Below are 57,671 nucleotides of genomic sequence, written 5' to 3' on the forward strand. Positions count from 1 at the left end.
CAGTTATAAAAGGTGGCTTTGCTAATCTCAAGCTCCCGGCAGATATCATCCGTCTTTCTACCTTCTTCTCCCTCTTTGAGAGCTCTTACAATCTGTGTTTCTGTAAAACGTGTCTTTTTCATCTTATTACTTAAATCTAAACATTTATGTCCAGTTTTAAGCTGTTTGATTTTTTGGGACACTTACAAATGCATTCTTTAATTTTATATTGCTTGATTATAAAATAGAACTTTTCCATTTATAAAAGTTCATCATTTATTATTTTTTTAATATATGCTTTCACCAAGTATATTCTTCTGTATATGGCATGTTTTTAAGATTTTCAAAATCGCTTATTTTATAGTGTATCTTATTTTTTAGGTTTAATTGCCAGACTGATGCCTGGTTTGACCAAGGGTCAATTAAAAATTCGATCATATCATCATTCATAATGCGCATTTGGACTATATGACCTACCATGTCCAATTTAGTTATTTGATGATTATCCCAAATTAAAAGATGTTCACCTCCGATTATACATACTTTGTTTACGATCAATCCACAATCAGGGTTTCCATACATCTCTCCAATGCATATAGCTATCTTTTCTCCTTTATTGACTAAAATTATTTCCTCATCTCTACAGCCTAGCGTATATTCTGGAGATTCATCTAATATTTTGAGATCATTTATCATATTGCTTTAGGTCTTTCAACTTTAATGACTAGCCTTTAACATGTTCTAACTTTAAACGAATTTACTAATTACAATTTGAATTCCATTTCTCAATATGACTGAATGTTTTAAAAGATAATTTGGTTTCGATTAATTTCATTACTTACTAAAAGTAAAAAAAGGTTCAACCACTTCACCTAGCCATTTCCACCATTCACCGAGTTTTTAGTTGGTTTAATCTAATTGCCATAGGGTAGGAACGATTTACACCCTACTTTTGAATCAACAATTAAGAACAATAAACTAACAATATAACATAAAGATATTATGAAAACTTTAGCAAAAACATTAGCAGCAGCCTTGATCGCAGTATCTACATTCACTATGGCAGCAGCTAAACCAACAGGAGACAACTCCAAAAAAGCAGTGGTCAATCTATCTACAGCAGACTTAGCAATTGATCATTACGTTGCGGTTATGACCGAGGGACAGTCGGCAGGAGTAGAGCAATTGTTTACATCAGATTTTAATCAAAAAGTTCAGGCATCAGAAGCTAAGATCAATAGCCGTTCAGAAGTAATTTCATTCTTGAAAAAGCAAAAAGGAGAGCAGTTGAACTGTAAAACCAGTACTACCATTGTTGAGCAATCAGGCGACTATATGGTAGCAAAAGTAACACAACAATTTGAAGGATTTACCAAGACCGATTTAATCACCTTGGTCAATGACGGAGGCAACTGGAAAGTATCGCAATCCATCAACACGTATAAGTAAGTTAAGTTAAATTCATATGTTTAGTCAGAGCCACGTCGTGAGATGTGGCTTTTCTTTTTCTGTTGTATCTCTAAAGATTAATCGGGGTTGTGCTAGCCGACAACAAACGGTTACAAACGACTACAAATGGTTAATAACTGGCTAGTATTTTTAGTTTTTATCATATTTGATTTATGTAATTGATTATTTAAGTAAACCCTAAAATTATGTTAGCACATGCAGAACCCGTATTTATTGATCCGACCACCGATGAGGGCTTTAAACGGTTATTCGGAGACAAAGTCAACCTGATCAACTTTCTTAACATCATCTTTCGTGGTCGAAAGACAATCGTTGATCTGACGTATCGAGATACCGAGCGTATCGGTGCAACCGAAGAGATCGGTAAAGTTATCTTTGATCTTGTAGTTCAGATTAGTACAGGAGAAGAGATCATCATCGAGATGCAGACAAGTACACAGACCAACCTGAAGCAACGTATGCTGTATTATGCAAGTAAGGTTATTTCAGACACAGCACCCAAAGGAAACCGCAAAGCCTGGGGGTATGCCATACCCGAGGTTTATACCATTGTCCTGATGGACGGTTTTCATATGCCGGGAGGTGATCATAAAACCTATTTTCACGATACCTGCCTGTGTAATAGAGATTCAGGGAAAATTTTCTACGAGGGTTTGGGGTTTATCTATTTAGAAATTATTAACTTTGTTAAAAGCGAAGCTGAGGTTGAAGACGAACTGGATAAAGTATTTTTTATGCTTAAGAATATGTCTACGTTAAAGACCTTGCCAAGGATTATGAAATCGGCAGTATTTCAGCGCTTCTTTCAGTTGGCCAGCTACGCAAAATTGACAAAGGAGGAACGGACTATGTATGATATTAGTTTAAAACGTAAGTGGGATGCTGAAGCAGTGCGGATGTACCAAGATGGACTAGAAAAGCAATTGAAAGAAGCTAAAAGAGAAGCTAAGAAAGCATCAATTACAGCTAAAGCAGAGGGACTTGCTGAAGGAAAAGCTGAAGGCGAGCACAATAAAGCCATTGAGACAGCTTTGAAGCTTACAAAGATGGGTTTATTAGTAGAACAAATTGCTGAGGCTACCGGACTTTCCATCGAAGAGATCGAAAAACTGAAGTAGAACAGTGTTCTAAAATATACAAAACCGTTTGGTCATCCCAAACGGTTTTTTTTATGCCTTTGATATTTACAAGTAGAGATCAGCAGAATAACCCCATTCCAGGTTCAGCCACTTCACCTAGCCATTTCCACCATTCACCGAGTTTTTAGTTGGTTTAGTCTAATTGCCATAGGGTAGGAAAGATTTACACCCTACTTTTGAATCAACAATTAAGAACAATAAACTAACAATATAACATAAAGATATTATGAAAACTTTAGCAAAAACATTCGCAGCAGCAGCCTTGATCGCAGTATCAACATTTACAATGGCAGCAGGCAAACCAGTAGGAGACAACTCTAAGAAAGCAGTGGTTAATCTATCCACAGCAGATCTAGCCATTGATCATTACGTTGCGGTTATGACAGAAGGACAGTCGGCAGGAGTAGAGCAGTTGTTTACATCAGATTTTAATCAAAAAGTACAGGCGGCAGAAGCTAAGATCAATAGCCGTTCAGAAGTAATTTCCTTCTTGAAAAAGCAAAAAGGCGAGCAGTTGAACTGTAAAACAAGCACTACAATTGTTGAGCAATCCAGTGACTATATGGTAGCAAAAGTGACCCAACAATTTGAAAATTTTACGAAGACCGACTTAATCACCTTGGTCAATGACGGTGGCAACTGGAAAGTATCCCAATCCATCAACACGTATAAGTAAGTTAAGTTTGAATGTATATGTTTAGTTAGAGCCACATCGTGAGATGCGGCTTTTCTTTTTTCTACTGTATCTCGGAATATTGATCCAATTTGTGCTAGCCGACAACAAACGGTTACAAACGACTACAAACGGTTAATAACCGGCTAATATTTTTAGTTTTTATCATATTTGATTTATGTAATTAATTATTTAAATAAATCCTAAAATTATGGTAGCACATGCAGAACCCGTATTTATTGATCCGACCACCGATGAAGGATTCAAGCGGTTATTCGGAGACAAAGTCAACCTGATCAACTTTCTCAACATCATCTTTCGTGGTCGAAAGACCATCACAGATCTTACTTATCGGGATACCGAGCGTATCGGAGCAACCGAAGAGATCGGTAAAGTTATCTTTGATCTTGTAGTCCAGATTAGTACAGGAGAAGAGATCATCATCGAGATGCAGACGAGTACACAGACCAACCTGAAACAACGTATGCTGTACTATACCAGTAAGGTCATTTCAGACACAGCACCCAAAGGAAACCGCAAAGCCTGGGGTTATGCCATTCCGGAGGTTTACACCATTGTCCTGATGGACGGTTTTCATATGCCGGGAGGTGATCATAAAACCTATTTTCACGATACCTGCCTGTGTAATAGAGATTCAGGAAAAATTTTCTATGAAGGATTTGGGTTTATATACTTGGAATTAATTAACTTTGTTAAAAGCGAAGCTGAGGTTGGAGACGAACTGGACAAAGTATTCTTTATGCTCAAGAATATGTCTACGTTAAAGACCTTGCCAAGGATTATGAAATCGGCAGTATTTCAACGCTTCTTTCAGTTGGCCAGCTACGCAAAATTGACAAAGGAGGAACGGACTATGTATGATATTAGTTTAAAACGTAAGTGGGATGCTGAAGCAGTGCGGATGTATCAAGAAGGACTAGAAAAGCAATTGAAGGAAGCTATAAGAGAAGCTAAGAAAGCAGAAAAAGAAGCTAAAAGAGTTTCAATAACAGCTAAAGCTGAAGGTGTTGCTGAAGGCGAGTATAAAAAAGCTATGGAGACAGCTTTGAAACTTACAAAGATAGGTTTATCAGTAAAACAAATTGCTGAGGCGACAGGTCTTACTAACAACGAGATCGAAAAACTGAAATAGAACAGTGTTCTAAAATATATAGAACCGTTTGGGATCACCAAGCGGTTTTTTTTGGCATATTCACTCCATATCCGTTCTTTGTTCGCTAAGGCTTCGTGAAATGTCTACTCTGCGCCTAAGTAGGACCATTCCGAATAAGGGGTGAAGCAAACCCCGAATAAAGGATTAATAATACCTAGAGTCTGGGTTTTTGAATACTAAAAAATCAGTTAAAATAACTAAGTATCAGATAAACACAATTTTCACTAAATATTCTAGTGGTTCTTTAAATAAAGATTAAAAGTTATGGGAAATATTTTTGAGAAAAAAACTTTCAATTGGATTGTTATCGTATTTTGTGTCCAATTTTTTTGTTTAAATATTCTTCTGGGAGATTTTAGCGGTATAAACGATGGTATTACGAGAATTGGTTTTCCTTTTGTTTTTTTTCAGGATACAGGAGGGAAATGTGAAAACTGTGAAAATCTAAAATGGTTTAACATAATTTATCTTCTTATTGATGTTATCCTTTGTTTAATATTAGCAATTTTTATGGTTATGGGAGTGAAACGAATTACTAAAAAATAAATAAGAGTGTTAAGAAGTAAAAAACTTTACAATGCTCCTTAAATTGCGAGGATGTTGTCTCAGTAAGTCGATAACTATTTTAATAAAGGTAGACGGGGTAAATCAAATTGGGTTATAAGAAATAATACAATTTATTACAAAGCTTAAAATTAATTGATCATGGAGTTTTTAAATTCGGACTCACATTTATCGCTACTATATCATAAAGCCAAAGAAAGCTTCGAAAAGTGTATTCGAAATGATGAAAATCAATTTTTGAAAGATGAATTAGGTATGCCTATTGATTATATTGTGTTAATTGAGAAAGATATAAAAATTGTATTTTCGAAAAGAGTTTTCGAGGAGTATAATATTGAGGTCTGTTTACTGTTGTATGCAGGTAATAATGAAGTTGGCAGATACCTATATATTGAAAATAATAACAATGAAGCTATTGATGATAGTTTAGTTTTATATTAGATTACAATTAAGAGTAGAAATCCAAAGCGTGAAGGTTTCAGAAGGAGTTAATCAACATGAACAGTTTGAAAGTAATCGAAGAAACAGAAAACTACATTTATTTTTTACAAGTTTGAAGTAGATACCTTGGCTATAGATAAAATTACTGGAAAAATTCTTGTGGAAGAATATGATACTGATCATATTTTTTATGAGTGTGCTCAAAATGACGCTCTATTTTTAAAAGCTCGGGAAAGCTACTTCGTTTTGCCGGGTAAGAAAATTTCCTGTCCAAATAATTTTAACACAGTCGTACCTGTTAAATCGCTTATAAAATTTTAGTACATATGAAGATTGGTAGAACATTATTTTGGTTTAAAGATGGAGATGAACAATTAATCAATCTTACAAATGATTTTTTTGGTTTAAGTTTTTTATTAAACAGACTTCTAAATGAAAAGTATGACGGAAAAAAAATTAAATTTATTAATATTGATTTTTTGACAGAAAATACTTTTAAACTTTATCCAATTCTTCCGAGAGAGACTTCCTATTATTATAATGGACATTTAAGATACTACGGGGTATTTGATTTGCATTTATTTGAAAGTTTTAGTTATGAGGAACAGTATAATTTTGTGTGGGAAAAAGCGCATAAATATTTGATTGAAGCGGCTAAGAGTAATAAAAACCCAAAACTATTAGAATCTGCCAATTATGCTTACAAAAAAGGATTAGAAATAGAATTGAATCCTGATTTTAGAGTGATTGATGTATTCATCCCAATAGATGGAAAAGAAGTGAGAGCTTCTATTTGGATTTTATTTCAAAAGGATGGAATGGTTGCAAAATTCACGTTACAAAGTTCTGAAAACTTAATTTTTGAAGAGGTGTTAGATAAAACGGAAAAAGGAGTGGAAATCTTCCTTGAGATGTATAAATCCATTGCGATCGAGAACGATAATATCGTAATTAAAGTGCGTAAAGATATCGCATCTTTACCAGTAAAGATACCATTATCAAAAATAATTATTTAACAACAGGAAAGTGATCAAATATTAATTTCAGATTAACTGTGAAGGGTTTTTCTTGGCGGTATTTATGTTGCTTTCTCTTCCAATACTTGAAGTAGTATTATTGTTTCTTCCTGTAAGATTGTCTTTTCGACAAAGTAAGTGGACTAGACTACTAATCTTATTTTGTGTTTTTAGCTTAGAGTTTGCTTTAGGATGGTATGCAACCAACCAAGACCTGGAAACTTGGATGCTCGTTAAAATAAGCTTGAGTATATTGTTATTTCTACTATTTTACCGGAAGCAATTCATCATCTAAGAAAGTTGGAAATCTCAAATTATGCAGTTTCGGTGCATTTTCCTAGCCCACGTTCCTTTTAAGGATACTTAATTTATTCTCTAGAATCTAATAAATATATTTAAATTTCAAGTTTATTAATAGATTTAATAGAAAGCCTAATTTGTAATCAATGAACAAAATTAATAGTGCACAAAAGATATTCGAAAAATTCTCTGATGATTTTTATCAAACAATGAATGATTTTAATTTGAAACATATTAACGCATCAGGAACACAAATAATCCTGTAACATTTTATTTAAATCCACAAACCGGATTGAATGTTATGGCATCTCCATCAGGGCTTTAAAATTAGTGGAATGACCTACATGAAGCTAGCTGGAGCATATCAGCAAGGGCAATTGTCGATGAAAAACATTGGTTTGATAATGATGTTCGGGAAATCCTTTGGTCCAGCCCCATACTATGGTGAAGAATCTTATGCTGGTCGTCGAATCTTACACGGTATTAATTATGGAACAAAGAAATAATAAACCATTGTTTAGCTTGATTATTATATTGATGCTATTGTGCGGTAGTTGTGATAGCGTTGGTGATACTCTTAATACTAAAGAACTTGTGTCAAGTACTGGTGAAAAAGTTTATATCAATACACTTAATTGGGGTGTTACGGATGACAACCAATATACAGTCATCACAAAGGATATAAATAGACTTAAAACAAGATCCGATACGTTGAACACGATGAAGGGACTATCCCCATTTGTATATCGATTTCATGGAGATACACTGTCTATTTTTTACCTAAAATGGAAGAAAGTTAAAGTTTCGGAAAGTTTACAATCTATAGAATTAGTTTACTATCCGTTAGAAAATAAGGAATATATTCGTTTACTTCATAAGGCTGGTAAAAAAGAAGACGGTTATAGTCTTATTCCTTAATTGGCTTGTTTGCATTACTTGGGTATCGCCTGCATCTTACTCTTTGCGAGGAATGCATCAAGCAGAGAGAAATCCGTGATTCTATTCACTTTCACTGAGCTTTTCAATATCCTGAAACCTGAGGCATTTGAAAGTATAGCAGAAACAGGAATAAAAGAATTGAATGTATAGCACAATCAGTATTAATAAAACAACGTTTATAATAATATCAGTAATAATTTATAAATCTGTATAGCTATAATAGGACGATACATTTCTAGAATGTTGATGAATATTATAGACGTCAGCTTCGGGACTTATTCGCACGCTGTTCGGTAAGGCTTCGGGAAACGTCTATTGTGCCTCTACTGTTTGTATACTGTTTGTCTACCTCGCCTCTACAAAAACAGTATAGGCAGGGTAGGGAAACAGTAGAGGCGTTCCGAAAAAGGGGCGAAGCAGTCTCGAAGCGCAGTCAAACAAAACTCGCAGCTCTTTAATTTCATCATTGACCTCTGATTTTATTTCATGCTTTGACATAACAACGGATTTATAATCTGTAAGTTTTTCATTTTTAGCGAATTTAGTAGTCCAGCCACGAATTGTGACCGGATGTATACCAAAAACTACTTTAGCCTCCTCAATACTCATACCCGAATCAATGGCCGGTAAAACTGTGCGTTTATCCGAGTCACTGGTAAATCGAGGCTTTTTAGCAGTCAAATAAGTATCTGAACCATATTTAAGCATCCACTGACGGAGCGTTGATGAACTCATACCATAAATTGCTAATGCTTCGGAAATGGGGCAGATCCTCCTCAACCTCTTTTACGATTTTTTTAATTAGGCGCTTGTCATAAAAATGCTTTGTAACAACTGCTCCACAAGCAGGCTGTTTATTCTTGGAGTCTAATGCCATATACACTCGTTTTGTGTATATCTATCTTAGGAACGATACAGTTTGCGACTTAAACAGTTATAAAGTTGTTTTCGATCCCATCTTCATATTTACAATAGCTATTTGATAGTTTACAGCTTCTTTATGTTAATATAGCATCTATATTCAGCAATATTGAGTTATAATATCATGCAGATTTGCAATATTATTGTATCTGTTTAGGGCTTAAATACGAGCAAAATACCAATTGAATATTCATCTGTGTAGCCTATGGATTTAGAATCTGATTTATAAACCTTTATCCTTTATAAAAAAGAATGCATCACTGTGTTAACTGGTTTTATTTGTCGATGTGGAATCTGAAATTATGTTTGAGAAAAAAGTTTACGAAGACCATGAATTAATTTCATTATTGAAGTCTGGTGAGGAGTCAGCTATCACTCTAATTTATGAAAAGTTCTGGAAACGGCTTTTTCTTTCAGCTTATTCTATTTTAAAAGAGAAAGATCAGGCTCAAGATATTGTTCAGGAAGTACTTTTGCAGTTATGGATCAGAAGGGACAAAGTGGAAATAGAGAAATTAGGAGCCTACCTTCAAACCGCTACGCGATATAAGGTGTTAACTTATATACGATCGGCCGATTCCCGGAAAGTTTTTATTGATGATCAGGATCTGGAGTTATTGGCTGGGGTTGAACAGCTTAACGACAAACTTCATGTCAACGATATAAATATATTATTGGAAAAAGAAGTTTTATCGCTACCCGAACGTTGTCGCCAGGTTTTCATTTTGAGCCGTCATGAGTTTCTTACAAACAAAGAGATTGCAGAACGGCTCGGTATCACGGTCAAAGCAGTAGAATCTCAAATCACTATTGCATTAAGAAGAATCAGAGGTACATTGAGTGATTTCTTCCTGTTGATCATTATCTTATCAGCTCTCCTTTATTAAATAAAAAAATATTTTTAAACCTTACTGGGGTCACTGGCACTTATACTAGACTATTAAGTATAAGAGCATTATATGACTAACGAAAAATTTAAGAAACTGGCCCAAAAATATCAAGAGGGGACAGCTACAGATATCGAAAAAAAAGAGTTTGAGCGTGTTTATAATATTTTAAGTCATAAGTATAAAGTTTGGGTTCCTGAGCTTATGAATAAGGAAGACGACGTAAAAACCGAAATTTTCAATGCATTAAGCGATCAAATAGAACAACACAATAAACGTAGAAAACTTCATAAGCTATACCGATATGTCAGTGCTGCCGCTGTTATACTTATAACAGCTGTTTGTTTCATTATTTATAACAATTCATATCTCCAAGATCTATCCACTACACCAAAGAATTCAGTTGCTGAAATTTCGGAGGAAGGTGTTACCTTAACTTTGGGAAATGGAGATCATATTGTCCTATCTACCTTGGCTATAGGACAAAGAGTAACTCTGGGAGGTGCAGAAGCAATTAAAACAGCTGATGATAAATTGGTTTATCAATCCGGCAGTAATTCATCATTAGAAGGCAACCACAGCTTAACCGTACCTAAAGGATTACAATATCAGGTAACATTACCAGATGGAACATCCGTCTGGTTAAATTCCGCATCAACATTAAAATATTTAGCCAATTTTAAGGAAGGACGTGAACGAAAAGTGCTGTTGGATGGGGAGGCTTATTTTGAAGTTGCTAAAGACAAAAACCGACCGTTTATCGTGACAACCAATACGCAGAAGGTAACCGTCTTAGGGACCCATTTTAACATTAATGCTTACAGTGATGAACCTGTTGTGAAAACTACCCTTTTAGAAGGTCGTGTTGAGGTCAAAGGCATGAATAGCAGTAAGATTCTATCACCACATGACCAGTCAACACTATATACAAGTGGGAAAATGGAGGTCTCAACTGTTGATACAGAATTGGCTGTGGCATGGAAAAACAAAGAATTTATATTCGAAAGTGAAAAATTGGAGACCATCATGCGCATGATCGAACGTCGTTATAATGTTGAGGTAATCTATAGAGGCGAAAAAACTGAAGAAACTTTTGGAGGAGGTTTTTCCAAGTTTGATCAGGTCTCCAAAGTGTTAAAATCATTAGAAAGCACCCGTAAAGTCCATTTTGAAATTGAAGGTCAAAAAATATACGTTTCTAAACCCAAGTAATAATAACCATTAAAATAAAACCTAAAAAAATTACTTAAAACCTATTATGATAAGAGAATGAAAGAAGAAAAGAAGACTGGTGCTATAGAAGTAAAAGTCTTTATCCATACAAAAGTCAGAAACGCATTGCGTTCCTGACCTCAAGTTTGGCCTGTAAAATTATTGAATAATCATTATGAAGAAGCCCGAGATTCGAAGCAAGAGGTATTCTTCATACAAAACCAAATTAAACCAAATGTATAAAAAAAATACTATTAAATATAGTACAGATAGACCCTATGCTATTAAACTATTCCCAATTATGAAATGGACAACAGCAGCGCTGATGGCTACTTTTGTACATGCGAGTGCCTCAGGATTTGCACAGAAAATTAGTATAACAAAGTCAAATGCACCATTAAAAAGCGTCTTGAAAGAAATACGCCAGCAGAGTGGTTTCTATTTTCTTTACACAGACAATATTTTGAAAAATGCAAAGCCAGTTAATATTAAAGTCAAAAATGCCGAAGTTCGAGATGTGCTGGCATACATATTTGAAGACCAGCAGTTATCCTATAGCATTAATGAAAAAACCATTACTGTCATCGAACGTCCAAAGACCATAACTTATAGTAAAAGCGTGGTTAATAAGCAATCCATTTCGGGTACTGTGGTTGATGAAAAAGGACTACCGCTTGCTAATGTGACCATACTTGTTAAAAACACTGGACGAGGTACCACGACGGATAAGGATGGAAATTTTTCAATATCCTTAGATGATACAGATCAGCAGTTAACCATTTCAGCGGTAGGCTATATCAGTCAGACGGTAACCGTGGACAGCCAGTCACCATTGCGCATCGAACTCAAAACCGGTATATCTGCTATAGATGAAGTCGTTGTTGTGGGTTACGGCACACAGAAAAAAAGAGATCTTACCACTGCGGTATCCGTTGTCAAGAGCAAAGATGTTTTAGAAAGTAAATCTTTTTCTGTTTCAAATTCACTTGCAGGTAAAGTACCCGGATTGATTGTCAATCAAAGGAATTCAAGACCCGGAAGTGATGAAGCCAGTATATTGATCAGAGGTGCCAGTACCGTGGGCAACACATCTGCTTTAATCGTCGTGGATGGAGTTGCTAATCGTGATGGTATTTCCCGCATTGATCCCAATGATATTGAATCCATCACCGTATTAAAAGATGCATCGGCCGCTATTTATGGAGCACAGTCCGCAAATGGGGTGGTTTTGGTAACGACCAAGCGTGGTAAATTAGGTAAACCCACAGTCAATTACTCCTATAATAATGGTTTTGTGAGTCCCACACGTTATTTAAAAATGAGTGAAGCAGGAAATTTTGTAAAAGGTATAAACGATCTTGATCGTCAGGAGAAAAGAACACCTACCTACACGGAAAAACAAGTGACCGATTATATCAACGGGACATTACCCAGTACGGATTGGCTCAGGGAAACACAAAAAAGTAGTTTTAATCAAGATCGCCATAACTTAAGTTTGTCCGGTGGGGGTGAAAGTGTCAAATATTTCCTTTCGCTCGGTTTAGGAAATCAAGGAAATATCAATATCAACGACGATAAATCTAAATATACACAGTATAATTTTCGATCAAATATCGATGCGCAGGTGAATAAAAACTTTAGCGTAGGACTGGATGTTGCAGGGAGACGTGAAAATAAAAACTATTTAGGTGTTAGTGATGGCGAGCTGTTCAGTTGGAGTGTATTAGGAAGTCCTGTCTTGCCGGCAACCATTCTTGGCAGTTACCCCGCGGCTGGAAGAGGAAATAATAATCCATTAGCCGTGGTCACCAGCGATTCATATAATAGAAATGAAAACAATATTTTCAATGGAACGTTGAAAGCCACGTATAAAATACCAGGTTTACCTGAATTGTCAGTAGATGGATTTTATGCGCTGGATCAATACCAATATTTCAGCAAAGTATGGCAACAGCCTTGGACTTATTATACTGATGTCGATGGGGTTGCAGTACCAGGTATTCGTCCCAACGGACCCTCTTTATCGCATAGGGTAGATAAGAATCAATCTATTACCAAAAATATTAAGCTAAATTATGCTAAGACATTTGATAAGCATGATATTTCAGCATTCGTTTCCTTCGAGCAAAATCAGACCAAAAATGAAAATGTTCAAGCAGCACGCGAAGGCTTTGTTTCCCCATTGATCGATCAGCTTTTTGCAGGAAGTCCCATAAAGGACAATCAGTCCAATAACGGAAGTGCCAGCGACGGAGCAAGACAAAATTATTTGGGTCGTATATCTTATGCTTATAATCAGAAATATCTGGCTCAGTTTTACATCGGAGTAAATGGTTCACAGATCTTTCCTAAAGGACAGCGGTTCGGTAATTTCCCTGGTGGTTCATTAGGCTGGGTATTGTCTGAAGAAGCATTTATGAAAAAAATATCTTTTGTCAATATCCTAAAACTGCGGGCATCCTATGGTTTGCTTGGCAATGACCGTGTAGGTCAATATCAGTACCTCAATGTGTTCAATTTTGGTGGCGGTTATGTATTTGGGGACAAAGATGTCTCTTCTCTAAATCCATCAGTAGCCGCTAATCCAAATATCACCTGGGAAAAGAAAAAAAGTTTAGATATTGGTTTAGATGCGACTATTCTGAACCGGTCTTTATCCTTTACTATTGATTATTTCAAGAGCAGAACTTCCGATATTCTTACCCGAAGAAATGCAACAGTCCCCAACTACACAGGACTGTCATTACCCAACGAGAATATAGGTATCGTTGACAATAATGGTTTTGACGGCGAGGTCAATTACACTAAAACTGTAGGTAAAGTACATTTCAATATCGGGGCAAACTTCACCTACGCAAAAAATAAAGTTGTTTTCGTTGATGAGGTTGAACCTGCCGAAGAATATCAGAGTCGTACAGGCAGGCCGATCGGTACACAGTTTCTTTACAAAGTAGTCGGCATCTATAAGAATCAGGCTGATCTAGATCAGTTTCCAGGACTTGACGGAAAAAGAATCGGCGATCTTATCTATGCCGATGTCAATGGCGACGGAAAGATCAACAGTGATGATATGGCTCCGATAGAAAGAAATGCTACACCACAGATTCAGTATGGATTTAACCTTGGTGCACAGTACGGTCAATTTGACTTGAGTGCCCAGTTCCAGGGACAAGCCAGAGCATCCCAATACTTCAGCTATTTATTTGATGCAGCTAATAATTCCCCCGAATATTTTCTGAAAAATGCCTGGAGTCCAGAGCATGAGAGTGGCACACTTCCTCGAATAGGACGTAGTAAAGACAATAATGATTTATTTCTAAGAGACGTTTCATTTCTCCGGCTTAAAAATATAGAATTTGGTTACACTTTACCTGGCGGTCTATTGTCTAAAATTGGATTTCAATCTGCCAGAGCATTTGTCAACGGATACAACCTGCTTACATTCGATAAGTTGAAAAAAGACGGACTTGGCGATCCTGAGCAGGTAGATCCAAAAGGGTTTGTTTTTCCACAGACCAAAATCCTGACTTTAGGAATCAATGTAACCTTTTAATCCAGTTTAAAAAATTGTAACATGAAATTATTAGATATATTTCCAGTTGTACCTGGGATAAAAAATACGATTACCTTTCTATCCTTATTTTCCATTCTTTTCACAGGCTGTCAGAAAGCACTGGATTTAACACCATTGGATTCTTTTAGCGACGATAAAGTTTTTGCAGACAAAGAGACTCTGGGACTTTTTGTCAATGGTACCTACATCTATCTGCGACACCCGTTTAATGATCAGGGTGGTCTTACCGAAGGAATGACGGACAACGCCTATGCACGTTTTGTTACAGGACAACGAGCCTACACTGCAGGAGAACTGATCCGAGACAACGGAGAGCAGATGACACGTGGATTATGGGCCGATGCTTATACCGCTATACGCCGGACAAATCTATTTATGGAGCAGGCAACAAAAAGTACTGTCGATCCCAAAGCGCTGTCCGAATTTGGAGCAGAAATGCGCTTTATCCGAGCTTTCAAATACTTTGAGCTGGTTAAATTTTATGGTGGCGTTCCGCTCATCACAACCACATTTCAGCTTGATGCTAAGACATTTGATGTATCGCGAAATACAATTGATGAAGTCATGGCTTTTATAACCAAGGAGTGTGATGAAATCATACCGGCACTACCAAAATTTGCTACAGCCGATAAAGGGCGTGCAACTATGGAAGCTACAATGGCTTTAAAAGCGAGAGCGTTGCTGTATGCTGCCAGTCCACTGTTCAATCCTTCAAATGATCAGGCCAAATGGATCGCTGCCCGAGAGGCCAATAAAGCCGTTATGGAGCTGAGCGGTTTTAATCTGATCAGTAACGGAACCACTTTAGATTATTATAACACCTTTAACGGTAAAAATCAATCCGAAATTATTTTTGCACGTTATTTTACAGCTGCTAATTCGCAGTCTGGAGATGAAGGCGCAAATTTCTGGCTTTTCCCCAATGCATTTAACGCCTGGTCGGCGATGGTACCGACGCAGGATATCATCGACAGCTATGAAATGAGCAATGGAAAATTGCCTTCCGAAGCGGGATCAGGATATAATGCACAAGATCCATATGTCAATAGAGATCCTAGATTCTACGCCAATTTTATGTTCAACGGTGCGGTTTACTACGACCCATATACCACCAAAAGTACCCGAGCGCTTCAATACTACAGAGATAAAAATAATCCATCTAATTCCAATTTAAACGGACACGAATCAAGAGGCGCATTATTTTACCCCGATGGCGCATCTTTATCGGGTTATAACTTTAAAAAGTATACAGTGGAAGGACTTGGATCCCGAAATTTTGGAGCCAATAGACAGGCAAATCCTTGGATTTACTTCCGTAAATCAGAGTTTTATCTCAACTATGCAGAGTGCGAAATAGCGTTGGGAAATGAACCTGCCGCAAGAACAGCCATCAATACCATACGTCAAAAAATTACAGGTATCCCACCCGTGACTGAATCTGGCGCAGCTTTAACAGCGCGTTACAGGAGAGAGCGTAGAGTAGAACTGATGCTTGAAGATCACCGTCTGCATGATATCCGCCGATGGAAAATAGGTCCGTTAGCTTTAGGCAAACCAGCAATGGGCGTAGACGTATATAAAAACGGTTCAACAATCGAATATCAGTATGACTACGTCGTTGACGATAACCGCAGGTGGGTAGATAAAATGTACTGGGCACCGATTCCTTATAGTGAGATCCAGCGAAGCAATGGCAAGTTAACGCAAAACCCCAATTATTAGATTCTTTAAAGTTAAACCAAAATTTAGCAGCTAAAATAAAAATTTGGAGGCATATGGACAAAGATTCATATGCCTCAGTTAAAAAGAACAATAACACAATCGTACATATGACCAACACAACCATTAAGACCGTAGCCCTGCTTTTTAGCAGCACATTTTTATACGGCTGTTTACATGCACAAAATTATACATTAACCTCACCTCAATCGGTTTTAGATGAAAAAACAATTCCTGCAGGAACAATCAAGCTAAATGTTGATCTTTTAAAAGATGATATTCGATACGCAGTTGAATACAAAGGTCAGCCCGTTATTATGGCTTCACCATTAGGTATGGTGGTCGATAACCAGAATGTAGCAAGCGGTGTTACCGTATTAAATGTTAAAGATATGCAGTATGATGAGACCTATAAGAATCGTGGAAATCACGTTTTCAATCGCGATCATTACGAAGGTAAGACCTTCGAACTGAAGCATAATGCTACCGGTCAGATTTTCTATTTAGAAACGCGAGTCTATCCAAACGGAATAGCCATCAGATACCGTCTTGAGGCAAAAGGGCCCCGAGCTATCTATGATGACAAAACAACCTTCCAATTTCCACAGGGTACCAAAGTCTGGTATTCTAGCGGACCCTTTCAGTATGACTGGTTACAGGCGTATCAGCACCGTGATCTGGCAAATATCGAAGGCGAGTTGCTAGCACCGCCCCCTACTTTCTTATTGGCCAATGGCGTTTATGCTTCCATCACAGAGAGCAATCTGTTCAATTATCATGGAGCTGTTCTGTTCGGAACAAAAGCCAATCAGGTCAAGTTCGGTTTCGTGGAAAACAAAGGGCATACGGTTACAGGAGCTAAGATCGGACTACCGTCCAGTCAATACTGGCATGAGAAAGTGACCGGACTTCCCTGGATCGCAAAACCAAACACAGATTCGAATGAAATTGTTTCCCCATGGCGTGTGCTGACCATCAGTTCCGATCTGAATGGCCTTGTCAATAATGATATGGTGAGCAATGTTGCCGATAAGCCAGATCCTAAACTTTTTCCTAAAGGAATGGAGACCGAATGGATCCGTCCAAGCCGTTCCATCTTCACCTGGTTAAGAGAAGGGGGAGAAGAGCGTTTAAGTGTCGAGACACATAAAAAATATATTGACGATTCTCCTGCTTTGAATATCAGATCGCTTGTTATAGACGATGGATGGGAGAAATGGGGATCAGAGAAAGGAAGCACTAAAAACAAATGGCAGCTGCTGCAGGAAGTCACGGATTATGCCAAAGAAAAAGGAGTGGATATCTGGGTGTGGAGACCCGTGGCTCCCCGTTATGGCAACAGCAGTGATATCGGTTTAAATTTACCCTCAGAACGTCGTGCATTTATGAGAAAATGTGCAGAAATAGGGGTCAAAGGATTGAAAATCGATTTTTTCCATACAGAAAATGAATATACTGTTAACCTAATGGAAGATATCTTGAAAGATGCAGCAAAAGAAAAATTGATGGTCATCTTTCACGGCGTGAATAAACCTACAGGAGATTCGAGAACCTATCCCAATCTGCTAGCAAAAGAAGCAGTAAGAGGTTTAGAGACAGTTGGCGGAGAAAATTCATGGGCTCCAGGACCACCGTGGCCATATCACAATACCGTTATTCCTTTTACACGCTGGTTAGCAGGGCCTGCAGATTATACCCTGCTCAATTTTAGAGCCTTTTGGCCAGGAGGAACGAGCTATGCGCATCAGCTGGCTTCCATGTATATCATGACTTCACCATTTTTGATGTTTGCAGCAGATATTGAAGATCTGCAATCTTCCCAGGCGCGGAGTTTTATTGAAAGCGTTCCAGTGGAGTGGGACAAAACAATTGTTTTGCCGCAGAGTATTATTGGAGAATTAGCGGCATTTGCAAAAAGGAAAGATAATCTCTGGTACCTCAGCGTGCTTAATGGCGAGGGAGTACGATCAGGAATTTTTTCACTTGACTTTTTACCCAAAGGCAAATACAAAATGGAACTCATTCAGGATAATCCAGATGATGCGAAGAAAATCATAATCAAAACGTCAACAGTAACAGCTAAAAGTGTTATTAAGCAAGATTTTATATCGGGAGGCGGTTTAGTCGCCCGTTTTATCCGTCAATAAAACTATGATAAGCGACCGTTATCTAAACGGTCGCTCATTTTGCATAAAAAGAATCGACTTACCCTTCTAAATAATTTTCATAAGAAAGAAAATATTGCAATTACGAATAATAATAGAAAAAATCCAATTTGTTGCTTTTAACCTGTTGGAATATAGCTTATTGCATAACTGCAAAGATTCACCTAGCCATTTCCACCATTCACCGAGTTTTTAGTTGGTTTAGTCTAATTGCTATAGGGTAGGAACGATTTACACCCTACTTTTGAATCAACAAACAAATAGAACTGCAAAGCAGGCATCAGGGTTTGAGTTGGTGGATGTGGGGCTGATGCAACTTAATAACAATATAACATAAAGACATTATGAACACTTTAGCAAAAACATTCGCAGCAGTAGCCTTGATTGCCGTATCAACATTCACTATGGCAGCAGGCAAACCATTAGGAGACAACTCTAAAAAAGCAGTGGTCAATCTATCCACAGCAAATCTAGCCATTGATCATTATGTAGCGGTTATGACGGAAGGACAATCGGCAGGAGTAGAGCACTTGTTTACATCAGATTTTAAACAGAAAGTACATGCATCAGAAAATAAAACGAACAGTCGTTCAGATGTTATTTCATTCTTGAAAAAGCAAAAAGGCGAGCAGTTGGACTGTAAAACAAGCACCACTATCTGTAAGCAGTCCAATGACTATATGATCGCAAAAGTGACCCAACAATTTGAAGGATTTACCAAGACCGATTTAGTTACCTTGATCAATGATGGTGGCAACTGGAAAGTATCCCAATCTATCAACTCGTATAAGTAATTTATTGTTTGATCATATGTTTAGTAAAGGCCACGTCGTGAGATGTGGCTTTACTTTTTTCATGAAATTCAATATATTCCTGTATAGTTCTTTCTGTTTGAATCATATCTAAAATTAATAGCTTAAAGGTCTGTTTTGTGTTTTTCTCTGTTTGATTATTATTTGAATCAAGAAAATTCATCAAAAACTCTCTTTTACTATCCAATAGATCTTTAAGTTCTGCTACATTTGACAATATCATTATTTTCTTATAATCAATTAAGTCAATTTTAGTATTAGATACAGTTTTCCAAGCATTGATTTTAATTTGTGGAATGCGAATTCCATTACATTTCATTACAACATCCGACCCTTTAATGTTTTTGTTGCTAGCATAAAAGTTTAAGGAATCAATCAAAGACTTCTGGATTGGTATTTTTCCAGAATATCTTCATTAGTATCCTTTAATTCATTAGCTACAGTGGAAAATACTTGTTTAATAAATGCTTTATCCTTTCTTTCGGAATTCCATTTTATGTACTCTTTATATCCCTTGCCAAAAGAGGATATAGATCTGCGTTATCTCGTTAGAACTATTACATCTATTTAATTGCTGACAAATTGTTTCAACGGGAAATATCGACAATACAGCGGGAAGTACAGATACCGTCAACAGCTCTTCCAAATCTAAATTTGTAAAACAATTTTAAAAGATTTATTATGAGACGTAAACATTCAATTTGGTTATCTATGGCAGCAATGCCCTTAATAATTATCGCTTGCAATAAGGATGATGATATGCCATCGACATCCTCGGCAACCATTACGGTAGAAAATGTATTAGATTCCAAACCGCTTGTGGAATCCGGAACTTTTAAAAAGGACGGTACATCACCGCTTATAATGCCAGGAGAATCCATCACCATTAAATTTTCGGCGGCTAAAGGACAGGCTATCAGCTTCGCGACAATGTACGGTTTGTCAAATGATTTGTTTTTTGCACCTACAAATCCGGGTATTAAATTATATGAGGATAATGGTACAGCCATTGAAGGTGACGTATCATCACAGATTAAATTGTGGGATAATGGTACACGCATCAATCAAGCGCCCGGTATTACTATCCTGCACCCAGGAACGGCAGAAACGGCTCCCAAAGCTATTACAGAAGTAAATGGAACAGATGCCCAGGGAAATACCTATGCGACGGCTTCATCGCTGATGAAAGCGGCGCTAAAGTACGAAGGTAATTCCACCTTCACCCTTACCCTTACCAATTCTTCGGGAGGTACTTCCAATTCCACGCCTTTCAGTCCGGGAGTATGGGCCATCTCTTATATCGCAGGAGGTAATTTGTTAAACCCTAATCCATTATTTGAATCAGGAAAGCCAAGTGCAAATGGCCTGACAAATATTGCGGAGATGGGGGACAATAGTGTGTTGGGAAATTATATAAGTACGCAAACGGGAATTTTCACTCCGCTATCACCTATACTAGTGGTTGTGTACAATGGAATAGAGAATCCAATTTATAAAGTCGGTGAAAATGATCGTGGAAAAGGACTTAAAGATTTGGCGCAAAAAGGTGATGCAACAGGTTTGGCTGCATATCTTAAAACAGTCGCTGGTGTAAAAGAAGTACATGTACTTCAGGCAGCAAATACTACTGTTCTACTGCCAAAAGCTGGGGGGCAAGCCGGAAGTAGCGTTTCGCAGATGTTAAATGTAGCAAAAGGAGACCGTTTGGCAATTGCAACCATGTACGGTTTTTCTAACGACTGGTTTTTTACCAGTAAAGATAATGGTGTAGATGCGGTGGCAAAAGGAGATATATCCACATCCATTGGTCTGTATGATCACGGCACTGCTGTTGATCAATTCCCAGGAGCAGGGATTACCCAATTCAATTTAGCTGGAACGCCTTTAGATGAAAATAAGCCCATTCAAGTGCTACCGAATCCCAATGCCTTTACTACACTTCCTGCAATATCCAATATTGTTAAAGTTACCATCAACTAATATTTTAACAAAAGAATAGTATCCAAATTAATGATGCATTTAAAAATATAAAGAGAGTAGTAGCGTAATATTTGACCCAAAAGAGGACTCACTACTAGAGTTTGCAAAGTAGCATATTGGACACAGTAGCTCAAGTGTCCATTGCGTTTCCTTTAGCAAAAAGGTTGGGTTAAGTGGTGTGAACTAAATAATAAAAACATTGTTAAATGAAAAGTCTAATAAAAAGGAAATCAGTTGCGCTTGTTGCTATGATATTGTTTACACTTTGCTTAGTAGGAAGAGCCAATGCGCAGGAGAAGACCGGAAACATGAACTCTTTCGGTATGCTGGATAAAATGGAAATGAAACAGATGTCTTATGTTATTCCACAAAAGCCGGAAGACATAAGTCCTTTGCTTTATGGAGAAAAAATACCTTTGGCGTTATTGCCTGATGCTTCAGGTAAAAGTTTTGACCTCAATAAAGCCATTTCCGAAAAGCCAACCATCTTAGTATTTTATCGTGGTGGCTGGTGTCCTTATTGTTCCAAACAATTATCAGGTTTGCAACAAGCTTTACCCGGTCTGGAAAAAATGGGGTATCAGCTGATTGCTATAAGTACAGACGTATCAGACGGATTAATGCAAGAGGCATCAAAAGAAAAATTGAGTTATACACTGCTATCGGATGCAAATCTTGAATTGTCGAAAAAAATGGGGATTGCATACAAAGCGCCAAAAGGTTATTGGGAAATGCTTCCAAAAACGACTGGTGGAAAAGATGTTGATTTGCTGCTTCCTGTTCCATCGGTATTTATTCTTGATAAAATGGGAACAATACAGTTTGAGTACATCAATCCCGATTTTAAACAAAGGTTATCCGAGGACCTTTTGCTAGCAGCAGCGTCCAGTATTCAAAAAGATCTCTAAATTTTTGAACAATGATTAAAAAGAATAAAGGCAAGATTGTTGCTATAAAGATGTGTTAGTTGTATTGACAATAGATTATAGCGGTGCTTTTGAATAGGACAAAAGAATGGACGTGACAGGAAAAGCTGCATAATATTTTATCAAAGACAGCTGTTGAAAGAATTTCGAAGGATGAAGAGATTGTGGTGGCAATTGCATTTTTATTTGTAAATAAGCCATTATGTTTTACAGGTCATAACCTTGTAATTGATGAAAATGTAACCGGAAAGGAGCAATAAATTATATAGTGCATATGATAATGATAGTAAGGAAATGATCAGAGAGTACAACGACAATGCAACAGCAGCACGGTTTGTTATGCATAGCGACAACAAACTATTTTCAGGCATGGGACTTCGTAATCCAGCTCCTTATCCTATCAATACGTTTATCTATAATAAAGGAGAAGCCCAAGAAGTAATCATAGATGAAATTACATATACCATACCCGCCCGGTGCATTCTTCCATTGGTGTCTAATCAGCATTTTGTTTTTAAACATCCTGAAACCTTAACCGCTTGGCAGTTTAACAGAGAATTTTACTGTATTGTGGATCATGATACAGAAGTAGGTTGTGTAGGCTTTCTTTTTTATGGCATTAGGCATCCGATGTTTATAACATTAAACGAAGAGGAATCTGAAGAAATGAACCACCTTGAAAAAGTGTTTGCAAATGAGTTGATGTTGAAAGATAATTTTCAGGGAGAGATGCTGCGTACACTCTTGAAAAGGGTTATCATAAAAACAACCCGAATTGCAAAACTTCAGAGTGAGAGTTACCAGCAATTACCTGATGAAAAAATGGATGTAGTCAGAAAATTTGCGCTAATATTGGAAGGGAATTTCAGACAGGAACACGAGGTTAAATTTTATGCTGCAGCACTCAACAAATCACCTAAAACGTTGAGTAATGTTTTCGCTTTGTTAAAGCAGCCCGCACCATCGGTATTAATCCATAATAGAATTATACTTGAGGCCAAGCGATATCTCCATTATACAGAGAAATCAGCTAAAGAAATATCGTATGAACTTGGGTTTGAAAACCCGGCACATTTTAGCAGGTTTTTCAAGATGTACTCGGGAACAAATATTTCAGATTTTAAAAGCCTTTTATAGAATACGAAACCGGAGCAAATTCTTGGATTGCATAGAAAAATTGCGAAGCATTCTACGCACTAAAATTGAAAAGATCAAGAAACCTATATTTTTAAAATATACAGAACCGCTTGGATGACCAAGCGGTTTTTTTGTGCCTTTGTTATTGACAAGTGGGCGACAGTAGAATAACACTATCCAGGCTCAACCACTTCACCTAGCCATTTCCACCACTCACCGAGTTTTTGATTGGTTTAGTCTAATTGCCATAGGGTAGGGACGAATTACATCCTACTTTTGAATCAACAATTAAGAACAATAAACTAACAATATAACATAAAGACATTATGAACACTTTAGCAAAAACATTCGCAGCAGCAGCTTTGATCGCCGTATCAACATTCACGATGGCAGCAGGCAAACCACTAGGAGACAACTCTAAAAAAGCGGTCGTTAATTTATCCACAGCAGATCTCGCTATCGATCATTACGTTGCGGTTATGACAGAAGGACAGTCGGCAGGAGTAGAGCAGTTGTTTACATCAGATTTTAAACAGAAAGTACAGGAATCAGCAGATAAGACGAACAGTCGTTCAGAAGTAATCTCATTCCTGAAAAAACAAAAAGGAGAGCAGTTAAATTGTAAAACAAGCACTACAATCGTTGAGCAGTCAGGAGACTACATGGTGGCAAAAGTAACCCAACAATTTCAAGGGTTTACCAAGTCCGATCTAGTGACTTTGGTCAATGACGGTGGTAATTGGAAAGTATCGCAATCCATCAACACGTATAAGTAATTTAAGTTTAATTCATATGTTTAGTCAGAGCCACATCGTGAGATGTGGCTTTTTTTTTCTGTTGTATCTCTAAATATTGATCCAAGTTGTGCTAGCCGACAGCAAACGTTTACAAACGACTACAAACGTTTAATAACCGACTAATATTTTTAGTTTTTATCATATTTGGTTTATGTAATTAATTATTTAAATAAATCCTAAAATTATGTTAGCGCATTCACAACCCATATTTATTGATCCAACCACGGATGAAGGATTCAAGCGGTTATTTGGAGACAAAGTCAACCTGATCAACTTTCTAAACATCATCTTTCGTGGTCGTAAGACCATCACAGATCTTACTTATCGGGATACCGAGCGTATCGGAGCGACCGAAGAGATTGGTAAAGTTATCTTTGATCTTGTAGTGCAGATCAGTACAGGAGAAGAGATCATCATCGAGATGCAGACGAGTACACAGACCAACCTGAAGCAACGCATGCTGTACTATGCCAGCAAGGTCATTTCAGACACAGCACCCAAAGGAAACCGCAAAGCCTGGGGGTATGCCATTCCCGAGGTTTATACCATTGTCCTGATGGACGGTTTTCATATGCCGGGAGGTGATCGGAGTACATATTTTCATGATACCTGCCTGTGTCATAGAGATTCAGGACAAATTTTCTATGAAGGATTTGGGTTTATATATTTAGAATTGATTAACTTTGTTAAAAGCGAAGCTGAGGTTGAAGACGAACTGGACAAAGTATTCTTTATGCTTAAAAATATGTCTACGTTAAAGACCCTGCCAAGGATTATGAATTCCGAAGTATTTCAACGCTTCTTTCAGTTGGCCAGCTACGCAAAATTGACAAAGGAGGAACGGACTATGTATGATATTAGTTTAAAACGTAAATGGGATGCCGAAGCAGTGCGGATGTACCAAGATGGACTAGAAAAGCAATTGGAAGAAGCTAAAAAAGAAGCTAAAAAAGCATCATTAATAGCTAAAGCTGAAGGAAAAGCTGAAGGCGAACACAATAAAGCTATTGAGACAGCTTTGAGGTTTAAAGAGATGGGTTTACCTTTAGAGCAAATCGCTAATGGTACCGGACTTTCAATAGAAGAGATCGAAAAACTGAAGTAGAACATCGTTCTAAAATATATAGAACCGCTTGGGATTCCAAGCGGTTTTTTTGTGCCTTTGTTATAGATGTGTGGGTAGTTTTATCGCATTGATCAATGTTTTCTGTATGGTGTAGTAGGAGTGTTTACAAAGATTTTTGTAACTTCATTTCTAAGCAAAGGATTTTGGTATTAGTGTATATATTGTTGGCAATCATGTAGCAGGCAGAACCCATATCTTTTGTATACTTTTCATATTCCAAACTCACATTAGTAAAAATTTAAATGGGCTTAAAAACTTTTGATATTTCATCATTAGCGCAAACGGAAATACAAAGTTATTTGCACGCTGCCATTGCACCCCGCCCGATATGCTTCGCATCCACTATTGATAAAAACGGCAAGATTAATCTAAGTCCGTTTAGTTTTTTTAATGTAGTCAGTATGAATCCTCCGATATGTGTTTTTTCGGTGACAAGCAGGGTGCGGGATAACAGCACTAAGCATACGCTTGAATACGTTTTGGAAATACCTGAATGTGTGATTAATATTGTGAGCTATAATATGGTTCAACAGACCTATTTAACAAGCACCGACTATCCAAAAGAAGTAAATGAGTTTTTAAAAGCAGGGTTTACTGAATTGCCCTCAGAAACGGTAAAACCACCCAGAGTAGCAGAATCTAACATTCAATTGGAATGTGCTGTGAATGATGTAATATCGTTAGGGAGAAACGGAGGAGCAGGTAATTTGATTATTGCTGAGGTAAAACGCATTCATATCAATGAAGATATTTTGGATGATAATGGTAAATTAGACCCTCATAAAATGGATCTGGTGGCTCGTTTAGGTGGTGATTGGTATTGTAGGGTAACCAGCGACAGTTTATTTAAAATAGCCAAACCCATAGATAATGGAGGAGTAGGTATCGGTGTAGATGCTTTTCCTCAACAGGTTAAAAACTCCAGCATATTAACCGGGAATAATTTGGGTTTATTGGCACTTGTTAAATCGCTGCCTTCAGATGAGGAGGTAGAAGCCTTTAGTAAAACTGATGAAGTAAAAGAGCTGCTTAATACCAATATCAAGAATCGCACGATGCTCCTGCAATTAAAAGCTCAGCAATTGTTAGAAAATGGACGTGTAATGGATGCATGGAAAGTATTGTTAATTTAGCTACTGTAAATTTCCCGTTTCTTCTAAGAGTATATCACTGATGGTTAAAAGTAAATGATTTTAGAGCTTATCGATTAAAAGTTCTGAAAATTTTGAATAGTTAAATTTAATTTTTGTGAATTTATTTGCTTAAAGAGTTTTTTTTAAATACATTTATTATAACTAATTATTGTAAATCACTTATTGGTAATTCGTTTAGAAATAGAACAATGTATAATCTTTCTATAGTTTTATTCTACAGATAAATTTCTAGGATTAAAGCCCTTAGTTAATAATATTTTATGTGATTTACTTTACTGAATAACCGTTATTAACTTGTTTTTATTGGAAATGCAATTGGAGTGTATTAAAAATATTGGTCAGAAAGCCGCCTACATATTTTTTAAATAATAAGGAATGGCAAGAATTACTATTGTTTTTTTTATGACTTTGTATTGTGTTGCATTATTTGCTCAAGAAAATATTCTTAGGGGAAAAGTAGTGTCACCTGATAGCGTACCATTGGCGTATGCAACAATTAATATAATAACTGCAAGTGATTCTATATATCACTCTTATTCAAAAACAGATAAAGATGGGAAATTTGAAGTAAGGAAACCAATTCTTACCAAAGCATATATATTGGTAGTCACCTATCCAAAATACACAGATTTATCTATACCTTTTTATACAGGAACAGAATTAAAGGGTGTAGATTTCGGTGTTTTAAAAATATTTCCAAATGATTTTTCAATCAAATTAGATGAAGTTACCGTTATAGGGAAAAGGCGTATCCTTACTCAGAAGGGTGATACTTTAGAGTATAATTTTGATCGTCTTAAACTTGACCCCAATGCAAGAGTAGAAGATGCACTTAAAGAGTTGCCAGGTTTTCAGATTGGCAGTGGAGGCCAGATACTGTCATTTGGTAAAGTTATCCAACAGGTTCTTGTAGACGGAGAATTATTTTTTGGTGATGATCCAACATTAATAACTAAAAATATCCGAGCAGATATTGTCGATAAAATTCAGATTTATGAAGATATCAGTGAAAATGAGAAGATTACCGGTATTCCGGATAATGCTAAGAGAAATACAATTAATGTTAAATTAAAGGAAAATAAAAAAGTAGGCTATTTTGGAAGTTTAGAAGGTGCTTATCTCAACGGGACTTATAACAACCTTTTCACCGTCAATCGGTTTAATGGAAAAGAAAAGATGTTCGCTTATGGGGTATTGAGCAATACGGGCAAAATAGGTATGGGGTATAAGAGCTTGAGTGCTAATGGTGGAGCATTGTGTGGAGAGTACAGTGAATCATCTGGTAATTATACAGGAAAGGGGATACCTTCAGTGTACGGAGGAGGTCTGAATTACGCAAATATTTGGAACGATAAGCATAAGTTTTCAGCAAGCTTTGGAGTAAGTGGAATTTCGGCTTCAGGGACCGATAATTCATTTAGATTAATAAATTCTGAAGCTGTAGAATTGAGATATGATAATGATTCAAAGTATAAAAGAGATAATAATAGTCAAAATCTCAAACTGAATTATGAATATGAGGGTACTTCTAATTTTTATTTTGATTTGAATACGGGAACGGGACAAACCGAAAGCAACTCAAGTACTGTATCCAGAATCAGTACTCTACAATCTGGTAATTTATTAAATGATCTCTTGCAACAAAGATCCTCAGACGGGAGTAACTTTTCTTTAAATATGAATTTAAACTGGAACAAAAAATTAAGAAAAGAAAAGCAGGTACTATCAGTGGGATTTAATCCAGGTTTTAGTAGGAATCGAAATCAGTTGCAAGTAGAAAGTCTAAATAATGTAGATCAAAGCAATAATGATAAATTTAATGTGAATAATGTTTCGGAATCAACTGGTCTAAATTCATTTCTTAAGTTTTCGAATCCCTTAGGCAGTGGTATTATGATTTTGGGCTATACAAATGACTATTCTAAATTATCTAATGATACAAAAACATTGTCAGAAGGTTCAAATATTATAGATTCGGTCTTTAGTGGTATTTATCATTATCATCATTATGCTAATAAGTTCGATAGTTATTATGATTGGAAAAAAGGTAAATTTTCAGCTTATTTCGGAACAAGTATACTATTCGAAGGAAATCGTTTGAAAGACAAACTAGATGAGAATAGTTTCTCGAATAATTTTTTGTTTGTGCAACCTGAAGTAAATCTAGAATTTGATTTCCGCAAAGATTACTCAATTAGATTAAGTTATTCACACTCAGGAATATCTCCCGGTTTAAGGTATTTACAACCGTTTAAATCCAAAGAAAGTTTACCTTATATATATGAGGGGAACAGATTTCTAACGGCAGAGCATCGTGATAATTTAAACTTTGTTTTTCATAATTTTAGGCTTAAAAAGATGCGCGTGTTCCGTACAACAATCGATGTCAGTTTAAAGAGTAATGCAATTGGTTATAACACTTTAATTACAGACACTTCGTTGATTTATAGACCTGTTAATATTAGTAGAACTACTTCTTCCATCAATCTATCCTCAAGCTTTAGCATTGAAGTGAATAAACATAAAGATTATTTTTTACTGGCATTGCAAACAGGAAGATCGGTAAATTATAGTTCTGTAAATTCTTCTGATAATCAGTTGACATCTATATTCTATACGTTAAACTCTTCATTTTCATATTTTAAAAGAAAGAACTTTCGGTTTAATGTCAATGTAAGTCCTATTTACGAAAAAATGAGCTATTCCAATAATACAGAACTCAATTATGAAGGATTAGGATTAGGAGCAAATGGAGATTTCGCTTATTCTTTACCATTTAGATTTACAGTCACGCAGAACTTGAATTACACCTATAAACCTGAGTATAACTTATTGAGTACATCATTAAATCGGTTGTTATGGAATGCCGCAGTAAAGAAACAGTTCGGAAAGACCTCTCAGTACGGTATTGAGTTAAATGTCAACGATTTGCTTAACCAAAATAATGGCTTTAGTAGACAGCAATCTTCGATCGGTTTTACAGAAAATAGATATACAGTTGTACGACGTTATTTCTTGTTGACTTTTAAGTGGGATTTCAATAAAATGGGAGAATGATGAAAACAAAATTTTTAGTATTAATCGTATTTTTTGGTCTATGCAATAGTGTGATTGGGCAAGTTATATCTGAAAATTTATCAGGTGAGATAACTTATGAATCGCGAGCAAACCGTTATGAGCGAGCAAAAAACATTCTTCATGATGCTGCTTTAGAATCACCTTATCAAGAGTATTTACAGGTTTTGGCTAAAGATCGTTTTGCTGTTAAGGAGTATACCTTAAAATTTGATGATAAGTCAGGACTATATAGTTCTGTCAGTAAAGATAATTCTAAAAATAATTTAGACTTTTATATTGACTTTCCTACTGAATACGTCTATCGGGATTTGTCAACTGATTCTGTTTTCATTCAGAAAAATGTCATTGGAGAATCCATGTTTATTAAAGATAAAGGCATTTCAATTAAATGGAAGTTTACCAATGAGAGGATGGATATTGGGGGCTATGAATGTCGTCGAGCAAATGGTGTTTTAAATGATTCCATATATGTCGTAGCCTTTTACAGTGAGGAAATACAGGTCCCTCTTGGACCATCTATTTTTGGCGGACTACCGGGAATCATTCTTGGAATTTCCATTCCTCATGATAATATTAATATTTTTGCAAAAAATATACTTTTGCAGGAAACTGTTGTTCAATCTGTTTCGTACGATGCGAAAAAAACTAAAAATATCGATGGTTTTATCACTTTTATGAAAGAATTACCATTTTCAAATCCGAAAAGGAGTGGAGGTGTCAAATTTAATATTAGAACTAGTTTTCTATAAGCTTTAATTCATTATTAACCAGTTCAAACTAATTATCCTTTGAATTCGTCTTTCTGACCATTATGTAAACCTAAGAGTTTTGACTGTAAATTTTATTTCTTCTGCATAACAATGAAAAATCAGAATTTTAAATCTATTTCAGAAGCAAATTTTAAATAAACTCAAAAATATTTAAAAGTTTAAAAAAATAAAACATGCCATTTAAGATTATTTTTCCTGCTCCGTATCAAGTAACAGATATTTATGATGATAATCTTGATATAAATATTGTTTTAAGTAACGGTGATGTTTATTTTGGTACGTTGTTTACATTAAAAAATATTAGAAAGCTTATGATCAACAATAATGAGGTATACTTTTGGTCAACAGATATGCTTATTGTAGAAGATTTATCTTACCAAAGTATTCATAAAATCATAGAAACAGTGTTAAACGATGGTTATTTTGAAATGGCATTTTCGAAAATCGGAACCATCAAAACTGTTTATTCCCACCGTGAATGGAAGGAGTATGCTGATATTAACAAAATAAGATCAATATAAAATGATTCCCCAATTATTTCCATTTAAGCAAGTAGGTGATTTTTTGATCGGTAGCCCTATTGTTCAATACTTAAGTAGTTACCAATTCGATGTAGCAGATATGAGTAATGATGATGTCGCTCCATCTATAAATTATAGTATTCCCAATCCATCAATTACATTATTTGTCAGCGATAATCGTATTGATTTTATCGGATGTTACGAAGAGTTATTATACTATGGTGTTAATCTGATAGGAATATCGATATCTCATTTTTCTGTGTTAGTTGGCCAAGACTATGTTGAAGAGGATAAACTGGATTTTGAAGAAGGAAAGGTGCCCCAATATGTTTATGAATATCCACATTTAGGATTACAAGTTTGGGCTAGAGGAAAGCTTGGTTTGGTAATTTCTATTATGGTTAATGGGGAAGAACATTACTTAGATTAGAAATTATTGCTATTTAAATTTCTTTTTTTACTCATCGTAATTTACCCTCAAAGTCGATTTTACAGATTTAGAAGTCTATCAATAGTAGCCAGAGCTAATGGATCTTATTTAATAGAGCAGTATTTGTAAAGTTCTTCATCCATTACTCATTGTTAGGTTGAGCTCTTCTGCTTACTCATCAATTGTTTTTCTAGTTGCACATCTGAATTTATTCGATAATCTGAGTTCCGGAGCATGTTAAATTTTTATATTGCTCATATCTAAAATTCGTAATTTAATTTTGTATTTTAGATATGCCAGTCATTTGTGAATGAGTACTTATTTCTGTTGGTGTTACTATCATCGTGCACCACCAATTACTACATGATGTGAATGGTAGAGTAAAATCCTCAAATGAAATAACCGTTGGGAGTAAATCGGGAAACGTTTATTTAAATGTAAAAGCGAACCTTAAAAAAATGGTAGAAGCAACTAATCAGTATAAAGAAGCTATCACAAATTATTTTAACAATTGGTTTAAGATCGTAATTAACAAAAATTAAATGGAGATCAATGTCGATTTTACTACTGTAGTATTCGTTCTGTTTATCAGTACTGTAATAGTATATGTATTGGTTTCAAGGACACAGCAGAAACGTAGGTTAGAAAAGAACGGATTAAGAACAGAAGGAATTATTGTCGATTTAGATTTTGATCACTGGAGTAGAATCAGTGTTTACTATCCAGTAGTCAGATATCAAACTTTGGATAAGGAGAACGTCAGACGCAAATATTCTGTCGGAAATTACCCTGCAAGTTATGAAATAGGAGAAAAGGTAATTGTAATTTATAATAAAGACGATACCGATGACTTCATTTTGAAGAAAATTCACTAGAATTTTCGCTTTCCAGTAGTAATTCTGAAAGCAGAAATAATCTAACATTATTTACTTTTTACATTTAACGGATGCCAGCATAATTTAGGTATGTAAGTTGTAGCAATGTTTGTCAACGGCTATTGTTTATTAAAGATTTTAGCATATGAAGCTGTTGTTTTAATTATAATAATCAATAAAAAATGAATAAGGTTATGAAAACTACCGAAAATTAATTGGATATGCTGGTCAAAATGACCCTAGTACATAATAAAGAAAGTGAACCTGTCATGATAAAATATTATAAAGCTGACGATAAAGAACAACTACTTTACAAAGAAACTTGGTTTGACGAAAACAGAAAAGTAGCTATTGTTCACTATGGAAAAGTTGGTTATAAAGGAAAAGTAGAAGAGATAACGATTGAAACGAAAAATGCAAATGACGATTTTGTACATAATTTCTGTAAAGACTGTGAAAGTAATGGCTATTATCAAATCGATGAAGACAATCATCATTGGGTTGTTGTTCAGTTTCCTTTAAAGAGTGAATTAGGAAATAAAAGAGATTTATGGCTAAAAGACAAGGTGCAAGAATATCTAAAAGACCATCTAGGCTGGAATGGAGTAGGCGATGTGGATGGTTTTGATATGGGTCAAAAGAAATTAAATATTTTTTGCAAGGTTGTAGACAGTGAAAAAGCGGTTAGCAGTATCAAAACCTGCCTCAAAGATTATCGACTTGACCTTAATCAAGCACGAATTGCAACAAAAAAAGTAGGAGAGATAAATTATACGCTGAAGTTTTCACATAAAAAAATAGATAATTTTGAACTATGAAAAAGTTAACCTTACAAAAGATTGATTTCAAACAGTCGTTTCCAGACTTGATTTTCAAAAGCAGTATAACAGAAAATAAAACATAAATTAAACAAGGCTTTTGATAGGAATTTATAAACAGCAATTTCATTTTAAACAGAACATTAAGATCCTATAAACCTTTATTAACCATTAAAATGACCACAGAAGAATTCCAAGATTATAAATTAGAAATAGAAGAATTAACCGAATTACTAAATACTGAATGGCTTGATTTAAAAAATTTAATCATATCAAACAACATTAATTTAGAAAGGACGCTATTGGTAGGTTACTATGAAGATGCTGAAGGGAAAGAGCATGGATTACTTTACAACAAAAAAGACAATTTCATACTAAAATTTGAAGTGTTTAACAACAATATATCACTCACTAGTATTGATCATGTTAATGAAGTAAGTGATGACTATCCGCAATTACGAGTAGCTTTTCACCAAATTATTATTTTTGATATAGACTACGATAAAATTTTCTTACCTTATTGATAATTATAAACGTCTGTGCTTAATAATATCATAAAATCGGCACTATATCCATAAAATGATAAGTTAGAGTTGCAGAAATTATTCATGTACTAGTGTTACAATTAATTTGTTGTCACCTTATTTTTACCGCAATATGTAGAATTTTCGAAATCTGTTTTGCATAATTTATTATGTTCATGCGCATAGGTTCTAGGGATCTTAAGACAATACGGCACAGCAATATCTATTGAATTTTAACCAAATTTATTTTATGAAAAAACTTTTAACTATTATTTGCCTTTTGGGCTGTTTTATTATTACATCATGTGAAAAGGATCTGACCTATGAAGATGGTTCAGAAATAAGAAATGAGTTTGTATCAAAGGCGAAAAGCTTCCTTGAGACAAACTTTCCAAAAACCAATAACAATGACATTGGAGTGAATAAACTGCAGGTTAATTGGGCTAAGCATGCTGTCGTAACTAACAAAGAGGGAAATAGTGTGCTAACTGTTCCAATAACGAATATTTTGAATAATGAGCAGGGCTTTGCCGAATTTGCATTTCTGATGGATGGTAAAGGATCTGGTATCGGAATTATAAAAAAATATGTCGGTGATTTTTCAGCAAAGGAAATTGAATTGACGATTTTTTCAATCGAAGGTAAGAGTCTCAGGAAAGGAGTCTTTAACACGGAAACTGGAAAGTTTAGAAGATGGTATGATCTGAACAAAATTAAAACGGGAGGTAGTAAGTTAAAAGCCTCAAGTGATCCGCAAATTTTAGAGAAGATCAAAAAGGAGTGTCCTCAAGGATTAATGTTCAATCCACCAATAGCTGCATGCGATTGGCCAAGCGAGGTTACAGACGATTGGGCGTCCCCCTACTATTGGCATATTATTTATGATGATGGAAACAGCGAATATTTGCCATTCGGAAATGAAATAGATGAAGTGGACGTTTATCCACCAGGAACTAACCCTGGTGATGGTACAGGTGGTGGTGGGGGATTTCCGGTCGGACCAGGTTCGGGAAGTGGCTCTGGGGGCGGTTCAGATAGTGGAGGTGGTTCCGGTGGTGGAACAGGAGGTGGAGGCTCAGGTTCGGGCGGAGGATTTGGAGGCAATACAGGATCAGGATTTACAACTGAGACTTCAAAACAAAATTTTGACCCAAGTGGTAGCTTATCATACTTTGCAGACGATTATTATAACGATAATGGAACTAGCAAACCACGTCCATTTGATTTTATGCTTGAAGTGGTAAAAACCAGAAGTCAGTCTACAGGACAAGTAATGACGATTCTAAGTGTTGTACCAATTCCAAAAAAGCCTGTTGATGAATATACAAATATATATGGTGAGCTCGTTGTTCGTACAATTTCTGTCATGCCTTCAACGGTCAGTTATGTTGCGACGCCTTTGGCAAATGGTTATTTGATCAGTGCAAGCTTTACAATTAATGCAGTCTATAAGTACTATGATGGTCCGATATGTACCAAAGTCATAACCCGACAATATCAAAGGACGGGTTCGTGCATAGTTTGGTAATTAAAGTTTTGGTTGTTATTTTTAAATATAAATCAGTAAAAATTAATCGAAGATGCAGAATAAAAATAAAGAGTTGACAATGGACTTTATTGGTTCCAAACGATATTCAATCCTTCAGGGTATTAATAATGCATACCTTAATTTCCAATGGGAAATAGGTCAGTATTTTATTGATCAAAAGAAGGAGAATAATAAAGTTTTCATTACTGCTGAATCACAGCGGTTAATGGAAAAGTGGGGCAATAATTTCAGTGTAGATAATGTTACTATGGCCATTGCTTTTGCACAGCTAGTAACTGATGAAATTCAAGTTGGGGTATTGGGATCAGTTATATCATGGAAATATCTGAAGGTAATGCTTCCCTTAAATGATGTGGAATTGATATTTAGCCTGACTAAGGTTTGCATAGATGAAAATTTAAGCATAGAAGTACTTCAGAAATCAGTTAATAAGATTATTGCTGGAGGTGATGTGCCAAAGCTCCCCAAGGTAAAGAGAAAAAAGACGAAAGTAGATTATTTATACAGTACCGAAATGGTCGAATATGACAAAAATAGCCCTGTACCTTTCAGATCTCATGACATTCTTATTTTTGATAGTAGCAGACAGTTAGCTCCAGATGGAATAATTAATAATCTATTTCCAGACAACGATCTTGAGTCATTTTTGAAATTAGATAGGCCAAACGGAGAGTTTATGAGAGGTTAGTGAATTTCTGCAATATGCTCTAATATCTGACTATATTTTTAGGGTGATTGTAAGTGTGAGCATCCATGAAGTTAAACAGTTTTCTTGAGGTCTTAATGAAGATTTCAAGTATATTAAAAAGTTTAAATAAAAAAGCGTTGGAAGTTATTAAACTGCCAACGCTTTTTTCTTCTTCTATCCGATCCCTTCCAGGATCGGTGTATCTATTTTCGGTTTGAGTGCTCGGACTGTTTTTCATAGCAAACAAACTCCGTTTTATAGTATTAATTAATGTTTTCTGTATGCTAAAGTAGGAGAGTCCTTTAAACGCTCAATCAATTTAGGTATAGATACCTTCTTGTCAAAACCAAACTGGTCTTCCTTTAGCACAAGGTTGATCAATTATTCGACCTGTTCCTTCTCAGGTAGCTCTAATGAAATAGACAAGTCAAATCGACGCAGTAGGGCTTCGTCTAACATCTTCTTTTGGCTTGTATCAGCTATGACCATACCGCTTTGCGGTAAGTAGTCAAATAGCTGTAAAATGGCATTGACACTTCATAAATTTTCCTTATCAGCGTTTATTGCTTCCCGGATCTCTTTAGGAAACCTTGTTAAATCTATACTGATTCCACTTTTTACCAAAACCTTACCTTCTGGGTTCAACAGATAATAAGTCGGATATACATTAACATCAAAAATTTTATTTATTTCTCCATTTGCAGGCTGAACAATCAGATATCCATGATCAAAACTTTTTTCATATTCCTTTTCAATCTGTGACTTTTCATCAAGTGCAATACCTAATAATTTGAGATTAGATTCATCTTTGACAATATCCTTAACAGACTGCTTTAACACTAATGTACTTGCAGAGCAGGAAGAATTCCAAAAATAAACTAACGTATAATTTCCTTTTAGATCATTCAATTCAAGTGTATCTCCCAAGAGATTTTGTGCTCGAAAATTAGGTAGATATTTTCCGATTTGAGTAGAATATTGTTTTTCTTCCTTGTAGGGTGATAAAGTTATATCGTCACCAGATACTGATATATCAGAAATTTTATAAATATTCTTTCTAAGTTTTACTAAATCTCCACGGGTATAGACACCTAATACATCTGTATCTTTTTCTGAAAATTTAATCTTCGAAAATTGAGTATAATCATAATCATTTAGCAATGCCTCAAGCTTTAACGAGTAATTCGTATTACCTAAATAGAAATCTCCCTTTCTAACCTCAACAAACTTGAAACGAATGACTTTCTTTTTGTAGTCAATATCTGATATTTCAAGTCTGATGGAATCCGATACAATGTTGTTGTCAGAAAACCGCTGGAACTTAACTAAGTGAATTCCTTTAGCCTCGTTTTCAAAATATAACTGATCATCATCAAGATTCTGATTGGCATTTTTATCAATTATAACGCAGGGACGACCATTCTTGTAAGCCATAATACCAGATAAATAAGAATGAATTGTTTGATCAGTAAGCTTAGTGCTATCCAATCCCCATTTAGTAATTTGGTTATCTAAGTAATGCTGAGATACATCTCCTCGTTTATATGCTTGGAAAATAGTTTGATGATAAATGATATAGGTTTTCAAGTCAACCACACTATCCAAACCGATGGCAGTTATATTCATTTTTGGATATATTTTTGACCATGTTTCACTACTTGGAGCAGACAATGTTTGGTTCATAGTCTGTACTTCTAAATCGACTTCTCTCGAAAGATGAATTTTTATATCTTCCTGCGAGTAGCTTACCAAGCTAAAAAGAAGGAAACCGATAATTAGTAAGCTTTTCATAATTGGTTTTTTATTAAAGGTAATTATATTAGAAATAATCATCTAACAATTAACTTTCTTTAACAGAAATTTCACTCTTATTATTTAGCGCAGCATATATTATTTAGACATATCTTTATGCATTTTCAAATAGTAGTATCGATTTACATTTGTATTTTCATTTTGAAAGGAAAGAAAGTACCAACGAAGCCAAAAGCAATATGCAAAATACGCTATGCATTTATTCTACTGCTCTGCTTGTGAATGGATTTATTAAGGCTAAAAAGTTTATCAATAAGAATTTTATTTGTTACCCAAAGTAGTCCGCCAAGAATGTATACGCCAAGTTTCCCGTTCTCTCCATTGTAAATAATGGAGTCGTGAAAAGTCTTCTCAATAATTACTTGCTCAAATGTCCAGAGTATAAAGTTTAAAATAAAACTCAAAACCGTCCAGCCAAATTTGAAGTTTGTTGTCAGGTAGTAAAAGGTGATTTGCAAAGTAAATACCGTGATATACATAACTGTCAAAAAATGCCAACCAATGTTCGGAAGTACCGAAAGTGCCCCTTCAACTATTGGAATTGTCAAAAGTGCAAGTCCTACACCAATTAAATATTGTATGGTTATTTTTTTCTGCATTCGAATAATAAGCTGTCGATTAACTTGTCCGGAATACCTCCATAGTCTTGAACTCTAAAATTGTCCCAGGAAGTGACTGCCATCATATGAAACTCATAATTCTCATTCATTGCAGTAGATCCGCTACCTGTCCCAAGTAAAAATATACCGACCTGATTTCTTGGAGGCTCATTTTTGTTCTTTTCAAGTGTGTAGTCTTCGATAAAGTCTTGCTGTATAAGTTCCGGTATTTTTCCTATTTTGTTCCAGTTGTTATCAACAAAATAATATTCTTGGTCTATAATACCAGTCTCAAATTTGTTTGTGAGTATCATAACTCCATTATCTGGAATTTTGTAAATCAGTCTTCCGTCTACTTTTGGAACAGTCTGTCCACAAGGCTCATTATAAATTAGCGTAATTTGACCTCTAAAATCTTTAGGAATAAGAAAGGTCTCTGGTGTCATATGCTTTGAGCCTAAAAAGACGAATGCAAGCATTCCAGGATACCAAAGTAGCAGTGGTAAAAAGGTCGTTAGTAATTTTGTCTTTAGCTTGATTTTAGAGAGCCATACTATCAAAAGTCCGATTATAAAAACTGGTCCTCCAAATATTATCCAATAAGGATTTAAGCAAGCAATCCAACTTAAAATAATCAGAATAATTCCCGTTTTATAAACTCTCATTTTGTATTTGTCGTATTAGTAAAATTACAGATGGTTTGTGGCTTGGCGAAAATGGCAGACTGAATTTTAAATTTGTATCACTGTTAGCATAAGAAATCTAGTATTTGCTAATATACTACAAAAGGAAATAAAAAAGACTTTTATCAGCGATGAATGTATTGATGTTGAATTAATATAAAAGGCGTAATTATCATTTTGATTCCTGAAACGAATCGAAAGACAAAGGTACAATTGCAATCTGCAGCATAAATTATGCAGGGTCTGTTAAGCAGAGTCGATAAAGCCGAATGTTTTCCTCTTTTTCCCCCTTTACGGTTTCCCGTATACTAGGTAAAATAAGATTACTTATCATTGCGCGCAATTGCAGAATACAAAACTATTTTGCTTTTTATTTTTTAATCTTTGATTTTCAGTTTATATTGTAAATGATTTCTAAACAACCATATGATTAATTATGAAATCTTAACTAATTTATGAAATAGAATCTTGATACAATTTTTCGTTCAATAATTTAGGAGGTTTGTTTTGTATCTCCAAGGCGAAAAAAGAAAACGGTTTTCTTTAATGTGTTTATATGAGCTACCTCGAATTTAATAAATGGGTTTATGATTATTATCGTACAACTACGCTAAAGAACGGCTTTTGTTCGTTGGCGATAGACGAGTATGAAATTGAAATATTCAAAAAAAAATATTCGTTAGAGAATCTTCATTTCAGAGAAATTAGATTAGCCCCTTGGAGTAAATTACTACAGCCGTATAGTTATAATGGCTTGAAAATTCCCGCTTACTTCGGCCTTATTGCACTCCAATGTTTAGGAGCTAGTTCTATGGAAAACTATGAAGAAATTTCAGTAACTAATTATTCTAAACGTTTTTGTAATGTTGTAGGTGTTAAAAAGAAACAACTTGAGGAACTTTTTTCTGAGCTATTTGCTGGCGAGCATGTACAGGAGCTGCTTTGGAATCGAGCGAAAAATTACTTAAGGGATAATTTGGGCTTTCATTTGAGTATACCTAACAATACTAAAGGCCCAGGTAGGTATAATCAATTTCCTAGGTCACAGGTGGTTCTAAATAAGGAAGACTTGAAAGAAATTGCTGATAAGGTTTTGATTAACCTAGATATAGAAAAGGTGATATCGGAAAAGGAATTTAATGGAATTTTTTATAGAAAATTTCTAGCTCAAACCTTTAGTAGAAAGAATAACAAGTCAAAGCACGAGACAACGACTCGTGATCTGTTTTTTAAACAAGTTTTTAATTATTATAATTCAGGAGAATGGGATAGCATCGCAAATAAAAAGGAAACGTCGAAGCGCAACAGGAAAACTACTTATTTTATTGAATTTGGTTTGGAAGACTCCATTCACTTCTATCGTCATATGACAGAAGTCCATCAACTTTACGAGATCTTTAAAGGTGATGATGTATATATATATGAAAGAGTAGCTGGATCGGTAGAATTTGAACAATCAAACTTATTTTCTCTAAATACGGAGTTAATCCTTGTTTCTAGAAGAAGATTAGAGATAGGAACTAATATTAATCATAAACATTCTGGATTTAATATTATTCGTTGTTTCTTTACTATCGATGATTATATTCCTGAGTTTCTAAGAAATAAATTACGAAATACAAAAGATGAAATTCCAGTTTATTTAAAAGGGGTTCGTCTAGGGCACACATGGAATTACGTCCAAAATTTTGGACCAGAAATTATCGGTGAAAATTACTCCGTTTTATATACAGATTTCGATCATCCAAAAGAGCAGGTTATTCTTGAAGATTATAACTCTTTAGAATGTCAGCCAGGTTTGTACAATGTAAAAGTTGCTGGTCATACCAGTTTGCGATTTGTAGTTTTAGACCATAAAGATAATGCTAATGTCGATGAGGTTGATAGTGGACTACGACTAAATTCTTTTACTATCGACACTACGGGGACACTGTTAAAAGGACTTCGGTTATATGGAAGTTTACGGGACACTATTAATAAGGAAATGAACATAAATCAGTGGTCGAAAGCTTGCACTGGACAAGATTTTTTATCTGCGAATAATCTCTTAAAATCAATTAAATACCAACATTATGATTAACGATAAGTACATCGCAATTTTAAATAATTATGCAGGGGATAGCGATAGTTCATTTTGTACAGTTTTAGCAAAGCAAATCTCTAAGTCTATAAATGGATATGTCGTAGAAGATGAGGATCTGTTAAGGGGTTTTGACGGTGTTAAGGAAATTTTTGTTCCAAGATTAAAGCAATATAATTTTAAAGAGGGAGATTTTCTAAGCATTACGGAAAAGGAGGTAATAAATGAGGTAGAGAGAAGTCATCCTAAGTTACACTATCTTGCTGTTGAGAGAGCCTATATACCTATATGTTTAGAATTAAATGTGATTGAGGTGGATGATGTGTTCCTTAATATTGAATTATTACAAAAAGAGATTTTTATAAGACATAGCCTACCCGAAAGTAATTTCTATGTCAGCAATGGTATTTTGATTTACGGCCCTTTTAAAATTCAGAATAACAAAGTAATAGCTGGATCATCCCTACTTGTAAATGCTTATGATATCAATGAGTGTTTAAAGATTGATCACCCTATTCAAAAGGAAACATCTCTTATATTGCATTTATCTAAAGAAGCTGTAAAGCAATATGACTGCTCTACAAATATTCAATTAATTGAAAGCGTAAAAAGTATCATCAGTAAATCAAGAATGACTGATGAGGCACGTCGATTCATTAACTCAATCAAAGATCTGATCACAAGTGAAAATCTAGATGAATTCCAGTTTGCAAGAATTAAAAAGGTTCAGACTTTATTAGATAAACTCTCATTTACGTATAATGAATTTGAGGCTTTACGTAATAATTCTAGTTTTTGGTCTAATGTTTTTGATGGTAGTATTAAAGATTTTGAAGATATTTTGAAGAATGAGTTCTTGGATAAGAACAAAGAGCTTCTCGACCAAGAACTGGAAAAAGAATCTCATAAGTTGAATTTGATTCGAGAAGAGTTAAGCGGCAGCGAGATTAAATTACAGGAGATTTCAACGCAAACTGAGAGTAAGAATCAAATAATCGAAATGCTAAGTAATCAAATTAATCTGTTAGAAGAGCGAAAAGATGAAATTATCCTTTCTATGCAAATTCAGGGAAGAATAGGCAGTGAAGTTACGAAAGAATTGAAATCTAATTTCGAGGTTCAAAAATCTTCAAATAGCAGTACAAATTTGTATGAAAGGATGACAGACTTTTTAGATAATCTTAGTGTTTTTCTGGAATTAGATGAGTATACAGAAGATAAATTACATCAAATAATAAAACAGCTGAAAGGAAATAGGTTTTTTAGATGTGATAATATAGAGTGTTTTTTGAGACTAATTCATGTTTTAGGTAATAGTCAAATTTACCTAAATAATGCAGAGGTCGATTGGATTAAGTTTGATAAATTCGTTAATCAAGGGTTGTCAGATGCATTTGAATTTGCTTATAACAATCCTTCGAGATCTATATACTACTTACTACTAGATTTCAACATAGCGAGTCCCGAATGTTATGCAAAACCCCTTATCGACTTAAGTCGGAATATCCGAAAAACTTTACCTAGAGATGGCCGGACTTGGCCCTCCAACTTACGCGTCGTTTTCTTTCCATTAGAGCAAGATATAGACGATTTTGGATTTGACGTAAATGATGAAACCTTTTCAGCTTGGGAAGAGTTAGAGATACCTACTATTGATTGTAGTGATATCGAACTGTCTATAGCTCTTAATTTAGAAGTGGGAAAATGATCAGACTTCAAATAGCAGGTATATTTTATCAGTTTTTTGCATTATCTAAAGACTTTACTCTATCTGAGGTTAAAAGAAAGCAAATTGAAAAGGAATTAATTGAGAGACGGCCTAATGTACTTGATAAGAATATAGTCAACAGTTCATATTTTCTACTTCTATATTTAGGAATAATAGATCGAGTTACTGTGAACGGAAAGCTTGCCTACAGGCTAATGCAATCAACTATAATAAGTGGTTCCGAACGAACAATATACATTAATGATCCTATAAAGCCAAATGAAGTGCAGTTTGTGGGGCTGAATTATAAGGTGGTTGAAAATGAAGAGAAAAATTCCTCTAAAAATATATTTGACTCGCTCGATGTTTTGAAGGTTATTCCTAAAATTTCTGATATTATAAAAAAGCGTTTTATTTTTGATGTAGAAAAGCCAACCTATAGTTCTTTAGAACAATGGCTGCCCAATAACAAGAATAGTACTTGGAGTGAGGTTAAAAGATTTGATGTAATACCATCACTGTACAAAGTGCATCTTAATGACAAAAACCATTATGAATATTGCTTTTGCAATAAAGGGAACTTCTATAAGTTTCCTTTAAATGATTTTCTAACGGCCGAACTAGTAAAGAGTTACTTGCTGGTTCTAAGTAAAAAAGTAGCATTTATGTACGATGATGCTATAGGTGAATTATTTGAATTGTTGCCAATTTTAGAGCCTATTCGAAAAACACTATTTACACATCATATTTTAACCACTGGTGATATCCCACTAGACTATCGTTACCAGATTGATAGTAAGATTTATAAACAAATTAAACGTATCTATAAATGACAAATGCATTTGATATATGGTCTGAAATTAAAGATGTTTATTTAAAGTATATAGACACAGGTTTGCCTATGTATGATAAAAAGCTTGAAAGAGAACGCCGATTATTGTATGAAAGAGATGACGCGATATGCAAAAAGCCCATCATCGAACTAACTACGAAGTACAAGGAACAGTTATCTGTAAGCGATACTTGTGCAAAATATGATTTAGACCCGCTATTTAGTGATTTAATTTGTCGTGGATTATTCCCTTATCAAGGAGGAAAGCTGTATGAGCATCAGGTAGAGAGTCTATATGAAGCTGTCAAAAACAAGAAAAATATTATTGTTACAACTGGTACAGGATCAGGTAAAACAGAAAGCTTTCTATTACCATTATTCTATAATATTTTACAGACTAAAAAGAAAAAAAGTAAGTTTAAAGGGATGCAGAGTCTAATTTTGTATCCTTTGAATGCCCTCGCAGAGGATCAGATGCGGCGATTGAGAAAATCTTTAAGTAGTGATTCTGTCGTTGATTTTTTTGATGAAAAACTAAATAGCCAATATATTACTTTCGCTCGCTATACAGGTATTACACCGTTTTCAGGAAAAGAGAATAAATCAAAATTAGATAAGGAAGGAAACTCTTTGATTCAGAATTGGGATTCTGCATGTGAATTGTCATTGACGACGGGCAATGATGAGTACCGCTACGATGTTGTAAATCCAAATATTCCAATTGAACTTTGGAATAGATTTGATATCCAAAGAAATCCTCCTGATATTTTTATTACCAACTATAGTATGTTAAATATCATACTTATGCGGGAAGCGGAAGGTGCTATTTTTGAAGAAACAAGAAGATGGCTTAAAGAAAATCCGGAAAATGTATTTCATATAGTGATTGATGAATTGCATTCTTATCGTGGCACAGCAGGTACAGAGGTGGCATACTTGATACGTTTGTTACTTCAGCGTTTAAATTTACATCCTGAGTCTTCTCAGGTTAGATACTTATGTTCAAGTGCTTCTATGCAAGAAGGAGAACGATCCAAGAATTTTATCAAAGGTTTCTTTGGTATATCTGAGACATATTTTAATAATAATTTTAAACTAATAGGAGGGAGCAAAAGAGAAGTTACCAGCGAATTTGAAAAGTTAAATGCAGTTGCCGTTTTAAAAAGTATTGAACATAGGGAGGATATATTTGAGAAATACGACTTATTAAGTTTGTTACGTTCGAAAATCCCTAAGCCAATGCTTACACAAGATATTTTAGAAGAGCTATTCGACGATCCCACAGAACCAAAATCGGAGCAAGCTTTAAGTTTAATATTAGAGGAGTTAACAAAACTAAACAGCAACGGCATCAACGAACAACCACAGAGAATTCATTATTTCTTCAAGAATGTTGATGGATTATGGGCTTGTGTCGATCGTTGTTGTAGTGCAGTCGATGAAACATTTAAATTTAGCAATCGAACGTTAGGTAAACTTTACAAGCGACCGATTAGTCATTGCGAATGTGGAAGCCCTGTATTTGAAGTGTTGACCTGCCGCCAGTGTGGAGAATTGTACTTTAATGGATTTAAAAAGAAAAATAGTAATGAAAATCAGCTTTACATTGAACGAGGGTTTGATGGTGAAGAATATTCTAATATTGTTTTTAAAAACTTAAACGGAGCGGAAATTGTTGAAATACGTGAAGAATATAATTCTAATAAAGAAAATAAATCTAAATGGAAAAGTTATGAGTTAAGTGAAAACTTAAATTATGTAAGAAGTTCTAGAGGTAGTTTTAATTCAGTTTTTTTTGAAAAAGCGGATAGCTATAAAGCTGTTTATCCACATGAATGCTTTTCATGTGATCATAGCTTGGATGAAAATAAATTAGACGAAAACTCTTTTACTCCAATTCACCGTCATTATACTGGGGTTCAGAAAATAAACCAATTAATGGCAGATAGTTTATTACGCATACTTAGAAAGGGGGATTCTGATTTTGCCAAACTTGTTTTATTCTCAGATTCTCGTCAGGCTGCTGCCAAACTTTCGGCAGGTATTGAACTAGATCATTATAAGGATACTATTCGAGCTATTTTGTATAACCAAATATCTAGTGGCGATAAATTTTCTCAATACGCTTTGGAAACATTGCAAGGAAAGGCTCACACTGAGGATATACTGAATGAGATGGATGAGGAAAGAGTGGAAAATAGCAGTTATAATAAATTAATTGCAAAGATTAATAAATACTTGAGAAGTACAAATCAACAGTCTGATGAATATGTTTCACTAGTAGCCGAGATTTCAAGAAAAGGGGGCGTTGAATTCTCCAATTTAATTATGCTTATTGGAGACAAGCTGATTGATATAGGTGTTAATCCAGGTGGACCAAAGCATTCTATAACGTTTTTAAATCGAGAAGATGGTGACAAATGGTTCAAGGGTTTAGATAGCGATAATTCTAATCGTTTACTATTCAAATCTCTTCATAGAGGTCTAGAAAAGGATATTAAAGAAAGCTTAACTTATGAGTTACTAAGTAGCCTCTATGCTAATGGACGACGTTCATTCGAATCACTCGCTATTGGGTATGTTCGAGCGACAATAGAAAGCTATTATGGGTTTGACGAAGACCTAATTCAAAACTCGATCAAAGTAATGGCTGAATCTGGATTAGTTTTGGGAAGTCCCTATTCAAGTAGAAGCTTTCCGAAAAAACTCTGGAGGTATTGGCGTATTGTACTGAATTTTAAAGGAAATGTGGCTCCTAATGGCTTTAAGAAAGTATTTGAATCTATATTATTAGAGAATAAGTTAACGTTGAAAGATTCTAATAATTTATCAGGGAATAATTTGTTTGTTCATTATACTGAGGATATAGATACGTATTATCATTGTGAAACATGTGGAAATAATCAATTTAGAAATTTCCGTAATGTATGTACTAATTGTCTCAATAAGTCTTTACAGAAGAAACCGAAAGAGATTGTTGATAAGTTTCTAAAAGAAAATTACTATTTATTCTTAGCCGATATTTATAAGAACAATCCGGTTCGTCTTCGTTGTGAGGAACTTACTGGACAAACAGATGCATCAGAAGCACGTATCAGACAGCGTCATTTTCAGGGTCGGATGCTTAATGATGAACAAGAACCTTTTGATGGAATCGACCTCTTAAGTGTTACTACTACAATGGAAGCAGGGGTAGATATTGGAGCGTTGACTGCTGTTATGCTAGGAAATGTTCCTCCTCAACGGTTTAATTATCAGCAAAGAGTAGGGCGAGCGGGTAGGCGGGGACTACCAATGTCTATAGCACTTACCGTTGCAAAAGGAAATTCGCACGATCAATCTTACTATGCACAACCTGAGAGAATGGTTTCAGCAATTCCAGCAGATCCATATTTAGAAATGGAACAGATGAGCATAATGATGCGTTTTGTGAATAAGGAGGTTTTTTATAGAGCGACAAAGCAATGTGGGTTTAAGGGGAAAGATGTACATGGTGCTTTCGGAACTATAGATGACTGGCCTATCATTAAACCTCTTGTCAGCATTGTATTAAGTAATAGAGTCTTAATTGAAGAAATAATTTTCAAATTTAAGATTGGTACACAGATAAATTTAAGCGATCCTGAAATTTACGATTCATATTATGAAGGTTGGTTGAGTAAACTTGAGAAAGATATTATTCTTAATTTCGAAGATTATCCACAGAATAACATAGCTGAGAAATTAGCAAATGCAGGAGTTTTTCCAATGTTCGGATTCCCGACACAGGTTCGTAGTTTATACGAAAAGGAACCCTCTGACAAAAATGAAGAATCTCAATTAATCCAGCGTACAATGGATTTAGCAATATCAGAGTTTGCACCAGGTTCCGAAGTAGTAAAAGACAAAAGAATCCTTAAGTCGTTGGGAGTAATTGGATATCAGAAAAAAGCGGGCAGATATAATATAGTTGATGGAAGAGGACCAATAAATAGGACAATTTTTAAATGTACTCTTTGCGATATCATTTATTCTAAGGAATCTGAGTACAAACTTTGTAAAGTTTGCGAAATGGAACTTGTTCCTTTTCCTGCAATTTCTCCATTAGGTTTTTATACAGAAGAGGATGAGGCAAAGGATTTCGACGGAAGGTTTGACTTTAATTCTAGAGGAGGGGAAGTACAGTTAGACCCAGATTCAAATCTTAAGAAGTCGAAAAATTCTATTGGTAATATTCTTTTGTATAATAATGCGGAGCCAGATAGTGGGTTGGTCAATATTATCAATGATAATGGAGGAGCGCTGTTTCTTTTAGGTAAATATTGGAAAAAGAGAAAAGATAGCGCAGGGTACGATCCTGTTTGGGTTAGTAAAGATATTTTTAAAAATAGGAAAGTTAAAGTAGTAGAAGAAAAAGAATACGCTTTAATATCAACAAAGCAAACAGGTGTTTTGACACTGGCGATTAATGATATTGGAATTAATAATGAGAGCAGACAAAATTGTATTTATCAAAAATCAGCTTTTTTATCTTGGGGCTATTTAATTAGAAAATCAATTTGTACGGAATTAGATATCGAAACTAATGAGTTGCAGGTGGGTTATAGAATATCCCCTAATACGAAGAAGCATGAAGTATTTATCGTCGAGACAGCTGTTAACGGAGCAGGTTATTGTGCTTATTTAAATGGAGATACCGATTATGAAATCGCGAATAAAATTTTTATTGATCAGCTGAGCTCTGAAAACGAAAGTACCGTTTACGGTTATTTAAATAATAATGTGCATGAAGATTGCACTTCATCATGTTATGATTGTCTACGAGACTATTATAATCAAAATCATCATAGTTTACTGAATTGGAGATTGGCACTCGATCTTGCTCAACTAGCAAAAGATTCAGCAATTGACTTAAATTTTTCGCAGCCGTATTGGAAACAATACTTCTCCCAATATCTTGAATCTTTGATTCTTAAAAAGTATAATTCGTCTTTGTTGGAACAAAATGGATTTTATTATTTGATGAAAGGCGGCCACAAAACACTAATAACCCATCCTTTTTGGAAAGAAGGATATGTAAATAATATTAAATTGCTTAATGATTTTTATGGTGATTTAGTTATTAACGAATTTAGATAATTGAAATAAAAGACCTAAACTATATTAATAATGTCTCAAAAAATAATTGCATTAGAATTTCTCGATGAACTTGAAAGTATTCATAAGAATGAAGGATTGCCTTTATCTGTAAAATATCCTCAACTTAGGACTTTATTAGAGAAGGTTTGTAAAAACCTTACGTTAAATAGCTCAACTCAGTTTTCTGATTTTTTTTCTAGATTGGTTTTTGTTTGCAATATGTACAATGTAGATCGTGCAATTCACGGTTTACGTATTACAGCTAATAAAGTTTTGCATGAGGGGATTAAACCTAATGAGGACGATTACAAAAATCATATAGCTTTTTTTGCAGGTTTTTTAAAAGTAGTTTATTCTATTAACGTACCAGAAGTGTTGTTGAATGGAAGAAAGCGAGGAGTTGAATACGCACCTGTTAAAAGTGTTCGACTTAATGAGGCTAAAGTATGTATTGTAGAGAAGCGAGAGAATCATTTAATTTGTCAAATTGATGGACTAAGTATCAAAGGTAGTGGCTATGAATTTGCTCCTGAAAAATTGGTTACTGTTCAAATATTGGAACAAGGGGTTAATGAAGTTATTACATCATGTGAAAATTTTTGGATTGGTGCTTTGTTATATCTTATTGATATTGATATTGATGCCAATGAAGTTTTTCATCCCAAGATCATTGTTCTAGAGCCAGATTACCTTTTAGATGTATCCTCTATTGCAGAATGCATTCAAGATTATGGAGAAAGCGAACTTTTATTTCTAAAGTCAAAATTTGAAGAAAAACCTGATTCTAAACATTTATTGTTGGGGAACTTTGCAAACTTGGTTGTTGATGAAGTTTTTTCTAATCCTTTGGCACCGGTGGAATTCAATAGTGTTTTTCTTAAACACTTTAAAACAACCCCACTTGAATATACCACCTGTAAGGACATAGCAGAAACAAAAGATTTTAAAATTTATTATGATGAAAGCCAAAAGCAGTTTCTGAAAATTAAAGATATTATTGAAAATGGATTTTCAAAATTAGATATCAATTTAGAAAACATCTCTCTTGAGCCTTCTTTCTTATCAGAAAAGTTCGGTCTACAAGGTCGACTAGATATGCTCGATTGGCGAAAAGGAAGCGAGGTATCCAAGATAATCGAGTTGAAATCTGGTAGTACACCTTGGCCTGATGACGGCGCTAGTATTAAAGGCAATCATCTTGCTCAATTGTTTATGTATTACCTTCTTTATTCTCAGGTAGGTAAGTTAAATGTTAGTCAGGTGAATAATAGGTTGCAAGGTTTTATCTTGTACTCGAAGCCTAGTCAATATAATTTAAGGAATACGGGGGCATATTTAAAAGGTTTTCAGGAAGTTATTAACCTAAGGAATAAAATAGTCTCTACCGAGCATCTTCTAATAGCAGATAGTAAGGAGAACACCGAAGGTATTCTAACTAAAATAAATCCACAAAACTTAATCAATAAAGATATTCATCCTAATTTCCGAGTTCGAATAGAACCTCAAATAGTTGATTTTCTTACTCCAATTACATCGGCCTCAGATCTTGAGAAAAATTACTTTATTTCGTTTGCAAATTATGTTTCATACGAACATTTTTTGAGCAAGGTTGGTGGATCAGATAGAGATAAAGAAGGAGGATCGAATGGTTTAGCAAGACTTTGGTTGGATAGCTTTGAGGAAAAGAAAAGTAGGTTTGAGATACTTTACGATCTTGAAATTGTTGATAATAAAATTGACAGCGTAGAGCAGGAAATAGTTTTCAGAAGGAGAAGTTTGGATAATAAACATGTTAATTTTAGAAAGGGAGATATCTGTGTGCTTTACCCTCGAAATAACATGTCAGAAATCGTTTCACATAGTCAAATTTTTAAATGTACTATAAAGGAAATTGTTGGAGAATATGTGACTGTTTATTTTCGATATAAACAGCGCAATAAGGCGTTCTTTGAGTCTTTTGGAAAGAAGGGTAAGTGGGCATTAGAGAGCGACTTTATGGAGACCTCTTTCAATTCTATGTATAGGAATCTTTACGGGTTTTTAAAAGCAGGCCAGTCATATAAGGATTTAATATTGACACAAAAATTTCCTGAGAAAGCTGGAGATTATGGTTATAAAAATCCAGCAGTTTCTTTGGAACAAAGGACTGTAATAAATAAAGCGTTATCTGCCAATGATTACTTTTTATTGAATGGTCCTCCTGGCACAGGAAAGACATCAATTATTATTAAAAATTTAATTAAGGAATTAATTGATACTAATAAAAGCATTTTAGTTCTTGCATATACAAATCGAGCAGTTGATGAACTTTGCGAGGCAATTGATAATGCTTGTGGTGGTAGAAAAAAACTTAATTTCATTCGGTTTGGTTCAAAGCTATCTACCAGTTCTAAGTATCATGACAACCTTATAGATGTTGTGATCGAAGCTAAAGAAAAGGAGTTATCAGCATTCGATAAAAAATTTGGACGTGCCGAAGTAACAAATGTTATAGTTCAAAACAATGTCTATGTCTCTACAGTAGCTTCTGTCGGAAGCAAACTGAGTATTTTTCAAGTAAAGAGTTTTGATTATATAATAGTTGACGAAGCCTCTCAGATTTTGGAACCGCAATTGGTGGGTGTCTTGGCAAAAGCATCAAAATTTATTCTTATAGGAGATCACAAGCAACTACCTGCCATTTCTTTACAATCAATAGATAGATCAAAAACGAATAATAAGCTTCTCGAATCAATTGGGTTATTTAATAGAAAGAACTCGCTATTCGAGCGTCTTTACAAATTCTGTGAAGATAATCTTTTGTCTCATGCATACGATACATTAACTTATCAAGGCCGCATGCATAAGGAAATTTCCTTATTTCCCAATTTTGCATTCTATAACGGTAGATTGCGAGAAGCTTATGATACCCCTGATATCGATGCTGAGACTAAATCGTCTCTAAATAGACAAGTCGTAGATTTAGATTTTCACGAGTCTAGTGCAAACACAGTGCGGAAACTATTAAGTCAAAAAAGATTAGTATTTTTTAATAACAACAAGGTTGACGATCACTATGCTAAGTCTAATACGTTCGAAGCTGATTTTGTTGTAAAAATAGTTAAAGACATTATCTCTTTATATGAAACAAACAATAAGGAATTTGATCCTAGTAAGACTATTGGTATTATAGCTCCTTTTAGAAATCAAATAGCTCTTATCAAACACAAGTTAGAGGAGACCGGAATCCCAAACTACGAGGCTATAACGGTGGACTCTGTAGAACGTTTCCAAGGAAGTCAACGAGATATTATAATTTATTCCTTTTCAATTAATAATCCGTTCCAGCTTAGAGGGATGATTAATTTGAATGATGAAGGTGATGTTGATAGAAAACTAAATGTTGCTCTTACTAGGGCTAGAGAGCAAATGATATTAATTGGTAATGACTATATTTTATCAAGTAACCTGATATATTTAAGATTGATAGAATACTGCAAGTCAAAAGGAGGTTATATCAATAATTCGCTGTCAGGAATAATAAATAATGAACCTATTTTTTTTCCTAATGACACGTCTTCTATTAAGGATAGAAAGCCTATGTCAATCAATGAACCGTTCAAAGCTGCATTCGAGAATAAAGTTGAGAGTCTCGTAAGAAAGGATCGACGTACCAAATGGCCAAATGAAATATTGGGATTGAATACGGATTTCGCCCGTAATAACCTTATACGTTATGGTTTGGCTGACTTTGATCAGCAGGTCGACTTGAACTATGAGCAGAATGTAGGAGATTTAATTGGTAATCAGGAACTACTTACTTATTATACAGCACGCGAGAATGTTTTGCTCTATTGTTATTGGAGTATGAGGAAGCATTTTATTTCAACGGAAAGTATTTTCTTAAACCACAAAGAATTCTTTCAATCAAAGTTTAAAAACACAGAAGAAAGAGTAATGTTTATAGATTTCGGATGCGGTCCTATGACAGCTTCTTTGGCATTTAATAATGTTTTTAAATCTGATAGTAGAAGAAAGGTACACTATCTAGGAATTGATGTTTCTAAAACTATGCTTGCCAAGGCACAAGAGTTCATTGACTCAGGAATCTTTAAGTCTAATGATACTTTCGAACTGTGTTGTGAGTTAAGAGAAAGTGACCCCGGCTATTATAAAGATGAATTTGTATTGCCTCATACAGTTATTATAACCTGCGCTAATTCACTTTCTAACATTGATCTCGATGCAATAGGGGATCTAGCTCGCTCCTTGAATGATTTCATTAATGAGTATCCTTTGAATAACTATCTATTAGTTTATCAAAATCCAGTTAATCGAGACCAAAATCTTAGAAAATTGTTGGAGAAAGTACCTAAGTTGAATAAGGCTTTAATCTCAAGGGAGAGTGCTGTTTCATATGATAATCCACATCAAGATTGGTATGCAACAAATGAACATTTTAACTATGAGGTGATTACGAATTAATTATTCATTTTATGTAATTAAGTATTAAAAGCAAACGTTCTTGACCAATGGTTTTTAGGGCTTGATAAGCTTTTCGATGGCAATAGCGGTATTTTTTACCGCTATTGCAAAAGCACATTGAGGTGCGTGAAGGTGTGTTATTATTGTAAATGAATTTTAGTAGTTTGTATGCTTCGTTTACATTATTAGTATTTAACAGGTCGTAAATAGATTCTAAAATACCTTCTGAACCATGCGACCTTTCATTGAGAAAATATCCTTCTTTTTCACGGAAACTTTGATTGTGTAAGTAGGGTGTTACATGCTCTTTAATAAAACCTTTAAGTGTAATTCGTTTAGAGCAATGAATGAATTCCTCTACAGGCGTGCAAATGCAAAAATGTCCGTCCCCATATACGTGCCAGTCAATATTATGTGGAAGACGCTGAGCGGTTTCAAAAACATAAGGAAAGCTGGCGGGATATTCTGTGGTGCACTCTATCCTGATTGAGTATTTGTCGTATACGACGTTGTTTTCGTCGTATAGTGAAATATCTCCAACCAAATAGGGATGTGAATCTTCCCGAACACATAATTGTAGTTCGGGAAATTCACCTATTGCTTCATTAGCTTCAGCAGTAAAACTTATATATGCATTATTCATGTGCAAATGGATATGAAGTTATTGCTCCTGCAGCAGCTGCAGCAGCCCCATATGTTCTTTTTTCATCTTTATTATCGCCAAGAGGAAATCTATCACCTAAATGTTTGCGCCACAATTTGCTGGCTTCTTTTTGATTACTTTCATGAATAGCTGCATCTGCGTCCGTGATAAACTTATCTAAGGCTTCAAGAAACTTGTCTTTATTTGCATAGTTTTCCAGAAGGTCATCATTTGGTACTGCTGGCACTATACATTTAAAATCATTATTTAATGTTTTTTTAATCTCCTTTAAAATGTCTCGCATAGTGATATCGTCACGTTCATTCAAAACAATTTTTTCTTTAGCGTTACTAGCTAATATGGTCAAAGCCAAACCACTTGGCATTTTAAACGACTGTTTATCAGCCCAACCTTTAAGGTGTTTAATATTACGCACTAATCTACCTTCTTTATCTTTTTTAGAGATAAACCAGTTTACCATTGCTTTAGGGTCACTATCTTCAAAGCCGACTCCTTTCACTGCTATTTGGTATTCTTTCCCTTCCTCCTTGCAGTAAACAGGATGATCTATTTCGTAGTCGTCAACAAATATTGTACGAATGCATTTTTTACGGTTTTCAGCAGCAGTGCTTGTATAGCCCTCAACCGCTTGTTTAACCCATTGTTTTAATGCGGTGGCAGTGACATCTGGCGCACGTAAAAAGTAAATTCCATCGTCTAAATCACAAATATCTTCTGAAGTACGGATGCCGTTCTTCATTTTGTATGATCCTTGTATATAGAAATAAGGAATATACTTTGGCTGGTTTTCTCGAAACCATTTTCTAATTCTTTTTCTAAGCCCCTCTTTTGAATCCATCATTCTCTGGTTCTTTTTCGATCCAATGGATATCTCATCATGATAATCCTGAAATAAATTGTGACAATTTGCCATAGTGTTATTGTTTTAAAAAATTTAATATTTCCGTTAATCTGTTTTTTGCCAATTCCTCACCAATAGCCTTCATTCGGTCTATGTGTTTCTTCTTGGATGAATTGAGCTCTATATTATCTCCTTTCATATCATGCTGTATGCGGAGGTGTTGAAATGTATTTCCAATTTTGCCTAATGCACGTTGCAGGAAGTTTAAATATTGCTCCGTAATCTGCGCCTGTGTGTCAAGTACGATATCCACTAGCTTTGGATTAGGGAATAGCCAGTCAAATACATTCTTGGGCCTCCAAGAACGTTTAATAATTTGCTTTCCCTGTCCAGTTCCAAGTGAAAGGAGGACTATATCACCGATGGCAATATCTAGTTTGTCTGTAGCTTCAAAGACACCGATGAGTGAAGGGTTGTTTGCAAAAATGCCTCCATCAATCATATTTATATTTGTCCCTTCTCCATGCTCGTTTTTGAACGAGAAACTGTGAGGAGGGAAGTACACAGGGGCGGAAGCACTAGACATTGCCACATGATAGGCAGGGAGTTTGTAATCTCTCCTGTACTCAGGATGATGTTTTGTCTTTAATACGTTTATTGCCCCATCATTCCCGTTAAAAGCAGGTATGCAAACCTTAGCTTTAAGATCAAGCAATAGCGGATCTCGACCTCCGTTAGCATCTGCAAATACTTCTCTTAGCTTTTTTAAAAGCTTTTTATTGCTATATATAGCGTTAAAGAATGCCCTGCTTTTTCGAGGTAAGAAACGGAAAACAAATCTCGGGAAGATGATATTTGCATGGTCTTCGTAAAATTTTGCTAATTCCTTCGCCGGTATTCCCAAAGCGATTCCTATTGCTAGAATAGCCCCGGTAGATGTGCCGCATATTAAATCAAAGTGTTCATAAAGCTTTTTATCAGGCTCTTCCTTTTGAAGTTCTGCTTCTAGCTCTGCCAAGACTTTGGCTGGGATAAGTCCTCTTATCCCGCCTCCGTCTATAGAGAGTATTTTGAATTTTTTACTACTATCTCCTCTCATTCTGTTTAATTAAATGGTTTACCACATACTCCATTCCAATCAGGTCCTATTTGCGTAGATATACACCTGTCTAGCGTAATTCCTAATTGAGTAGCGATACTTTGTGCGTCGTCTTTAGCTGAGGTAGCTGTTTTTGTAGCATGGTAAAGCGTGGTATTCGGGAAATAAAGTGTTCCGCAATTATTATTTGGAATACTTTCTTTGTAACCCAATAGAAACATCTTTTCTTTGAATTCCGGATGTTTTGACGGAATATCGTAGGTGATTATTATTGCCATATTTTTAAAATTTTAATGTTTAAAAAGTGGAGTTATCTTATCGTCGATAACTCCAACTATCTATTTGGATTTTTTGACTGTTTCCTTTACAGTTGTTTTGGGATGTTTATCAGCATAGGTTTTAGTTACAAACTGACCTGTTCCTGCGTCCCGATGTACTGATGTTTTCTTTGCCATTTTTATATACCTCCTTTCTTTTTCATTACCATCTATATGGCTAATTGTGTACCATTACTTAAAAATGATTTTAAACCTTGTTTTTGTTAAATATTATATCAATATTTGATTTTAATAATCAAATATTGATATGAAAATACTTGTTTCATGGTTAGCTTTTAATAACGATTTTGAAAATGGTCTAGTAAAAAGAGATGGCCCAACTTTTAATTATCATAAATATTACTTCGGTGAAATAGATAAGCATATTATTTTGTCGGCAGCTGAAGAATTAGATAATAGGGCTGAATTGCTTGCTTCAGAATTACGTAAGGATTTTCAAAAAAGGGTAATAGAGGTGAAGTATATGGGCATTAAGGAGATTATCAATATTAATATGATTAAAAGTAAAGTGGAACCGTTTTTATTAGATGTTTCTGACTATGAAATTGATATTTTCATGTCTCCTGGTACTCCTTCTATGCAAATCGTCTGGTATCTGTGTCATATGACTTTGGGACTTAGAACTAATTTATTTCAACTCAAAGAGTTAAAATACAGTGACAAGAAATTAGGATATCCAGAGAGAGTGAATGTCACAGTTGAACAATCGTTGTCTGGATACTCTGCTTTGATTAAAGAACAGGGGGTAAAGACATCAGTAAATAGTGGGTACAAGATTACTGAATCTATTAGACCAGTTTATGATAGCGCTAATTTAATAGCTCAGACCGATAGAGTTACCACTTTGATATTTGGAGAGAGTGGAACAGGGAAGGAGCACTTAGCGAGTTATATTCATAACAATTCAATACGGAAGGATAAACCTTTTCTAGCTATAAATTGCTCAGCTTTTACAGATAGTTTGTTGGAGTCTCGATTGTTTGGATATACAAAAGGTGCGTTTACAGGTGCGGATAAAGATCATGTAGGTTATTTTGAAGCAGCAAAAGGTGGTACTGTTTTTTTGGATGAGATTGGGGATATTTCACCATATATGCAACAGCTTTTATTAAGAGTTATTCAAGAGAAAAAAATCCTTCGTATAGGTGAATCAAAAGAAAGAGATATAGATGTTCGTATTCTTGCGGCTACAAATAGGGATCTTTCATTGATGTGTTCGGAAGGTAAGTTTCGTTGGGATTTATATTATCGACTCGCCGTAACTGAATTAGTATTGCCTCCTTTGAAAGATCGTAAGAGATCTGAAGTTAAAGAACTATTGGACTTTTTTATTAGAACAAAGAAGAAGCATTTCAAAAGGACAAAGCAGTTGATTTTGGAAAAGGATACTGAGAGTGCTGTTTTAAATTATGTATTTCCTGGGAATGTGAGAGAATTAGAGAACTTAATCGAAAATTTGTACGTTTTCAATGAAGAGCATGTGTCCAGAGGTTCGCTTCCATTAAAGCTGCTTGATAATATCGAAGAATATGGTTTTGATTTAAAGTCTGTTGAAAAGCAACATATCCTCAAAATTATGAATATGACTAATAGTAATGCCGAGGCATGTAGGATGCTAGGTATTACTATTAATACGTTAAAGACAAAATTAATTGAATATAACTATCGTAGATAAAGATTAGTTTAACAATGGATTTCCTTTGTGGGGGTGAAACATGTCGGAGTGCTTATCATCGCCACTAGCGATATTATTGACTTTTGATAAATATGAATTGAGATCTGCAATGTCTTTGTCAAAAAAATATTTATTGTGTTTGCATAAAGAGAAATGTGCGTTTATATTTAAAACAGCATTAACTGTTTTGTTTTGAGTAATTTTCAGGTTCTCTTTCTCAAATGTGTCGTTGGCTCTTTTAGTCAATTCGGCAAATTTATTTGCACCAACAAGTCTCAACGCTTCTGATAAATGTGTAGTAAACTGTCCACTTGAATTGAAGTAAAACTGGTTGTAACCTCCATTATTAACTTCTGCTTCCAATACCCAAATCATATAAATTGCTTGTCTTGACTTGTTC

48 protein-coding genes (1 of these 48 running past the window's edge) are annotated in these 57,671 nt (G+C 35.0%); 36 read left to right on the top strand and 12 right to left on the bottom strand.

Features of this window, described 5'->3' with window-relative positions; genetic code table 11:
* Together EDF66_RS22275 and EDF66_RS22280 are read right to left on the bottom strand one after the other, a co-directional pair.
* A partial coding sequence (locus EDF66_RS22275; RefSeq protein WP_165902499.1) for a transposase occupies window positions 1-122 on the bottom strand: 122 nt, incomplete at its 3' end.
* Between the two features lie 157 nt (window positions 123-279).
* Window positions 280-675: a hypothetical protein gene (locus EDF66_RS22280; RefSeq protein WP_132845183.1), complete on the bottom strand. Its 396-nt coding sequence runs from the start codon at window positions 673-675 to the stop codon at window positions 280-282.
* A 306-nt stretch (window positions 676-981) separates the two neighbouring features.
* Here EDF66_RS22280 and EDF66_RS22285 point away from each other — a divergent pair, with 306 nt between their 5' ends.
* The 9 genes from EDF66_RS22285 to EDF66_RS22320 all read left to right on the top strand — a co-directional run bounded on the left by EDF66_RS22285 (window position 982) and on the right by EDF66_RS22320 (window position 7,674).
* Entirely contained in the window at window positions 982-1,428 is a 447-nt protein-coding gene (locus EDF66_RS22285) for a nuclear transport factor 2 family protein (RefSeq protein ID WP_132845185.1), read from the top strand.
* 206 nt (window positions 1,429-1,634) lie between these two features.
* On the top strand, window positions 1,635-2,567 hold the full coding sequence (locus EDF66_RS22290; protein WP_132845186.1) for an Rpn family recombination-promoting nuclease/putative transposase: 933 nt from the start codon (window positions 1,635-1,637) through the stop codon (window positions 2,565-2,567).
* 247 nt (window positions 2,568-2,814) lie between these two features.
* Window positions 2,815-3,264, top strand: coding sequence for a nuclear transport factor 2 family protein (locus tag EDF66_RS22295; RefSeq protein WP_132845188.1), 450 nt, complete (start codon window positions 2,815-2,817; stop codon window positions 3,262-3,264).
* Between the two features lie 208 nt (window positions 3,265-3,472).
* The gene (locus tag EDF66_RS22300; RefSeq protein WP_132845189.1) at window positions 3,473-4,414 is read left to right on the top strand and encodes an Rpn family recombination-promoting nuclease/putative transposase; all 942 of its coding nucleotides are present in this window, start codon (window positions 3,473-3,475) and stop codon (window positions 4,412-4,414) included.
* A gap of 285 nt (window positions 4,415-4,699) precedes the next feature.
* Window positions 4,700-4,981, top strand: coding sequence for a hypothetical protein (locus tag EDF66_RS22305; RefSeq protein WP_132845191.1), 282 nt, complete (start codon window positions 4,700-4,702; stop codon window positions 4,979-4,981).
* 159 nt (window positions 4,982-5,140) lie between these two features.
* Window positions 5,141-5,440 (top strand): hypothetical protein, encoded by a 300-nt coding sequence (locus EDF66_RS22310; RefSeq protein ID WP_132845192.1) that lies wholly within the window; start codon window positions 5,141-5,143, stop codon window positions 5,438-5,440.
* A gap of 326 nt (window positions 5,441-5,766) precedes the next feature.
* Window positions 5,767-6,456, top strand: a complete 690-nt coding sequence (locus tag EDF66_RS22315) for a hypothetical protein (RefSeq protein ID WP_132845194.1) — start codon at window positions 5,767-5,769, stop codon at window positions 6,454-6,456.
* A 635-nt stretch (window positions 6,457-7,091) separates the two neighbouring features.
* A complete protein-coding gene (locus EDF66_RS26160; protein ID WP_207898739.1) occupies window positions 7,092-7,262 on the top strand; it encodes a hypothetical protein in 171 nt (56 codons plus the stop codon).
* Window positions 7,246-7,674: a hypothetical protein gene (locus tag EDF66_RS22320; protein ID WP_132845196.1), complete on the top strand. Its 429-nt coding sequence runs from the start codon at window positions 7,246-7,248 to the stop codon at window positions 7,672-7,674. Before EDF66_RS26160 ends, EDF66_RS22320 begins: the two co-directional genes overlap by 17 nt.
* A 366-nt stretch (window positions 7,675-8,040) precedes the next feature.
* On the opposite strand, the gene EDF66_RS22325 is transcribed toward EDF66_RS22320, so the two are convergent.
* Complete coding sequence (locus EDF66_RS22325) at window positions 8,041-8,430, bottom strand: hypothetical protein (protein ID WP_132845197.1); 390 nt, start codon at window positions 8,428-8,430, stop codon at window positions 8,041-8,043.
* 488 nt (window positions 8,431-8,918) lie between these two features.
* On the opposite strand from EDF66_RS22325, the gene EDF66_RS22330 reads away from it, so the two are divergent.
* From EDF66_RS22330 to EDF66_RS22355, 6 genes are all read left to right on the top strand, one after another.
* Window positions 8,919-9,503, top strand: a complete 585-nt coding sequence (locus tag EDF66_RS22330; protein WP_132845199.1) for an RNA polymerase sigma factor — start codon at window positions 8,919-8,921, stop codon at window positions 9,501-9,503.
* Between the two features lie 72 nt (window positions 9,504-9,575).
* The gene (locus EDF66_RS22335; RefSeq protein ID WP_132845200.1) at window positions 9,576-10,715 is read left to right on the top strand and encodes a FecR family protein; all 1,140 of its coding nucleotides are present in this window, start codon (window positions 9,576-9,578) and stop codon (window positions 10,713-10,715) included.
* Window positions 10,716-11,016: 301 nt separating this feature from the next.
* Window positions 11,017-14,268 carry a TonB-dependent receptor gene (locus EDF66_RS22340; RefSeq protein WP_165902501.1) on the top strand — a complete coding sequence of 1,084 codons (3,252 nt, stop codon included), beginning with the start codon at window positions 11,017-11,019 and terminating at the stop codon, window positions 14,266-14,268.
* Window positions 14,269-14,289: 21 nt separating this feature from the next.
* Window positions 14,290-16,011 carry a RagB/SusD family nutrient uptake outer membrane protein gene (locus EDF66_RS22345; RefSeq protein ID WP_132845203.1) on the top strand — a complete coding sequence of 574 codons (1,722 nt, stop codon included), beginning with the start codon at window positions 14,290-14,292 and terminating at the stop codon, window positions 16,009-16,011.
* A gap of 53 nt (window positions 16,012-16,064) precedes the next feature.
* Window positions 16,065-18,155 (top strand): glycoside hydrolase family 97 protein, encoded by a 2,091-nt coding sequence (locus EDF66_RS22350; RefSeq protein ID WP_207898742.1) that lies wholly within the window; start codon window positions 16,065-16,067, stop codon window positions 18,153-18,155.
* A gap of 362 nt (window positions 18,156-18,517) precedes the next feature.
* Window positions 18,518-18,967, top strand: a complete 450-nt coding sequence (locus EDF66_RS22355; RefSeq protein WP_132845205.1) for a nuclear transport factor 2 family protein — start codon at window positions 18,518-18,520, stop codon at window positions 18,965-18,967.
* A gap of 1 nt (window position 18,968) precedes the next feature.
* Here the strand turns inward: EDF66_RS22355 and EDF66_RS22360 are convergent, their stop codons facing one another.
* On the bottom strand, window positions 18,969-19,304 hold the full coding sequence (locus EDF66_RS22360) for a hypothetical protein (protein WP_132845206.1): 336 nt from the start codon (window positions 19,302-19,304) through the stop codon (window positions 18,969-18,971).
* Between the two features lie 362 nt (window positions 19,305-19,666).
* Between EDF66_RS22360 and EDF66_RS22365 the strand changes: the two genes are divergently transcribed.
* The 15 genes from EDF66_RS22365 to EDF66_RS22435 all read left to right on the top strand — a co-directional run bounded on the left by EDF66_RS22365 (window position 19,667) and on the right by EDF66_RS22435 (window position 35,358).
* Window positions 19,667-20,965 (top strand): spondin domain-containing protein, encoded by a 1,299-nt coding sequence (locus EDF66_RS22365; RefSeq protein WP_132845207.1) that lies wholly within the window; start codon window positions 19,667-19,669, stop codon window positions 20,963-20,965.
* A gap of 206 nt (window positions 20,966-21,171) precedes the next feature.
* The gene (locus EDF66_RS22370; protein WP_132845209.1) at window positions 21,172-21,873 is read left to right on the top strand and encodes a peroxiredoxin-like family protein; all 702 of its coding nucleotides are present in this window, start codon (window positions 21,172-21,174) and stop codon (window positions 21,871-21,873) included.
* Window positions 21,874-22,185: 312 nt separating this feature from the next.
* The gene (locus tag EDF66_RS22375) at window positions 22,186-23,028 is read left to right on the top strand and encodes an AraC family transcriptional regulator (protein WP_132845210.1); all 843 of its coding nucleotides are present in this window, start codon (window positions 22,186-22,188) and stop codon (window positions 23,026-23,028) included.
* Window positions 23,029-23,354: 326 nt separating this feature from the next.
* The gene (locus tag EDF66_RS22380) at window positions 23,355-23,804 is read left to right on the top strand and encodes a nuclear transport factor 2 family protein (protein WP_132845212.1); all 450 of its coding nucleotides are present in this window, start codon (window positions 23,355-23,357) and stop codon (window positions 23,802-23,804) included.
* Window positions 23,805-24,009: 205 nt separating this feature from the next.
* Window positions 24,010-24,930 carry an Rpn family recombination-promoting nuclease/putative transposase gene (locus tag EDF66_RS22385; RefSeq protein WP_132845213.1) on the top strand — a complete coding sequence of 307 codons (921 nt, stop codon included), beginning with the start codon at window positions 24,010-24,012 and terminating at the stop codon, window positions 24,928-24,930.
* Between the two features lie 263 nt (window positions 24,931-25,193).
* Complete coding sequence (locus EDF66_RS22390; protein ID WP_132845215.1) at window positions 25,194-26,084, top strand: flavin reductase family protein; 891 nt, start codon at window positions 25,194-25,196, stop codon at window positions 26,082-26,084.
* Between the two features lie 396 nt (window positions 26,085-26,480).
* A complete protein-coding gene (locus EDF66_RS22395; RefSeq protein WP_132845216.1) occupies window positions 26,481-29,162 on the top strand; it encodes a TonB-dependent receptor in 2,682 nt (893 codons plus the stop codon).
* Window positions 29,159-29,932, top strand: coding sequence for a GLPGLI family protein (locus tag EDF66_RS22400; protein WP_132845218.1), 774 nt, complete (start codon window positions 29,159-29,161; stop codon window positions 29,930-29,932). The genes EDF66_RS22395 and EDF66_RS22400 overlap by 4 nt, the downstream gene beginning before the upstream one ends.
* A gap of 194 nt (window positions 29,933-30,126) precedes the next feature.
* Window positions 30,127-30,474, top strand: coding sequence for a hypothetical protein (locus EDF66_RS22405; protein ID WP_132845220.1), 348 nt, complete (start codon window positions 30,127-30,129; stop codon window positions 30,472-30,474).
* Between the two features lies 1 nt (window position 30,475).
* Window positions 30,476-30,904 carry a hypothetical protein gene (locus tag EDF66_RS22410; RefSeq protein WP_132845221.1) on the top strand — a complete coding sequence of 143 codons (429 nt, stop codon included), beginning with the start codon at window positions 30,476-30,478 and terminating at the stop codon, window positions 30,902-30,904.
* Between the two features lie 542 nt (window positions 30,905-31,446).
* On the top strand, window positions 31,447-31,779 hold the full coding sequence (locus EDF66_RS22415) for a DUF3592 domain-containing protein (protein WP_132845223.1): 333 nt from the start codon (window positions 31,447-31,449) through the stop codon (window positions 31,777-31,779).
* 233 nt (window positions 31,780-32,012) lie between these two features.
* A complete protein-coding gene (locus EDF66_RS22420) occupies window positions 32,013-32,597 on the top strand; it encodes a hypothetical protein (RefSeq protein WP_132845225.1) in 585 nt (194 codons plus the stop codon).
* Between the two features lie 176 nt (window positions 32,598-32,773).
* On the top strand, window positions 32,774-33,121 hold the full coding sequence (locus EDF66_RS22425) for a hypothetical protein (protein WP_132845226.1): 348 nt from the start codon (window positions 32,774-32,776) through the stop codon (window positions 33,119-33,121).
* A 250-nt stretch (window positions 33,122-33,371) separates the two neighbouring features.
* A complete protein-coding gene (locus tag EDF66_RS22430; RefSeq protein ID WP_132845228.1) occupies window positions 33,372-34,649 on the top strand; it encodes a chitin binding peritrophin-A domain-containing protein in 1,278 nt (425 codons plus the stop codon).
* 52 nt (window positions 34,650-34,701) lie between these two features.
* Window positions 34,702-35,358: a DUF1016 N-terminal domain-containing protein gene (locus EDF66_RS22435; RefSeq protein ID WP_132845229.1), complete on the top strand. Its 657-nt coding sequence runs from the start codon at window positions 34,702-34,704 to the stop codon at window positions 35,356-35,358.
* A 537-nt stretch (window positions 35,359-35,895) separates the two neighbouring features.
* On the opposite strand, the gene EDF66_RS22440 is transcribed toward EDF66_RS22435, so the two are convergent.
* The 3 genes from EDF66_RS22440 to EDF66_RS22450 all read right to left on the bottom strand — a co-directional run bounded on the left by EDF66_RS22440 (window position 35,896) and on the right by EDF66_RS22450 (window position 38,434).
* On the bottom strand, window positions 35,896-37,149 hold the full coding sequence (locus EDF66_RS22440) for a TlpA family protein disulfide reductase (RefSeq protein ID WP_165902502.1): 1,254 nt from the start codon (window positions 37,147-37,149) through the stop codon (window positions 35,896-35,898).
* 212 nt (window positions 37,150-37,361) lie between these two features.
* Window positions 37,362-37,769 carry a hypothetical protein gene (locus tag EDF66_RS22445; protein WP_132845232.1) on the bottom strand — a complete coding sequence of 136 codons (408 nt, stop codon included), beginning with the start codon at window positions 37,767-37,769 and terminating at the stop codon, window positions 37,362-37,364.
* Complete coding sequence (locus EDF66_RS22450; protein ID WP_207898744.1) at window positions 37,754-38,434, bottom strand: DUF6843 domain-containing protein; 681 nt, start codon at window positions 38,432-38,434, stop codon at window positions 37,754-37,756. The genes EDF66_RS22445 and EDF66_RS22450 overlap by 16 nt, the downstream gene beginning before the upstream one ends.
* A 574-nt stretch (window positions 38,435-39,008) precedes the next feature.
* Here EDF66_RS22450 and EDF66_RS22455 point away from each other — a divergent pair.
* Genes EDF66_RS22455 through EDF66_RS22475 form a run of 5 tightly spaced genes read left to right on the top strand, consistent with a single transcriptional unit; the run spans window position 39,009 to window position 52,654 of the window.
* Window positions 39,009-40,532 (top strand): hypothetical protein, encoded by a 1,524-nt coding sequence (locus EDF66_RS22455; protein WP_132845235.1) that lies wholly within the window; start codon window positions 39,009-39,011, stop codon window positions 40,530-40,532.
* On the top strand, window positions 40,525-42,240 hold the full coding sequence (locus tag EDF66_RS22460) for a hypothetical protein (protein WP_132845237.1): 1,716 nt from the start codon (window positions 40,525-40,527) through the stop codon (window positions 42,238-42,240). Before EDF66_RS22455 ends, EDF66_RS22460 begins: the two co-directional genes overlap by 8 nt.
* Window positions 42,237-43,073 (top strand): hypothetical protein, encoded by an 837-nt coding sequence (locus tag EDF66_RS22465; protein ID WP_132845238.1) that lies wholly within the window; start codon window positions 42,237-42,239, stop codon window positions 43,071-43,073. Before EDF66_RS22460 ends, EDF66_RS22465 begins: the two co-directional genes overlap by 4 nt.
* Window positions 43,070-48,190: a DEAD/DEAH box helicase gene (locus EDF66_RS22470; RefSeq protein ID WP_132845240.1), complete on the top strand. Its 5,121-nt coding sequence runs from the start codon at window positions 43,070-43,072 to the stop codon at window positions 48,188-48,190. Before EDF66_RS22465 ends, EDF66_RS22470 begins: the two co-directional genes overlap by 4 nt.
* 30 nt (window positions 48,191-48,220) lie before the next feature.
* Window positions 48,221-52,654 (top strand): AAA domain-containing protein, encoded by a 4,434-nt coding sequence (locus tag EDF66_RS22475; protein WP_132845241.1) that lies wholly within the window; start codon window positions 48,221-48,223, stop codon window positions 52,652-52,654.
* Between the two features lie 4 nt (window positions 52,655-52,658).
* On the opposite strand, the gene EDF66_RS22480 is transcribed toward EDF66_RS22475, so the two are convergent.
* Genes EDF66_RS22480 through EDF66_RS22495 form a run of 4 tightly spaced genes read right to left on the bottom strand, consistent with a single transcriptional unit; the run spans window position 52,659 to window position 55,536 of the window.
* Entirely contained in the window at window positions 52,659-53,297 is a 639-nt protein-coding gene (locus tag EDF66_RS22480) for an SEC-C metal-binding domain-containing protein (RefSeq protein ID WP_132845242.1), read from the bottom strand.
* Window positions 53,290-54,231, bottom strand: coding sequence for a cyclic GMP-AMP synthase DncV-like nucleotidyltransferase (locus tag EDF66_RS22485; protein WP_132845243.1), 942 nt, complete (start codon window positions 54,229-54,231; stop codon window positions 53,290-53,292). Before EDF66_RS22485 ends, EDF66_RS22480 begins: the two co-directional genes overlap by 8 nt.
* Before the next feature lie 4 nt (window positions 54,232-54,235).
* Entirely contained in the window at window positions 54,236-55,258 is a 1,023-nt protein-coding gene (locus EDF66_RS22490) for a CBASS cGAMP-activated phospholipase (protein ID WP_132845244.1), read from the bottom strand.
* Window positions 55,259-55,263: 5 nt separating this feature from the next.
* Window positions 55,264-55,536: a hypothetical protein gene (locus EDF66_RS22495; protein ID WP_132845246.1), complete on the bottom strand. Its 273-nt coding sequence runs from the start codon at window positions 55,534-55,536 to the stop codon at window positions 55,264-55,266.
* Window positions 55,537-55,843: 307 nt separating this feature from the next.
* Between EDF66_RS22495 and EDF66_RS22500 the strand changes: the two genes are divergently transcribed.
* Entirely contained in the window at window positions 55,844-57,271 is a 1,428-nt protein-coding gene (locus EDF66_RS22500; protein WP_132845247.1) for a sigma 54-interacting transcriptional regulator, read from the top strand.
* A gap of 3 nt (window positions 57,272-57,274) precedes the next feature.
* Here the strand turns inward: EDF66_RS22500 and EDF66_RS22505 are convergent, their stop codons facing one another.
* Window positions 57,275-57,671: the 3' portion of a DUF4375 domain-containing protein gene (locus tag EDF66_RS22505; protein ID WP_132845249.1), read on the bottom strand. It continues 260 nt past the right edge of the window; 397 of the gene's 657 nt are visible here — the last part of the coding sequence; its start codon lies beyond the right edge, outside the window — the gene reads right to left on this strand; its stop codon occupies window positions 57,275-57,277.

This window comes from Sphingobacterium sp. JUb20 (assembly GCF_004342035.1).
In the GTDB taxonomy this organism is placed as follows: Bacteria; Bacteroidota; Bacteroidia; order Sphingobacteriales; family Sphingobacteriaceae; genus Sphingobacterium; species Sphingobacterium anhuiense.

Bases quoted from the DNA above. Each gene is read 5' to 3' on its own strand.
- EDF66_RS22280 (WP_132845183.1), bottom strand. From the start codon at position 675: ATGATAAATGATCTCAAAATATTAGATGAATCTCCAGAATATACGCTA.
- EDF66_RS22285 (WP_132845185.1), top strand. From the start codon at position 982: ATGAAAACTTTAGCAAAAACATTAGCAGCAGCCTTGATCGCAGTATCT.
- EDF66_RS22290 (WP_132845186.1), top strand. From the start codon at position 1,635: ATGTTAGCACATGCAGAACCCGTATTTATTGATCCGACCACCGATGAG.
- EDF66_RS22295 (WP_132845188.1), top strand. From the start codon at position 2,815: ATGAAAACTTTAGCAAAAACATTCGCAGCAGCAGCCTTGATCGCAGTA.
- EDF66_RS22300 (WP_132845189.1), top strand. From the start codon at position 3,473: ATGGTAGCACATGCAGAACCCGTATTTATTGATCCGACCACCGATGAA.
- EDF66_RS22305 (WP_132845191.1), top strand. From the start codon at position 4,700: ATGGGAAATATTTTTGAGAAAAAAACTTTCAATTGGATTGTTATCGTA.
- EDF66_RS22310 (WP_132845192.1), top strand. From the start codon at position 5,141: ATGGAGTTTTTAAATTCGGACTCACATTTATCGCTACTATATCATAAA.
- EDF66_RS22315 (WP_132845194.1), top strand. From the start codon at position 5,767: ATGAAGATTGGTAGAACATTATTTTGGTTTAAAGATGGAGATGAACAA.
- EDF66_RS26160 (WP_207898739.1), top strand. From the start codon at position 7,092: ATGACCTACATGAAGCTAGCTGGAGCATATCAGCAAGGGCAATTGTCG.
- EDF66_RS22320 (WP_132845196.1), top strand. From the start codon at position 7,246: ATGGAACAAAGAAATAATAAACCATTGTTTAGCTTGATTATTATATTG.
- EDF66_RS22325 (WP_132845197.1), bottom strand. From the start codon at position 8,430: ATGAGTTCATCAACGCTCCGTCAGTGGATGCTTAAATATGGTTCAGAT.
- EDF66_RS22330 (WP_132845199.1), top strand. From the start codon at position 8,919: ATGTTTGAGAAAAAAGTTTACGAAGACCATGAATTAATTTCATTATTG.
- EDF66_RS22335 (WP_132845200.1), top strand. From the start codon at position 9,576: ATGACTAACGAAAAATTTAAGAAACTGGCCCAAAAATATCAAGAGGGG.
- EDF66_RS22340 (WP_165902501.1), top strand. From the start codon at position 11,017: ATGAAATGGACAACAGCAGCGCTGATGGCTACTTTTGTACATGCGAGT.
- EDF66_RS22345 (WP_132845203.1), top strand. From the start codon at position 14,290: ATGAAATTATTAGATATATTTCCAGTTGTACCTGGGATAAAAAATACG.
- EDF66_RS22350 (WP_207898742.1), top strand. From the start codon at position 16,065: ATGGACAAAGATTCATATGCCTCAGTTAAAAAGAACAATAACACAATC.
- EDF66_RS22355 (WP_132845205.1), top strand. From the start codon at position 18,518: ATGAACACTTTAGCAAAAACATTCGCAGCAGTAGCCTTGATTGCCGTA.
- EDF66_RS22360 (WP_132845206.1), bottom strand. From the start codon at position 19,304: ATGAAATGTAATGGAATTCGCATTCCACAAATTAAAATCAATGCTTGG.
- EDF66_RS22365 (WP_132845207.1), top strand. From the start codon at position 19,667: ATGAGACGTAAACATTCAATTTGGTTATCTATGGCAGCAATGCCCTTA.
- EDF66_RS22370 (WP_132845209.1), top strand. From the start codon at position 21,172: ATGAAAAGTCTAATAAAAAGGAAATCAGTTGCGCTTGTTGCTATGATA.
- EDF66_RS22375 (WP_132845210.1), top strand. From the start codon at position 22,186: ATGATCAGAGAGTACAACGACAATGCAACAGCAGCACGGTTTGTTATG.
- EDF66_RS22380 (WP_132845212.1), top strand. From the start codon at position 23,355: ATGAACACTTTAGCAAAAACATTCGCAGCAGCAGCTTTGATCGCCGTA.
- EDF66_RS22385 (WP_132845213.1), top strand. From the start codon at position 24,010: ATGTTAGCGCATTCACAACCCATATTTATTGATCCAACCACGGATGAA.
- EDF66_RS22390 (WP_132845215.1), top strand. From the start codon at position 25,194: ATGGGCTTAAAAACTTTTGATATTTCATCATTAGCGCAAACGGAAATA.
- EDF66_RS22395 (WP_132845216.1), top strand. From the start codon at position 26,481: ATGGCAAGAATTACTATTGTTTTTTTTATGACTTTGTATTGTGTTGCA.
- EDF66_RS22400 (WP_132845218.1), top strand. From the start codon at position 29,159: ATGATGAAAACAAAATTTTTAGTATTAATCGTATTTTTTGGTCTATGC.
- EDF66_RS22405 (WP_132845220.1), top strand. From the start codon at position 30,127: ATGCCATTTAAGATTATTTTTCCTGCTCCGTATCAAGTAACAGATATT.
- EDF66_RS22410 (WP_132845221.1), top strand. From the start codon at position 30,476: ATGATTCCCCAATTATTTCCATTTAAGCAAGTAGGTGATTTTTTGATC.
- EDF66_RS22415 (WP_132845223.1), top strand. From the start codon at position 31,447: ATGGAGATCAATGTCGATTTTACTACTGTAGTATTCGTTCTGTTTATC.
- EDF66_RS22420 (WP_132845225.1), top strand. From the start codon at position 32,013: ATGACCCTAGTACATAATAAAGAAAGTGAACCTGTCATGATAAAATAT.
- EDF66_RS22425 (WP_132845226.1), top strand. From the start codon at position 32,774: ATGACCACAGAAGAATTCCAAGATTATAAATTAGAAATAGAAGAATTA.
- EDF66_RS22430 (WP_132845228.1), top strand. From the start codon at position 33,372: ATGAAAAAACTTTTAACTATTATTTGCCTTTTGGGCTGTTTTATTATT.
- EDF66_RS22435 (WP_132845229.1), top strand. From the start codon at position 34,702: ATGCAGAATAAAAATAAAGAGTTGACAATGGACTTTATTGGTTCCAAA.
- EDF66_RS22440 (WP_165902502.1), bottom strand. From the start codon at position 37,149: ATGAAAAGCTTACTAATTATCGGTTTCCTTCTTTTTAGCTTGGTAAGC.
- EDF66_RS22445 (WP_132845232.1), bottom strand. From the start codon at position 37,769: ATGCAGAAAAAAATAACCATACAATATTTAATTGGTGTAGGACTTGCA.
- EDF66_RS22450 (WP_207898744.1), bottom strand. From the start codon at position 38,434: ATGAGAGTTTATAAAACGGGAATTATTCTGATTATTTTAAGTTGGATT.
- EDF66_RS22455 (WP_132845235.1), top strand. From the start codon at position 39,009: ATGAGCTACCTCGAATTTAATAAATGGGTTTATGATTATTATCGTACA.
- EDF66_RS22460 (WP_132845237.1), top strand. From the start codon at position 40,525: ATGATTAACGATAAGTACATCGCAATTTTAAATAATTATGCAGGGGAT.
- EDF66_RS22465 (WP_132845238.1), top strand. From the start codon at position 42,237: ATGATCAGACTTCAAATAGCAGGTATATTTTATCAGTTTTTTGCATTA.
- EDF66_RS22470 (WP_132845240.1), top strand. From the start codon at position 43,070: ATGACAAATGCATTTGATATATGGTCTGAAATTAAAGATGTTTATTTA.
- EDF66_RS22475 (WP_132845241.1), top strand. From the start codon at position 48,221: ATGTCTCAAAAAATAATTGCATTAGAATTTCTCGATGAACTTGAAAGT.
- EDF66_RS22480 (WP_132845242.1), bottom strand. From the start codon at position 53,297: ATGAATAATGCATATATAAGTTTTACTGCTGAAGCTAATGAAGCAATA.
- EDF66_RS22485 (WP_132845243.1), bottom strand. From the start codon at position 54,231: ATGGCAAATTGTCACAATTTATTTCAGGATTATCATGATGAGATATCC.
- EDF66_RS22490 (WP_132845244.1), bottom strand. From the start codon at position 55,258: ATGAGAGGAGATAGTAGTAAAAAATTCAAAATACTCTCTATAGACGGA.
- EDF66_RS22495 (WP_132845246.1), bottom strand. From the start codon at position 55,536: ATGGCAATAATAATCACCTACGATATTCCGTCAAAACATCCGGAATTC.
- EDF66_RS22500 (WP_132845247.1), top strand. From the start codon at position 55,844: ATGAAAATACTTGTTTCATGGTTAGCTTTTAATAACGATTTTGAAAAT.